The organism is Citrobacter sp. Cpo148 (assembly GCF_030332375.1).
Taxonomy (GTDB): domain Bacteria; phylum Pseudomonadota; class Gammaproteobacteria; order Enterobacterales; family Enterobacteriaceae; genus Citrobacter; species Citrobacter portucalensis.
In genome coordinates this window covers 265,303-315,177 of sequence record NZ_JAOWHY010000047.1, presented here as the reverse complement: position 1 = coordinate 315,177, position 49,875 = coordinate 265,303, and the positions used below count along the sequence as shown (strand labels likewise).

General features: G+C 47.7%; 56 protein-coding genes and 3 pseudogenes (1 of these 59 only partly in view). 23 read left to right on the top strand and 36 right to left on the bottom strand.

Annotated elements, in window-relative coordinates:
* Positions 1-341 (bottom strand): annotated as a pseudogene (locus OGY10_RS18670) (terminase large subunit); the annotation flags it as partial.
* Positions 338-835, bottom strand: a complete 498-nt coding sequence (locus tag OGY10_RS18665) for a phage terminase small subunit P27 family (RefSeq protein WP_279275601.1) — start codon at positions 833-835, stop codon at positions 338-340. The gene OGY10_RS18665 and the pseudogene OGY10_RS18670, both read right to left, overlap by 4 nt.
* 215 nt (positions 836-1,050) lie before the next feature.
* On the opposite strand from OGY10_RS18665, the gene OGY10_RS18660 reads away from it, so the two are divergent.
* Positions 1,051-1,566, top strand: a complete 516-nt coding sequence (locus OGY10_RS18660) for a hypothetical protein (protein ID WP_103771375.1) — start codon at positions 1,051-1,053, stop codon at positions 1,564-1,566.
* A 135-nt stretch (positions 1,567-1,701) separates the two neighbouring features.
* Here OGY10_RS18660 and OGY10_RS18655 read toward each other — a convergent pair whose 3' ends face one another.
* Positions 1,702-2,064 carry an HNH endonuclease gene (locus tag OGY10_RS18655; RefSeq protein WP_286502911.1) on the bottom strand — a complete coding sequence of 121 codons (363 nt, stop codon included), beginning with the start codon at positions 2,062-2,064 and terminating at the stop codon, positions 1,702-1,704.
* 275 nt (positions 2,065-2,339) lie between these two features.
* Here OGY10_RS18655 and OGY10_RS18650 point away from each other — a divergent pair, with 275 nt between their 5' ends.
* The gene (locus tag OGY10_RS18650; RefSeq protein ID WP_032943057.1) at positions 2,340-2,879 is read left to right on the top strand and encodes a cytochrome b; all 540 of its coding nucleotides are present in this window, start codon (positions 2,340-2,342) and stop codon (positions 2,877-2,879) included.
* 371 nt (positions 2,880-3,250) lie between these two features.
* Here the strand turns inward: OGY10_RS18650 and OGY10_RS18645 are convergent, their stop codons facing one another.
* The 6 genes and pseudogenes from OGY10_RS18645 to OGY10_RS18620 all read right to left on the bottom strand — a co-directional run bounded on the left by OGY10_RS18645 (position 3,251) and on the right by OGY10_RS18620 (position 5,119).
* Complete coding sequence (locus OGY10_RS18645) at positions 3,251-3,424, bottom strand: GnsA/GnsB family addiction module toxin (protein WP_001100119.1); 174 nt, start codon at positions 3,422-3,424, stop codon at positions 3,251-3,253.
* Between the two features lie 204 nt (positions 3,425-3,628).
* Positions 3,629-3,859, bottom strand: coding sequence for a hypothetical protein (locus tag OGY10_RS18640; protein ID WP_286577173.1), 231 nt, complete (start codon positions 3,857-3,859; stop codon positions 3,629-3,631).
* Between the two features lie 73 nt (positions 3,860-3,932).
* A complete protein-coding gene (gene ymcF / locus OGY10_RS18635; protein WP_057069020.1) occupies positions 3,933-4,121 on the bottom strand; it encodes a cold shock small protein YmcF in 189 nt (62 codons plus the stop codon).
* Between the two features lie 10 nt (positions 4,122-4,131).
* Positions 4,132-4,344, bottom strand: coding sequence for a cold shock protein CspG (gene cspG, locus OGY10_RS18630; RefSeq protein ID WP_000066494.1), 213 nt, complete (start codon positions 4,342-4,344; stop codon positions 4,132-4,134).
* 378 nt (positions 4,345-4,722) lie between these two features.
* Positions 4,723-4,878, bottom strand: a pseudogene (locus OGY10_RS18625) (DUF2514 family protein); the annotation flags it as partial.
* Between the two features lie 37 nt (positions 4,879-4,915).
* A complete protein-coding gene (locus OGY10_RS18620; protein ID WP_137378220.1) occupies positions 4,916-5,119 on the bottom strand; it encodes a hypothetical protein in 204 nt (67 codons plus the stop codon).
* A gap of 135 nt (positions 5,120-5,254) precedes the next feature.
* Between OGY10_RS18620 and OGY10_RS18615 the strand changes: the two genes are divergently transcribed.
* Positions 5,255-5,428 (top strand): YnfU family zinc-binding protein, encoded by a 174-nt coding sequence (locus OGY10_RS18615; RefSeq protein WP_218116983.1) that lies wholly within the window; start codon positions 5,255-5,257, stop codon positions 5,426-5,428.
* Between the two features lie 75 nt (positions 5,429-5,503).
* Here OGY10_RS18615 and OGY10_RS18610 read toward each other — a convergent pair whose 3' ends face one another.
* The 4 genes from OGY10_RS18610 to OGY10_RS18595 are packed head-to-tail and all read right to left on the bottom strand — an operon-like array spanning position 5,504 to position 7,032.
* Positions 5,504-5,734, bottom strand: a complete 231-nt coding sequence (locus tag OGY10_RS18610; RefSeq protein ID WP_191227430.1) for a hypothetical protein — start codon at positions 5,732-5,734, stop codon at positions 5,504-5,506.
* Positions 5,731-6,237 (bottom strand): DUF2514 domain-containing protein, encoded by a 507-nt coding sequence (locus OGY10_RS18605; protein ID WP_249418742.1) that lies wholly within the window; start codon positions 6,235-6,237, stop codon positions 5,731-5,733. The genes OGY10_RS18610 and OGY10_RS18605 overlap by 4 nt, the downstream gene beginning before the upstream one ends.
* On the bottom strand, positions 6,234-6,782 hold the full coding sequence (locus OGY10_RS18600; RefSeq protein WP_286577170.1) for a lysozyme: 549 nt from the start codon (positions 6,780-6,782) through the stop codon (positions 6,234-6,236). Before OGY10_RS18600 ends, OGY10_RS18605 begins: the two co-directional genes overlap by 4 nt.
* Positions 6,754-7,032, bottom strand: a complete 279-nt coding sequence (locus OGY10_RS18595) for a phage holin (protein ID WP_149281603.1) — start codon at positions 7,030-7,032, stop codon at positions 6,754-6,756. The genes OGY10_RS18600 and OGY10_RS18595 overlap by 29 nt, the downstream gene beginning before the upstream one ends.
* 1,133 nt (positions 7,033-8,165) lie before the next feature.
* Here OGY10_RS18595 and OGY10_RS18590 point away from each other — a divergent pair.
* Complete coding sequence (locus OGY10_RS18590) at positions 8,166-9,251, top strand: FUSC family protein (RefSeq protein WP_286502908.1); 1,086 nt, start codon at positions 8,166-8,168, stop codon at positions 9,249-9,251.
* Positions 9,252-9,836: 585 nt separating this feature from the next.
* Here the strand turns inward: OGY10_RS18590 and OGY10_RS18585 are convergent.
* The 8 genes from OGY10_RS18585 to OGY10_RS18550 all read right to left on the bottom strand — a co-directional run bounded on the left by OGY10_RS18585 (position 9,837) and on the right by OGY10_RS18550 (position 15,508).
* On the bottom strand, positions 9,837-10,646 hold the full coding sequence (locus OGY10_RS18585) for a class I SAM-dependent methyltransferase (RefSeq protein ID WP_286502907.1): 810 nt from the start codon (positions 10,644-10,646) through the stop codon (positions 9,837-9,839).
* A gap of 300 nt (positions 10,647-10,946) precedes the next feature.
* On the bottom strand, positions 10,947-11,135 hold the full coding sequence (locus OGY10_RS18580; RefSeq protein ID WP_286502906.1) for a hypothetical protein: 189 nt from the start codon (positions 11,133-11,135) through the stop codon (positions 10,947-10,949).
* A gap of 902 nt (positions 11,136-12,037) precedes the next feature.
* On the bottom strand, positions 12,038-12,652 hold the full coding sequence (locus OGY10_RS18575; protein ID WP_286502905.1) for a hypothetical protein: 615 nt from the start codon (positions 12,650-12,652) through the stop codon (positions 12,038-12,040).
* A complete protein-coding gene (locus OGY10_RS18570) occupies positions 12,649-13,008 on the bottom strand; it encodes a RusA family crossover junction endodeoxyribonuclease (protein WP_286502904.1) in 360 nt (119 codons plus the stop codon). Before OGY10_RS18570 ends, OGY10_RS18575 begins: the two co-directional genes overlap by 4 nt.
* Complete coding sequence (locus tag OGY10_RS18565; RefSeq protein ID WP_502873681.1) at positions 13,001-14,512, bottom strand: DNA cytosine methyltransferase; 1,512 nt, start codon at positions 14,510-14,512, stop codon at positions 13,001-13,003. Before OGY10_RS18565 ends, OGY10_RS18570 begins: the two co-directional genes overlap by 8 nt.
* Positions 14,509-14,811, bottom strand: coding sequence for a Ref family recombination enhancement nuclease (locus OGY10_RS18560; RefSeq protein WP_153687063.1), 303 nt, complete (start codon positions 14,809-14,811; stop codon positions 14,509-14,511). Before OGY10_RS18560 ends, OGY10_RS18565 begins: the two co-directional genes overlap by 4 nt.
* Positions 14,812-14,959: 148 nt before the next feature.
* Positions 14,960-15,139: a hypothetical protein gene (locus tag OGY10_RS18555; protein ID WP_048214404.1), complete on the bottom strand. Its 180-nt coding sequence runs from the start codon at positions 15,137-15,139 to the stop codon at positions 14,960-14,962.
* 132 nt (positions 15,140-15,271) lie between these two features.
* A complete protein-coding gene (locus OGY10_RS18550) occupies positions 15,272-15,508 on the bottom strand; it encodes a DinI family protein (RefSeq protein ID WP_286577166.1) in 237 nt (78 codons plus the stop codon).
* Positions 15,509-15,975: 467 nt separating this feature from the next.
* Between OGY10_RS18550 and OGY10_RS18545 the strand changes: the two genes are divergently transcribed.
* Complete coding sequence (locus tag OGY10_RS18545; protein WP_279265056.1) at positions 15,976-19,140, top strand: metallophosphoesterase; 3,165 nt, start codon at positions 15,976-15,978, stop codon at positions 19,138-19,140.
* A gap of 337 nt (positions 19,141-19,477) precedes the next feature.
* On the opposite strand, the pseudogene OGY10_RS18540 reads toward OGY10_RS18545, so the two are convergent.
* The 7 genes and pseudogenes from OGY10_RS18540 to OGY10_RS18510 form a co-directional block, all read right to left on the bottom strand.
* Positions 19,478-19,733: pseudogene (locus tag OGY10_RS18540) on the bottom strand (antiterminator Q family protein); the annotation flags it as partial.
* A 247-nt stretch (positions 19,734-19,980) separates the two neighbouring features.
* A complete protein-coding gene (locus OGY10_RS18535; RefSeq protein ID WP_181219937.1) occupies positions 19,981-20,133 on the bottom strand; it encodes a hypothetical protein in 153 nt (50 codons plus the stop codon).
* Complete coding sequence (locus OGY10_RS18530; RefSeq protein ID WP_286577162.1) at positions 20,130-20,792, bottom strand: DUF1627 domain-containing protein; 663 nt, start codon at positions 20,790-20,792, stop codon at positions 20,130-20,132. The genes OGY10_RS18535 and OGY10_RS18530 overlap by 4 nt, the downstream gene beginning before the upstream one ends.
* Before the next feature lie 21 nt (positions 20,793-20,813).
* Positions 20,814-21,821, bottom strand: a complete 1,008-nt coding sequence (locus OGY10_RS18525) for a phage replication protein O (RefSeq protein WP_286577160.1) — start codon at positions 21,819-21,821, stop codon at positions 20,814-20,816.
* Positions 21,818-22,060 carry a DUF4222 domain-containing protein gene (locus tag OGY10_RS18520; RefSeq protein WP_153687056.1) on the bottom strand — a complete coding sequence of 81 codons (243 nt, stop codon included), beginning with the start codon at positions 22,058-22,060 and terminating at the stop codon, positions 21,818-21,820. Before OGY10_RS18520 ends, OGY10_RS18525 begins: the two co-directional genes overlap by 4 nt.
* 12 nt (positions 22,061-22,072) lie before the next feature.
* Entirely contained in the window at positions 22,073-22,549 is a 477-nt protein-coding gene (locus OGY10_RS18515; RefSeq protein ID WP_286577159.1) for a toxin YdaT family protein, read from the bottom strand.
* Complete coding sequence (locus OGY10_RS18510) at positions 22,549-22,788, bottom strand: Cro/CI family transcriptional regulator (protein ID WP_286577157.1); 240 nt, start codon at positions 22,786-22,788, stop codon at positions 22,549-22,551. The genes OGY10_RS18515 and OGY10_RS18510 overlap by 1 nt, the downstream gene beginning before the upstream one ends.
* A gap of 78 nt (positions 22,789-22,866) precedes the next feature.
* Between OGY10_RS18510 and OGY10_RS18505 the strand changes: the two genes are divergently transcribed.
* Positions 22,867-23,274, top strand: a complete 408-nt coding sequence (locus OGY10_RS18505) for a helix-turn-helix domain-containing protein (RefSeq protein ID WP_137346199.1) — start codon at positions 22,867-22,869, stop codon at positions 23,272-23,274.
* Positions 23,275-23,532: 258 nt separating this feature from the next.
* On the opposite strand, the gene OGY10_RS18500 is transcribed toward OGY10_RS18505, so the two are convergent.
* Positions 23,533-24,003, bottom strand: a complete 471-nt coding sequence (locus tag OGY10_RS18500) for a hypothetical protein (RefSeq protein WP_286502894.1) — start codon at positions 24,001-24,003, stop codon at positions 23,533-23,535.
* A 331-nt stretch (positions 24,004-24,334) separates the two neighbouring features.
* Here OGY10_RS18500 and OGY10_RS18495 point away from each other — a divergent pair, with 331 nt between their 5' ends.
* From OGY10_RS18495 to roxA, 8 genes are all read left to right on the top strand, one after another.
* On the top strand, positions 24,335-24,529 hold the full coding sequence (locus OGY10_RS18495; RefSeq protein WP_286577154.1) for a hypothetical protein: 195 nt from the start codon (positions 24,335-24,337) through the stop codon (positions 24,527-24,529).
* Positions 24,522-24,707 (top strand): hypothetical protein, encoded by a 186-nt coding sequence (locus tag OGY10_RS18490; RefSeq protein ID WP_044711810.1) that lies wholly within the window; start codon positions 24,522-24,524, stop codon positions 24,705-24,707. The genes OGY10_RS18495 and OGY10_RS18490 overlap by 8 nt, the downstream gene beginning before the upstream one ends.
* Positions 24,708-25,004: 297 nt before the next feature.
* A complete protein-coding gene (locus tag OGY10_RS18485; protein WP_286577153.1) occupies positions 25,005-26,909 on the top strand; it encodes a RecE-related exodeoxyribonuclease in 1,905 nt (634 codons plus the stop codon).
* A 283-nt stretch (positions 26,910-27,192) separates the two neighbouring features.
* A complete protein-coding gene (gene xisR / locus OGY10_RS18480; RefSeq protein WP_032943036.1) occupies positions 27,193-27,408 on the top strand; it encodes an excisionase family protein in 216 nt (71 codons plus the stop codon).
* Entirely contained in the window at positions 27,408-28,694 is a 1,287-nt protein-coding gene (locus tag OGY10_RS18475) for a site-specific integrase (RefSeq protein WP_286577174.1), read from the top strand. Before xisR ends, OGY10_RS18475 begins: the two co-directional genes overlap by 1 nt.
* Before the next feature lie 73 nt (positions 28,695-28,767).
* A complete protein-coding gene (gene phoP / locus OGY10_RS18470; protein ID WP_003846709.1) occupies positions 28,768-29,439 on the top strand; it encodes a two-component system response regulator PhoP in 672 nt (223 codons plus the stop codon).
* Positions 29,439-30,902, top strand: a complete 1,464-nt coding sequence (gene phoQ / locus OGY10_RS18465; RefSeq protein ID WP_286577152.1) for a two-component system sensor histidine kinase PhoQ — start codon at positions 29,439-29,441, stop codon at positions 30,900-30,902. Before phoP ends, phoQ begins: the two co-directional genes overlap by 1 nt.
* Before the next feature lie 92 nt (positions 30,903-30,994).
* Positions 30,995-32,116, top strand: coding sequence for a [50S ribosomal protein L16]-arginine 3-hydroxylase (gene roxA, locus OGY10_RS18460; protein ID WP_003030786.1), 1,122 nt, complete (start codon positions 30,995-30,997; stop codon positions 32,114-32,116).
* 102 nt (positions 32,117-32,218) lie between these two features.
* On the opposite strand, the gene pepT is transcribed toward roxA, so the two are convergent.
* Positions 32,219-33,445: a peptidase T gene (gene pepT, locus OGY10_RS18455; protein ID WP_286577151.1), complete on the bottom strand. Its 1,227-nt coding sequence runs from the start codon at positions 33,443-33,445 to the stop codon at positions 32,219-32,221.
* Between the two features lie 250 nt (positions 33,446-33,695).
* Between pepT and potA the strand changes: the two genes are divergently transcribed.
* The 5 genes from potA (at position 33,696) to OGY10_RS18430 (ending at position 38,165) form a co-directional block, all read left to right on the top strand.
* Positions 33,696-34,832, top strand: a complete 1,137-nt coding sequence (potA, locus tag OGY10_RS18450) for a spermidine/putrescine ABC transporter ATP-binding protein PotA (RefSeq protein ID WP_003832287.1) — start codon at positions 33,696-33,698, stop codon at positions 34,830-34,832.
* Entirely contained in the window at positions 34,816-35,673 is an 858-nt protein-coding gene (gene potB, locus OGY10_RS18445) for a spermidine/putrescine ABC transporter permease PotB (protein ID WP_032943032.1), read from the top strand. Before potA ends, potB begins: the two co-directional genes overlap by 17 nt.
* Positions 35,670-36,449: a spermidine/putrescine ABC transporter permease PotC gene (gene potC, locus OGY10_RS18440; protein ID WP_003030794.1), complete on the top strand. Its 780-nt coding sequence runs from the start codon at positions 35,670-35,672 to the stop codon at positions 36,447-36,449. The genes potB and potC overlap by 4 nt, the downstream gene beginning before the upstream one ends.
* Before the next feature lie 27 nt (positions 36,450-36,476).
* The gene (gene potD, locus OGY10_RS18435; protein WP_191227215.1) at positions 36,477-37,523 is read left to right on the top strand and encodes a spermidine/putrescine ABC transporter substrate-binding protein PotD; all 1,047 of its coding nucleotides are present in this window, start codon (positions 36,477-36,479) and stop codon (positions 37,521-37,523) included.
* Positions 37,524-37,658: 135 nt separating this feature from the next.
* Entirely contained in the window at positions 37,659-38,165 is a 507-nt protein-coding gene (locus OGY10_RS18430; RefSeq protein WP_191226154.1) for a methyltransferase family protein, read from the top strand.
* Positions 38,166-38,186: 21 nt separating this feature from the next.
* Here the strand turns inward: OGY10_RS18430 and cobB are convergent, their stop codons facing one another.
* The 5 genes from cobB to lolC all read right to left on the bottom strand — a co-directional run bounded on the left by cobB (position 38,187) and on the right by lolC (position 43,162).
* Entirely contained in the window at positions 38,187-39,008 is an 822-nt protein-coding gene (gene cobB, locus OGY10_RS18425) for a Sir2 family NAD+-dependent deacetylase (RefSeq protein ID WP_003832281.1), read from the bottom strand.
* Positions 39,009-39,023: 15 nt separating this feature from the next.
* The gene (gene nagK, locus OGY10_RS18420; protein WP_020996481.1) at positions 39,024-39,935 is read right to left on the bottom strand and encodes an N-acetylglucosamine kinase; all 912 of its coding nucleotides are present in this window, start codon (positions 39,933-39,935) and stop codon (positions 39,024-39,026) included.
* 89 nt (positions 39,936-40,024) lie between these two features.
* Positions 40,025-41,269, bottom strand: coding sequence for a lipoprotein-releasing ABC transporter permease subunit LolE (gene lolE / locus OGY10_RS18415; protein ID WP_003030804.1), 1,245 nt, complete (start codon positions 41,267-41,269; stop codon positions 40,025-40,027).
* A complete protein-coding gene (gene lolD, locus OGY10_RS18410; protein ID WP_003832278.1) occupies positions 41,269-41,970 on the bottom strand; it encodes a lipoprotein-releasing ABC transporter ATP-binding protein LolD in 702 nt (233 codons plus the stop codon). The genes lolE and lolD overlap by 1 nt, the downstream gene beginning before the upstream one ends.
* A complete protein-coding gene (lolC, locus tag OGY10_RS18405) occupies positions 41,963-43,162 on the bottom strand; it encodes a lipoprotein-releasing ABC transporter permease subunit LolC (protein ID WP_032934420.1) in 1,200 nt (399 codons plus the stop codon). Before lolC ends, lolD begins: the two co-directional genes overlap by 8 nt.
* A 261-nt stretch (positions 43,163-43,423) precedes the next feature.
* Between lolC and OGY10_RS18400 the strand changes: the two genes are divergently transcribed.
* The 3 genes from OGY10_RS18400 (at position 43,424) to ldtC (ending at position 49,175) form a co-directional block, all read left to right on the top strand.
* Positions 43,424-44,488 carry an acyltransferase family protein gene (locus OGY10_RS18400; protein ID WP_032943025.1) on the top strand — a complete coding sequence of 355 codons (1,065 nt, stop codon included), beginning with the start codon at positions 43,424-43,426 and terminating at the stop codon, positions 44,486-44,488.
* Positions 44,489-44,607: 119 nt separating this feature from the next.
* A complete protein-coding gene (mfd, locus tag OGY10_RS18395; protein ID WP_079935354.1) occupies positions 44,608-48,054 on the top strand; it encodes a transcription-repair coupling factor in 3,447 nt (1,148 codons plus the stop codon).
* A 155-nt stretch (positions 48,055-48,209) separates the two neighbouring features.
* Entirely contained in the window at positions 48,210-49,175 is a 966-nt protein-coding gene (gene ldtC, locus OGY10_RS18390; protein WP_032944376.1) for a L,D-transpeptidase LdtC, read from the top strand.
* Positions 49,176-49,261: 86 nt separating this feature from the next.
* On the opposite strand, the gene bhsA is transcribed toward ldtC, so the two are convergent.
* Positions 49,262-49,519: a multiple stress resistance protein BhsA gene (gene bhsA, locus OGY10_RS18385; protein WP_003030810.1), complete on the bottom strand. Its 258-nt coding sequence runs from the start codon at positions 49,517-49,519 to the stop codon at positions 49,262-49,264.
* 243 nt (positions 49,520-49,762) lie between these two features.
* Here bhsA and comR point away from each other — a divergent pair, with 243 nt between their 5' ends.
* Positions 49,763-49,875: the beginning of a TetR family copper-responsive transcriptional repressor ComR gene (gene comR / locus OGY10_RS18380; protein ID WP_008784432.1), read on the top strand. Its footprint extends 523 nt past the window's final position; 113 of the gene's 636 nt are visible here — the first part of the coding sequence; the start codon lies at positions 49,763-49,765; its stop codon lies beyond the right edge, outside the window.

The window sequence follows — 49,875 nt, the reverse complement described above, 5'->3', positions numbered from 1 at the left end:
TCCGTGTAAACCTCGCGAAATCGTCGAAGCTTCGACCCTTTCTGGACCCAGCCAAAGGCGCAGCACACAATAAACAGTTGCCATGCCTCCAGAGTGATCGGCATCCGCTTGAATGCCCACTCTCCTTTTGTATGTGGCAACAACTGGATAAATTTCGCGGCCTTTTCTGCCATGTCTTTATCGAAGCGGTAACGAAATTTCTTACTCTTTTCAGCCGCCATGTCATCGATATGACGCTGGCAGGCCTGAATGACAAACTGGCACGCCGGAATTTTCCCCCGCACAACGTTGCGGGCGTATTGATTCGCGGCGTTTACGTTGGGGTACGATTTCCGGCTCATGAGTTGATCATCTTCAGGAAGGGGTTAGAGGTTTTCTTCTGTCCGGCAAGGCCGATCAGTCGTTGACGACTGCTGGGGTCAAGGCCAAGCATGGATCCGGTAGAACTCATCTCCGATTCCTGCTCTTTCTTTGCGGTTAACTCAGGGTTTTTTATCTTCCCCCCCATAGCACCAGTGATAGACAGCCCCTCTCTGGCGATATTTTTAACCGCTCTGCGCCAGAACTCATAGGCAACACACCAGCGCTCAAGTACGGCAAGATCGGTAACACAGAGTAGTCCCTGTCCACATAATTCTTTCGTGGTCAGTTCCCACATGATGGCTGCCATTGGCAAACCTTCATCCTCAGAAAACCAGTCAGGTGGTGCCACACCTTTAATCGGTGTGAATACAGGTTCCTCTTTATTCAGGGCTCGTTTGCCGGGGTTTCCTGCCAGCTCCTTGCGCGCCGTTGGCTTGGGACGACGCCCGGAACGCCCCGCCGTTCCAGCCATAAGCGACACTCCTGGTTAAATTTCATTTTTCGCGGGTATAAAAATACGAGGAAGCGGGCAGTCCTAAAGCGCGAAAGGGGTCAGGGATTTGATCCCCCCTCCCCCCTTGAAGATGACAGCAAGAAAGCATGCAAAAGCAGATACTGGTCATCCATCAGGATGTTCAGCATAGTGTCTTCAGTTAATCTCAATAAATAAACGATGGAGTCTAAGAAATGGATAAAACTAGAAAATATGATAGAGCCTTACAACTTGAGATCCTCAACGCTCTTATAGATTGTGCTCCTAACTTTTTAAACAAGGCACAGGAGCGAGACCTCATTGAGAAGTTTGATAACTATGATCACTTTGTGGCGTGCATGCTATATCTTGAAATGCATGGTCTTGTTTCTACACCCTTCGTACGTAGCGAAACCATGGCTGGCGTTGATTTTATCTTCAACGCCCCATACTGCAACATTACAGAGAAAGGAATTGATTTTCTTCTTGATGATGGCGGCTTAAGTGCGATCCTTAAGGTTCAAACCGTTCGGTTACACAATGACACGATTGTTGCCCTTGAGGATATAATCCGTGTCGCAAATATATCTGAAGATCAGAAGAAGGGATTGATTTCAAAACTCCGAGAGCTTCCGGGAGACGCCATAAAACATTTGACCCTACAGTTACTGACTCAGGGGGTTCTGAATCTGCCGAACGCACTTCGACTAATTCAAACAACCCTCCAGTAGGGCTAAACTCGTCAGAGGGGCGAATTAACTCAAATTTGCCCCATCCCAATGTTTTACTTAAAAACACCCAAAATTCCTTCCGGGTATCTGCATGAATGTAGAAACTGTTCTTATGCATTACAGCAGTGAATATTATCATCGAATACGTTCTCTTGCTGTCTTTGCTCTGTGGCATTCCCAGCACAACGACTCAAGGTTGGAATCGTCATCAGTACCGCCATGAGCTTTTGGAATGATGTGGTCAACGCTTGCCGCTTTCTTCGCTATCCTCTGTCGGCGATGGTTCTGACACAGGTATTTATCACGCTGAAGGATACGCGCTCGTTTGATTTCCCAGAGTCGCCCATATCCACGTTCTTGCCTGCTCTTTCCCGACTGATAATTCCGCCAGCCGTCACCAGCATGCTGCTTTCGGTGTTGGTCACAATATCCGCTGACATCGTTGGTGATTGCCGCACACCCTTTGTGTCGGCATGGGCGTTTAGCACGTGCTGGCATCGGCATAGTCCTGTTTGTTGGATACAAATTGTGTAATAGGCGGAAAGTAAAAATGAACCAGTAGTTGATTGAAAGTTCTCATAAATAGCGAGAATCTGCGCGGTTCTTGCCCCGTAACATCAAGGATTATCAGAAAGAAATAAAAATGAGAATTATTATCAAAACATTCAAGTGAGATCGCTGGAATAACAAACTCTTAATCTCTCAACAAAAATAAGGATTTGTTAAGCTTCATGATTTATGGTCGATGTAATACACCGTTTGAGGCAAGAATAATGGTCAAATTCTCAAAACTTCAGATTCGCTTACACTGGCTAACCCTGATATTAATAGCGATAACCTATGCAGCTATGGAGCTTCGTGGCTGGTTTCCCAAAGGCAGTAACACCTACCTTCTCATGAAAGAAACACATTACAATGTTGGGGTGTTTGTCTGGTTTTTAATGATAATACGATTAATTATTAAACATAAGTATCATGATCCAGCTATCACTCCCCCCCCACCAGCCTGGCAGATGATGGCTGCTAAAATAATGCATATCCTGCTGTACATTTCTTTTTTGGCTCTACCATTATTAGGTATTGCAATTATGGCTTACGGTGGAAAGGACTGGAGTTTCTTAGGTTTTAACGTTGCATCGTTCGTTACTCCTGACGGGGAAACAAAATCACTTATCAAAGATACTCACGAAACACTGGCAAACATCGGATATTTTTTAATCGCAGCGCATGCTGGTGCAGCGTTATTCCATCACTACGTCCAGAAAGATAACACTCTTTTGAGGATGATCCCTGATTGTAACGATAAGAAATAAATACAAATTTTAATGTTTAACATTACAGCAGGCACTCAGTGAATGTCTGCTGTAATGCCTGCTCAGTCAAGTTGAAGCACACCGTGTTCTTTTGAATCAGAGAATGCAACCAACCCAGTGTATTCGGGGATAGTGTTCCGTCATCAGCATCAAATGCTGAAATGGTTGCGTGAAGAATCAAAATGCTCCAAATCCCGCGCCGTTGCTGCCCCTCGATGGTCAGAATCGTCAAGGAGGACCCGTTAAAAGGTAAGCAGAAAATCTATGGTTAGAAGTGAAGGCTTTGACAACGTTCTAAATTTTATGACAGAAATAAAAAAGCATTACCTTTCAAGATAATGCTTTTTCACTCGAACTGAGTCTTATAACAATTAGATTAATGTGATTTTAATATCATAGCTTTCAAGCCCAGTCATTTTTTCACGAGCATTAAACTGGATATCGGAAACTTCTTTTCCTGTCTTTTTTTTGAGTTCAATAATTTTTTTTGTGATGAATTCAGAAATATCCGCTTCAGTTTTTCTTTTTAAATCTTCGACGTTCATTGTTTACCTCTCTTGATCTCTAACGTATCAACGCCAAGCATGCTACATTCCCCGTAGAGCACTTGTATAAGCGCTGATATGTTCAAAAGATAGAATAGAAAGACTCAATTATCAATAGTTTGAAGTATAATCTTCATGCAAAAGAGCTCGCGACCACACAAACCACTGTACTAAAATCCGGGTCGGTCACGAAACAACCAGATCTCATTTCAAAAGCTTCGAGGCTGCCTCGAGGATCTCTTCTGAGTTGACATCACGATCAGAGGCAACATAAACTATTTTATGGTCTCCTGTCAGAGATGGAAATCCCGCTGACATCACGGGTAGGTGTGCTTTTTCCCCATTGGGAAACTCACGCATTATCGTAGTAATACCTTTCATTACGGTTACAACAACTGCAGGTTCTGCATTAAAAAAAACGATGACTTTTTTCATAATTTTACCGTGATGTCTCTTACAGAGATTGTCGGTTCAGCATACAAAAAAGGCTCCATAAGGAGCCTGAAATTTATTTTCTGAATTCTAACGAAGACTGACCAGAACGAATGTACAGTGCAATATTATCAAATGTAATCATTGTTGATTTGCAAAAAATACATTTTGCTCCGAAAGGATTTTTTTCAGTAACATCAAAGTTTGACGTTCGGTATTGAGATCCGTGGCAACACGGACATCTGAAGTGAATATTATTAGTAATATCAGTTACCTTATACAGCCACGACATTAACTGCCGTGGGGCCTTTAGGTCCCTGTTCAACACTAAATTCAACTTCCTGATTCTCATTCAGCGTCTTGAAATCATTACTCTGGATAGCAGAGAAGTGAACAAACACATCTTTACTGCCATCTTTTGGAGTGATAAAACCAAAACCTTTTTCAGGATTAAACCATTTAACTAAACCAGTCATTTTATTAGACATAAAAATTACCTTTATTGAGTAAGCCCTTGGGCAGAATGGTCCGAAAAAAATTATCAGAGAGAAAAGCTAACAAGGAAATCTCAACAGGAACAAGGAATAAAATTATTACAGCGACTGCTTCAGATAAATTCGTTACAAACCAGACATTCATTAACGCATGATTAACCAAACATAGCAAGGTTTAGTTTTGTAAGTAAATCTCAGTGGGTTTTGACCATAAAAATTAATTTAAATAGCTTAAATCGAAAATTATGTCATGCTGCGTAAGACCTTTATCTATCACCCTAAGTTGTCAGGGATTTTGACTCAAGGAAGAGTCGTATTTCTTTCATAGTAAAAATTTACAAATTTATCCACGAAAACCGTCAACATCTTAATTTATAGATCTATTATTTTTTCTCTACGATTCATTGTTAGTATTTTTACGGACTCATAAATCCGCTCACATGTCATTCCTGCCCGGTAGTTTTCATCAGCACGCTCAGCATTGTATCGAGCTTCTTCTGCCAGGCTTCCTGGCATGTCTACGAGCATTGTGGTGCCATGGCGGATGGAAAGTTTTGTTGATTCGTTAGTTATCGAGCTGTAGAACGCTATGCTCTAGCGACTCGGAATAGGCAATCAGCCCGGTGTACTCAGGGATAACCTCGCCATCATCCGCTTCGAACTCAGGGATTGTTCCGGTAGTGATGGTGTATTGTGGCTGGCCATCTTCTTTTGCGAAGGCCGCCAGGTCTTCAATCTGCTTAGCTGTAAGAACTACTGTATTGCTCATTCCTCAGTTGTTAAAAATCCCCGCTACTGTGAGGCTTGATTGATTATCGCTAACGATTACATCGTAACGGTTATAAAAGAAGCTATTAGCCAACATGTGGTGTATGGTTGTTAACCGCCCACCAGGACAATCAACATGTCGATACTCAAAGATATCAAGATGCGTACTTTACGCCATGTGAAAAGTACTTGTCCTCATTGCTCCCGCCAGTCAATGCACAGTCTGTCGAGAATAAAAAACAATATAACGTTAATTTGCCCCTTCTGTGGAAACATCTATCTTCCATCTGAAAGCAAACCAATAAAGTAACTGATTGAATACCAAATAAAACCCATACTCTCAGAATGTGGCAAAGCAGACATAACCTTTTATTGTTGTTCTCATTTAAGAGAGTGTAACACCCAGAGTGGAGAGGGATTTTTTCTTCTCCACAATACGGCGGTCAAGTTCAGCCACTGCATGCGGGCGTATGGCATCAAGAAAGGCGTTATCCTGATAGGTAGACTGGATTGTCACACCAAGTCCGGCACCACTTTCCAGTATGCTTTTCTGAAGTTGTAGTTCTTTTATATCGTTATTGAGGTAATACGCTTCACTTAGGTTTTCTGCGTTCATCTTCTAACCCTGTTGTTGTTTGACTGCCTCACTGAGTCGTAAATGCGCTCACACGTCATTCCTGCCCGGTAGCGTTCGTCAGTTCGCTCAGCATAATATCGAGCTTCTTCTGCAAGGCGTCCGAGCATGTCGGCGAGCACTGCGGCGTCGGCTCCGGCTGTTTTGCTTCTGACGGCAGTGGCAAGATCTGCGGTGTGCTTTGCGGCGTCCAGGCGGGTGGCAAGCTTTGTTGCTTCGGTACGCAGCTGGTTAACAGTGGCAGACAGGCCAGCAACAGTGGCAGCAGATTTAGCGGCTTGTGCTTGTGCATCTTTTACAGCCTCATCACGGGCAATTATGCGCCCTTGCTCAATCATGCGGGCGGCGGTCTGCGCGTTCGCAACCTGCGAAGACTTAGCACTATCACGTTCCGCCCATTTCTTTTGCCAGCCCCGGTCGCTCCAGACACTTCCGGCAATAAACGCACCTGCCAGCAGTAGAAACACAGCAAATGTTTTACTCACTGGCCTATCCCCCAGCACGTCAGCGCGCTTTCCTGGTCTCGACGCTCTACCTGCCCATAACAGCCATTTTTCTGGCCTTTGGTCAGGCGACAATCGCGACCACCATCTTTAATCCACCAGCGGATCGCTTCACAGGCACCTCTACGGTCGCCCGCATTAATTCGCTTATAGAACGTAGATGGGAAACATTTTCCGGGGCCGATGTTATATGGGCAGAAGGACGCGATCCCGGCTTTCTGTGGTTCGGTCAGTGGTACCTTGATATTTCGCTCAACCCACGCCAGCGCCTTGTCGCGTTCTATGGCGTTCACCCGGGCGCATTTCTCAGCAGATACCTTCATACCCTGCTCTACTGGCTTACCATCAACCATTGTAGCGCCACGGCAAATAGTCCAGATTCCGCCGCCGTCGCGATATGCTTTCAGGCTGTTACCCTCTTTCTCATCCAGAAACTGATCGAGAATTACGGACGCGGAAGCCCCCGCAAAAATCAAACCAACGACCGCTGCGCTCAGTTTATTCTTCAGCTTTGGTGACATGGCCATTAAGCCGGTCCTCCCTTTCCTTTTTCCTGTAATACCAGTTCACTGCACAAGTGATAACAGTGCATGCGATACCGACAATAATTGCCCAGTCACTCAGGCTTAACCCTGCAATTCTGTCGGCCAACATCCAGGACACCTCTTTTGCTGTTTTAGCTGTTTCGGCATATGCCTTCGCTGATACACCGCAGCCGGTCAGCGTGGTTCCTGTTCCATATGAAAGTCTGCTGTAAATGGTGCTCATTCTGGTCATAGCCCTACCTCCGATTTTTCGGATGGTGTTGTGTGTGATTAAAGGGTCAGGCTTCACGGGCTGGATTTATCAACAAAGCACGTAGTGAGTGATACCCGTGAGCCTGAAAAAGAAGAGGCCGCCGTTTGGCAGCCTCGAATGATAATTGTCGTCTGTATCGGTAGATTGAGCAGTTCATAAAGTACATCTGCCATTAATCTCACCATAATGATGCAAAAATCCCATCACTGGTGCAATTGCACCGCTATAGATCCCGGTTGAAATATTATGAAATAATTAAATAATCAGTGAGCATGATTTTTTGTTTGTTGTTGACATTTAAATATGCCATTAATTAACAACCAACTCTGTGGAGGATATTAATGCTTAAACTTTTCCATTATCATTCCCAATACTGGATATTTCTGGCTATTGCACTTTCTCTTTATACAGTTGCATTTCGATGATACGCATCGTTTAGTTGCATACCTTTTTCTGATATAACTTTATTTTATATAATGAGCTTTGGCTCAAACCTTAGCTCATAAAAAACATACAGCGATAAGAATATCAGACATTCTAATGTTAATACTCCCTCGTTTCATAACTGCCTGTGTAATGTTATGTTTTATAAACTTTAAATCAATTTCGACTACAGACCCAAAGAATGAAGCTTCCCAAAGATTAATGCCACTGTCCAGAACAGTGCGACCGTTGATGCTGTAGTCATCAGAGCTGCTATTTTGTATTTGCTCATCCTGCATTTTACCCAGATACTGTTACCGATTTGAAATCGTCCAGAGACACCATTAAAGCAGATTTACCTGACCGAAGAAGGTACTTCATCTGAATCATGCTAACCATTTTCTGGAAACCACACAACAATTTAATAATGATTAAAGTCAACAAGTTAAATTTATGTCAGATTATCATTCAATCTGTTCTCTGCACTTATACTCATAATGATAATCCCAAAGATAGAATGAGTATTACAGAATGCTCCCATCTTAATCACTCAATTAGCAACTAATTAACAACAGTAAGCCTGAATAGCACGCAGCGGTTTTATAATTTAAAAAAGTAAGACTAGCTGTTTTTTTCAGTGTATACCTGAATATTCTTTATCGTTTGCTCTTAGTTAAAGACTTTAAACAATGAAAAAGAACATTTTTTCCGTTAAACGGAACAAACCGATAAGTCCATTAGAACTAAAGATCTACCGCAACTACCGTATAGTGCATGGGATACGAATTGCTGTAGCGTTCGTTATTACGTTCTTATTGATAAGAATGTTGAATTTGCCAGACCACTCGTGGCCCCTGATTACACTCGTAGTCGTCATGGGACCTGTAAGCTACATGGGTAACGTTATCCCCAGAGCACTTGAGCGAATGGCAGGAACTGTAGGTGGTGCGATTCTGGGGATCATTGCATTACACATTGAAATGTACTCTCTTACTCTGATGATGCTCTGGTGTGGATGCGCTGCTTTCCTTTGCGGCTATCTGGCCATGAGTAAACGCCCGTATGCTGCATTACTTGTTGGGATAACGCTTGCCGTAGTCAGCAGTGCTCCTGCCGGGGACTTACAGACAGCATTATGGCGAAGCACCAATATTATTTTGGGATGTATTCTGGCTATGCTGTTTACCAGTATTTATCCCCAAAGAGCATTCATTAACTGGCGTATCCAACTTGCTGACTTTCTTGCTGATTACTTAAAAATTACTTCAGCCGGGGTCTCACGAAACGTTCTGAATCAGCCCAGAATGACCGGGCTTCAAACACGTGCGTTAACTAATGTCGTCAAAATGCGCGGTCTGATTACACCAGTGAATAAGGAAACAAATATTGCAAAGAGTCTGCTCGAGGATATTCAGTCAATAACCCGAGATATGATAGCAGCCCAAAAATTTCAGATTAATGCCCACTGGGCATCGCGCGGTAGCCGGTTTCTGATATTGAACTCGCATACACTTTCCGACATGGAACAAATGACTCGCAACACTCTCAGTACGCTGGCTCATGCACTGCATGAAGGTAACCCGTCTCCAATAGCATCAAACAGCGAACGTCTTAATGAAATCACACAAGAGTTGCATTGCCTTTTACTCGCAAATGAAAGTGATGAGGTAATGGAAAGTGCCGTTCATGGATATGTCTGGTTAAGTATCCAGCTTGCAATCCAGCTTGAAGCACTATCAACCTTGATAACGAAAGCTCTGACAGAAAATAAATGATTTTATTGTTAATTATGTAACGTCAGCCCGAAAATGAAAGGCACCGAAAAATGTCGGTATCCAGAACGCTAAGAGTCCGGGTTACCATAATCCAATGCCATTCAGAACAACAACCAGGGAAACAATAATTAGTGCAATGCCTATCGATAGGCTGAGCCCGATCACGGTATTTCTGAAAGGCATTTTCATAACGCTATCTCTCCACCACGATGATAACAGTATGACTGGTTTAAGTTCAGTTGTGGTGTCGGGTATCTCCCGGTGGTCCTTTGGCTGACAAACCATGCCCCGTAAGCGCTAAGCATGTCATTCACTGGCACTGTTTACTGTCAGTTTCACCCATCCGCTTGGGGAGGACTCATCACAACCACTTCAAAACAAGAGCTTTTACTGGATACTCTATAACTTTAGAAATAATGAGAAAAGCCTGCAAACAAATAGCACTATTATTCTGAAAGTGGCAGGCTTCACGGGCTGAATTTATCAAACAGCACGTAGCGGATGATTCCTGTGAGCCTGAATGATAAAGGCCTCCGAATGGAGGCCTCAAAGTGAATGTGATTAATATTGGCGATTCTAACGGACTTAGGCTTTTCTTGCGACAGCCAGCAGATGCGACGAAATACCCTGCAATTCAGGAAATTCCTCAGTTAAGCGTAGATACTTCAGCAAAAGGGCCTTTTTGTCCTCCACCTGCATTATCTCATCCGTGTCAATGATGCTGGCAAACCCCTCTACAGCGAACAGTCTGATATCCTGAAACCCTGTTTGCTGAAGCTCTTGCATAATTAATGACGGGGTATGAAAAAAAGAAGTAGTGAAATAATTTGGGGTGTCATAAGGGTTTTCATGGTTTCCCGTCAGCAGATCGGTTTCCACTATACGTTGAAACACCGGGTCATTTATAAACTGGTATTTATATCCATCCACCAGCGATGCTGACCTCGATATATATGTAAAAATAGCTACGCCGCCGGGTTTCAGAACACGAAGGCATTCCTCAATGCATTGCATCCTGTCAACGCTTTCCTGCAGGTGATACAGAGCCCCCATAAGCATCACCATATCAAAAGTGTTACCATCCCATGGTAGTTTTCGCGCATCGCCGCAGGTGTACGATTGCAACTTGAAAGCACTTTGTTGTCCGCGCTGTCTGGCCTGCTCAATATGTTTGCTGGAAAGGTCCAACAGATGTACATGATGCCCTTTCTCTGCCAGCCAGAATGAATAAAAACCATTTGCGCCGGCGATATCAGCGATAAGCATAGGGGAAGGCGTTAAAAATCGCTTAATAATCTCCTGAGAGCGGATAAACTCCAGCTGATTTACTTTGAAGCGGTTTGCCTCGTCGAAGTTACTCTCATAGAAGTCGTAGACGCTTTCATTGTTTTCCATAACCAACTACCTCCCAGGGGAAAGACCATAATAATCTGCTGTTTGGGTTCTTTGATCTTTGATTTAGTTGTTTTTTAAGTCATCACCATTAACACACTACAGCACTTTCTACAAGTACCCTGGGTTTCGCGATTCATTGCATCCCATAAGCACTGCCCCCCCGTCAGGACACCACCAGCCAGCCCAGTACCGAAAATCGGATCGGACATTTAACCCCTCTCTTAATTGCTGTGAGTCCTCTCAGGAATGAGGGGAATAAAAAAGGCCGCCAGTTGGCAGCCTCGAAGTGAGTTAAGTTGTTTACATTGGCGGAGAGAGAGGACCTTCTAACACCTCTGCTTCACCGTTATGGCAAATGTCATCGCCTCTGGTCAGATGCCAGACACCTGTGATTGTTTTACCCGTATCCAGATCATCAACAGTGTCATTCGTGTAGTACGCCACCTGTACAATGCCAACATGCTGAATCCAGTAATAGCCCTCTTTCATATGCGTGTCCATCCCGCCCTAGTTACAAAGCAGTATATGCCTTCAACTTTGCAGTTGGCGTTAGAAATTCTACATGTTGAATTAAGCAGCAACTTTGTGGCATCAGCTTTTAGAGCATTACATTCAAAACTACAAAAGGCATTTTACTCACCTTATTGCTGTGAGTCCTCTCAGAATGAGCGAAAAAAAATAGCCACGCTTGGTTGAGAGGCCTGGTTATCTTGTGGGCCATTGCGGATCGACGATATGACAGGGGTACTGGTGCTATGCACCTCGCGAATACCCCTGTCGTATCGCCGGAAAGCAAAAACCCCGCGTCGGCGGGGTTCTCGTTATGTTCAAATTGTTCGCTTTTCGTCGCTGCCATCGTGGCGCAGCTCTGCCAAGCATGAATTAATTATTCACTTTGTTGGCCCGTTTTCAAACGTTTTTACGTCATAAAGCACTTATAACTAATTCTCACTGACATTTTGTACAAATATCACTCAACAAATGAGCTATTCGTTACAAAACGATCGCTTTGAACGATCGATAAATGAAAATCGATCTGCAATACCAATTTTAATTGTGTGGTTATCGCACGTAGACTCAGGGCCAAACCTAATAAATGGAATTATCATGAGCCTTTATCACTATTTGGCCATATATATCGCGGGCTTCATCGTAATGTTTGCTTTGTTAGTTCGTGGGGATAGATTACACGGCCTCGAATTTGACCTGGCTGATACGGTGATAACATCCATTATGTGGCCCTTCTACTCCGTTGCTATTATCTGTATTAAGATTTATGAGCGGTTTAAACAGAATCGTCAGTAATAGCCAGTTACCCCAGCTACTGACCGGGGTTTTTGTTTCGAATTACAGACTCATTAGTCTCCCGGTCAGCTCCTCTTTTGGTATGACTAACCATCCTCTAACCCAGCTCTCATCTGGTTACGAACCGCAAGGAATGTTTTTGCTCTGAATATTTCCAGGCACCATCGCACACGCTTTCTCGCCTCCCCGTCGGTTAACCATGGCGCAATCGCCTGCAGCTCCCGGGTTATGTCTGAGATTTTTTTTCGGGTGGTGTAATACTGAAGACCAACAACATAAACCGGATCGTTAATATCCAGCGCCTGCAATACGCATTGTTCAACAAAATCGACATCATCATTATGCAGAGCTTCATCAATTACACTGGCAGGTGACTGCGGCCAGAGAATACTGTGCGCCCTGTTCATTGCCTGCTGTCCACGGAATCCCTCCTCTCTAGCCTGATTTAACGCAACGGTGAATCGTTCGAGTGCTTTATCTGACCAGTTCCGTCCCTTAAGCACATTCCAGCACGCATGGCCCCGCGGCATGCGGGGTGCAGTATTTCCTCCTACACCTTCGCCCCATGTAGTGAGCAGGGATTTAATCCATCCGGACTGAATCCCCGTCAGGAGAATACATTTACCCAGCCAGCTTTTACGCGGCGCAGCTGCTGCTTTTTCAAATGCTGACTGCTGTAGTCTTCGTTGGCGTGGCGTCATGCTTTTAGCTCCTCAATAATAATTCTCCCTGTTTCACCCCATAATTTTGATACCCATGCATCCCATATATGAGCATCATTTTCGTAAATAGCGTCCATCAGGACTTTCATCATGTTGTCGAAATCAGGTTTTATCTGGTGTGGTTTACCGTTGAAATCAGCCCGTTTCTTTTTGCTCCAGCTCGCTGGCATCGGAAGGATGAAGGTGACATGCGAGCCACTTTCCGGTAACTCAATACCCTGCAGACGAACTTCATCACAGAAAGCCCGGTAACGCAGAACCTCTGGGCGCTTTTTCCATTTGTCAGCGCGCGTCATTCTGGGCTTACCGACGGGTGTAATTGGATATTCAGGCATTAAGAGCCTCCTTGATTCTTTTACCGAGCCAGCACATAACCGGTACAGCCATACTGTTGCCGATCGCTTTGTAGCGCGGACCATCTTTCGCCAGTCGGTAGGCTTCTTCTGCAGTTATTTTTGGGTTGTGATGGCGCACGTAAGCATATTCATCAGCAGTGATCTGCTTACGCTTATCACGGGGGATTAAAGTGTGGTTATCGGGGAAGCCCTGCAGACGCTCGCACTCAACTGGTGTCAGGCGACGAACGGCCATGTTTTTCATTACTGAAGGGGATAAATTCGATCCGCTACTGGCGGCGGTCAGAGTTGGGGATTGCTCTTCTGCCCATCCAATACCCCCGGCTTTTGCGCCCTGTCCAGCTTTGAAGGCATAAGCAACAGCATTTTCCTGTCCGTGATTTCGTCCAAGGGTGTGAGCAAAATTAAAGTTTGTGTCTGGGTCTTGTGTGCCGTGAATAGCATAGGTATCCAAATCTTCAGTCATGCTGTCATTTGGTTTGGCCAGCAATGTCCTGCTGGTATCTGAATAGGTAACAGTAAGATCGGTTGCGTCTTTATGGTCCCGCGCTTTTACTGTGGATGCAGTTCCATCATCCACATATTCACAAAATGAGCGCATGCGATACGCAGCTGCTGGAATGTAATGCCCAACAGCTGCGGATTCAGGCTTGCCACCTGCACCACCAATAAATGAATGAGCTGTAAGCGCACCAACAACCTGCATATAACCACCAGCGGCCATATCTACATCTTGTGACCAGCCACCTGAATTAGCGCGAGCTTTAAGAGTTCCGGCAACTTCTTGCCCCTCACCTCTGCGCGGCGGAGTATTCCGGCGCAAGCCTTCGGACTCAAAAAGTATTTTTGCGGGATCGATATCCCCTCGAGCGCTTGCGATAACAAACACACGGCGACGTCGTTGGGCCACTCCGAAAAATTGAGCGTCGAGCACTCGCCAGCAGACAGACCTTTCTGGTCCCAGCACATAACCAGCGTTTGTCCATTTTTTCCCTGGTGATTCCAGTTCACTGCTTTCACCGGCAAGCCCTGCAAGAAAACATCCGAAAGCGTTATCTCTGCTGCTGAATACTCCGGGTACGTTTTCCCAGACGACAATGACGGGAGGTTTTCCCTGTTCTCTTCGTTTTTCATCTATTGCGTTTACCAGTTCTACAAAGGCGAGAGTTAATTGACCGCGGGAATCAGTCAGACCATTACGAAGACCAGCGATGCTGAATGCCTGGCACGGTGTGCCACCTACCAGAACATCTGGTGCATGGATTTCTCCGCGCCGTATTGCTGCGGCGATTTTTGTCATATCACCGAGGTTTTTTACGTGCGGCCAGCGATACGCCAGAACAGCAGATGGGAAATCTGGACCGTTTTTATAATTGTGTTCAGGATCGAACTGAGAGAACCATGACGGTCGCCAACCCAAAACCTCCCACGCTATACTTGCAGCCTCAATTCCACTACATACTGAGCCATAAGTAATACTCACGCGGATTCCCCCAGTTCGTAGAGAACCTGCACCAGCAGCTCTGTTTCAGTACCGTAATTGTTTTCCCAGGCCTGGCGACCAGCATGAATGGCTATACCGTATCCGCCCTGGCGATGATGGATTGGGCAAAGAGGAATAACTTTGAAATTGTCAGCGCGCTGGCCAATTCCATGACCAGTTCGGATGTGATGTATCTCTGCTGGGGTTTCACCCAGTTTCAGGTTTTTGCAGACAATACAGCCCAGCCCGGCTACGCGGGAAAGATGAGTTTTTTCGGCTTTAGTCTTTGATCTGCTCATGCTGCACCACCAGCACAAACAGCGACACTGCTCACGAAGGAACGGTGTGAATGGGGTAATTCAGTTTTATGCGCCATCGCGTTTTCCCGGTTGGCGCAGTGTTACTCAGCGGGCTGTTCAGACCCGTGTTTGAGTATAACCCAACTTATCAGGCATCTGAAACAGGAAGACCAGCTTTCTTTCTTGCTTCATCCAGCGCCCGCAACGACGTAACAAATTCATCTTTGCGCAGCGCGAACCCCCTTTCTGCCCTGCCCTTTACGATATAAATCAGAACCGGGCCAGTATGCTCCGGCAGTCCGGGAATTAAATCATCCGGAATTTGCATGAGATGCCCCTTGCGGTGATATCCACACCGTTAAGCCAACGGAAATTGCTTCTTAGCAGTATCGCGGCGCGCAACGAGAAATTTAGCGATCAGGAGTAACAAATGGCGGCCAAGGCCACCTGCGAGGGATGATCAGTTAAAAAGCCATTCATCCTCACTTTCCCACGTTTCCTGCAAAATTTCTTCAATACGTTTTTTATCGCTCTTTTCGCCTCCGAAGGCACTTAGTCCACCAGATCCGGTTCGACGTATCGTTAATTTACAGTCTGAATAGTCCTGGCTGATTCGACGAAAAAGTTCCTTTTCAATCGCTGGCACAGCTCCTTTGGGAGGCTCCTTAGTGCGATCAATTGTAATTTCAACTTTCATGATTCCCTCCGCCTTGAGATACTGTACATTCATACAGTATACCTATTAAACCTCACATTCAAGTGGTTAATAGCACTTTTAGCCAAAGCTATGCCGCTGTATAAAATAAGTTTTTCCGAATGTTCGGCATTTACTAAATTAGAGAAGAAAAAATTTACAGACAAGAAAAAACCCGGCGTAGCGGGTAATCGTGGTTTTTTGAACGGGGAATATCGAAACTTAAATGAGTCCAGATTGCTAGCAAAAAAATCTTAACCTATCAATCTTTAACCAAAATTTCATACCCCCCCAAACCACAAGCAAAGCTTAAGATCAACATAAAAATCATTCAAACATTACGGTTCATGATATTAATCACGTTTTTTAGGGAATTCACTTGTAAATGGTAAGCAAATATAATAACTAACATATGACTTTTTAATTTTTGGCATATAATTTCCTACCGAGCATTAGCATTAAGGATGGTAATGAAAAATATACTACACATCTCTGATTTACATTTATCAGTGAGTAAGAACTTCGGTTTTCATGAAACCCAAGCAAAAAAAGTTGTCAATTATATTCTTGAAGATCTTGAATCTCTTAAAAAAGAAACAGAATTTAATATTGATACAATTTTTTTTACTGGTGACATATCTTATTCAGGCCGCCAGGAAGAATATCAATCCTTCCATGAGGTATTTTTTACCCCTTTACTTACAGGGTTAGGGTTAAGTCCGGAAAATGTCTTCATGGTTCCAGGTAACCATGACATGAATCGTTCCGCTATAAAAATAACCGAAAAACCATTACGAAATAGTATTTCTAATGAACAGTTATCAGAGATCTTTAATAGTTTAGATAAAGAACAAGAAGTGTGGTCAAGATCTGAAGAATATAACAAATATACGACATCCATATTTAATAAAAAAAATCTAGAACACGATGGGTCGCTATGCAAGGTTTATAAAGTAAGTAACAAATTGTTCGTGATGTGCATAAACAGCGCTTGGTTAGCGCAGGATGATTCAGATCACTCAAATTTAAGAATCACCGATAGTCAGTTAAAAATACTTGACAGAGTTAAATTCCCTCAAGATGCAAAAATTATAGGTCTGGTCCACCATCCCTTAGATTGGCTTGAGGATTCAGATCGAAACATATTTTCAACTTTCATTGAAAAAAAGATATCAATGCTGTGTTATGGTCATATGCATGATTTCCAGCAAAAACAAGAAAATAACTTTAATGAAGGCATTACGCTCTTTTTACAGGCTGGAACACTTGATACTAGAGAATTTCAAAGCGGCTACTCTATAATTCTTTTTAATAACACAAATAGTGTTGATGACGGTCGGATCATTTACCGTAAATTTGATCAAAAACTTGAAACCTATGTACCCTGGACTGAAAGAGGGAATGGTGGGGAGTTTAATTATTCCACTAACACCATGATTAATTTTGATGTATCTAAATTTGCATCACTATCGTCAAAAATGTTAAATGACGTTGACACTGATTTATTAATTAATATTGGAATAGCTAACGAGAAAAAAAAGAAACTAAGAACTTTATTCACCGAACCTAACTATGTCGAAGATGATTCAGTTCCTTTAAGTAAAATTAAAGTCAATACTACAACAGACATCATTAATAATAACAATAACATTATTATTTTTGGTGCACATAGTTCAGGAAAAACCTCACTATTAAAATACATGTTCATTAAGGGACTTGAAAAACAAGCATACAAAATCATAGATTCTATTCATTTTTATGTGGACTGTATAAAAGACGATTTAAGCAACCCGCACAAAATATCTAAGACACTATGCAATTCATACTTTTCCGCAGAGCTATCCACAAGCTTTGAGGATAAGATAAAATCCATGATTAATAACGGCAATTGTACAATATTTATTGATAACATTGACTATTTGAGGAAGGATAAATTAAAACCATTACTAGATTACATTAAGGAAAATAATTCATGTCGCTATATTCTTTCTTGCGATAAAAATAATAATACAGAAATAATCACCAATATACTAAAACAAGGGCATGATAACTTCAAAACAATTTCAATTGGTTCCTTAAGAAGATGTAATGTTCGAGATATCGTATCAAGATGGGAGTTTGCCATACAGTATGCAGGGGAAAACAAACTTTACAATGAAATAACTAAGACAATAAACAACTCACAACTCCCACATAATTATTTCATATATTCAATGCTATTAGCAATATTTGAAGTAGATCCTGACATCAAAGGGATTTTAAGTGAATCTGATATCATTGAGAATTTCATAGAAATTCTATTAAAGAAACACATAATGACAACACCGTCAGACAAACCACAATACAAAGAGTTGCTACATTTTCTTGGGTATTTTGGAAAACATTGTTTTGATAATGAAAAAACGTTTTTCTCTAACAATGAAGTCTTAGAACTCGCAATTCATTTTAACAAAAAAACACTTTCTAATTATAACGTACAAGATTTTATCGACCCATTGGTACAAAGTGGAATTTTAAGTTTACATAAAAATGAAGTCACTTTTTCGCAGCCGTCTTTCATGTACTATGCAATATCCTATTTCATGAAGCATGATGAAGAATTAAAAAACAAAATATTAAGCCCAGATAATTATTTATTGTTGGATAAAGTTGTAGAGTACTATGCTTCTCAAAATGCATCAAGCCTTGAACTCTTAAACATTTTACAAGAAAGGACGAAATTAATTATTGATGAAATGGCCTCAACCATTAAAGAGGATAAAAATACTGACGTTAGTAATTTAGATATAAATTCCATGGAACGTATCTCAATATTAGATTTAATTTCTTCCAGGGAAGATGTTGAAACTTACGTTGAAAAACTGAAGTCAGATAAAGTTGCTAATGATAATCACCTTGATGAGGTAGCACCTTTAAACTCAGAGGACCAAAATTGCGAAATTAACATAGAGGAACAAGATGATAAAGTAGGATTACCAAATCTTTTACTCCAAAATTTATCTTTATATTCGAGGGTCTTTAGAAACACAGAGTTAACAATGGACCCTGAAAAAACAATTGATATATTCAATGACATTACAGATGGATATATGTTTTATATGAAATCATTCATCTTAATGATGGATGAATCTTATGTCATTCCATATATCCTACCTGCTTTAGAAAAGAAGATGGCTGAAGATAATCTTTCAGAAAAAGAAAAGAAGAAAGTTATCGAATTGTTTAAAACAGTGTTATCTTTAGTCCGTTCTGCAATGCCAAATAATATACAAATGGTTATGACTGATGTTATCTCATCAAAAAAACCAAGAATAGAAAATATTATTAAAGCAACAAGAGAAAATACCACAGATGAAGTAAAAAATGCCATTCTCGGTTATGTATTGATGGATATAAAAGATGAAAATATTTTGCCTTTAGTTAACGAATTGTCTAAAATAAAAAATAATATCGTACAGGAGTCTTTATTCTTCAAAATAAATCATGCAATCATTAGTAACTATGATTTGCCAAGAAAGGACATTGAAAGCCTGAAAGGCACATTGAAAAAAATCGCAATCGATAAGAAGATGACCAATATGCCAACAATTAGTAGTGCAATGTCTGCCATCAATGATGACGGTATAATTAAATAAAAATAATATCTCTCATCATTTTGTCCAATTTGATGAGAGATAGTTTTTCCGCGAAACGTTATTACTCTCATTGATTGTTTTTTTCATGTGGAACTTTGTTTTCCTCCTATTAGGAACAATAAGCTCCTTCGAAAGCAACAAATGCATTTCCATTAATTTATTGAAGTTAGTAAACTGATTCATAATTTCCTCCCATCTAATTAATTGCCCTAATTGTGTATATCAGTATAGTCAACTATAGAATCAATGCAAATTCCCATTTTTTCGCCCAATGATGTAACCAGATATATAGCCTAGAATCAAACTCATATCTTACGAATTCTACCCTCTGAACATTTTTTGCCATTGCTCGAAGCGATTGGCTAAACACAAAGTGGGCTATAACAAGCTCATATCCTTCAGGTCTATAGTGGCGTAGCTGCGCATCACAACCAACAATCTCAATACCTTCCTCATCATTGCACTGCTGGCGCTTTTTTCCCATGTGGAAGCAAACCTTTAAATCCTGCAGCAATTGGTTGCCAATCCTCACCGCATCTATCAGCCGCAGCCCAGGCCCCCCAACAATCCATCACTTCATACATAACACGCATCAAATATCTCCTTACGCCAGAACGCCAACTACAGGTTAAGCGCTGGCGGCATGTTTACGTTTACTGCGCTGGCTCTGGCTGTAATTATGCACCCGGTTCGATATCGCTCAAGCATCTGGTCTGTCGCTGTGCAACCGAACTCAGAGCAGGTGTCGATGCCGCCACCATGAGCGCAGTGGTGCACGATTCCTTTGCGAATTTTGGCAACTAATTCAATTCATTGCGACGCCAGCCTCTTTTCTGCCTGTTAACGGCTACCGGCCGGGCCATTCAAATTCACACGGTAATGGTCATACGGGCATTTCAATCCGCCCCATACCCACCCCATATGATTGGGTTTCAGTGCGTATTCAGGCATGTTCCCGCACTCCGGACAGCGTGGTAATTCGCTCTGTTTCATTGCGCCAGCTCCTGCATCAGCGCGCCATGTTTGCGAATGCTGCGAACGGCTTCACGAAGTTTTTCCAGGTTGGCCAGCTTCACTTTTGTGCGGCGAATTTCATTTGAAATACCGCGTACCGTAGGGATCAGCAGATCATCAGGACGGCTCACGAACGAGGGAATTTCCTCGACAATTTCAGTGACAGATTTTTCTGGTACTGGGGAAGTTGATGTCTCGAGTACCTGGGTAGCTGAGCTTTTGTTTTTCACTGACGCCATGGCCGGCACCGAATAAACAAACTTGCTGCCCACTTTTTCGCGGATGATCCGCCCTTTTGTCATGTGGTGGGTCAGCATTGGCGCCACACGTTTTGACTCAATACCTGCCAGTGTTGCCAGCTCAAGGGATGTCTGTGGTCCATGTTCCGCCAGTAATGCGATGACGTCGCTGACTGATACACTTGCCGGTGTTTTGCTGACAGAACTGGCCGCCGTGGGCTGTGACTTAACTTCCCCGGTAGCAACTTTCCAGTACCCGTTAACCTGAATAACCTCGTTACGTTCTTCCTGCTCACGCAGCATCCCGATCACCGCCGCAGGCTCAATTTTCATGCGCGCCGCAATTTCACGGGCAGTCGCTTTTTCCATCGCTTTCAGTACGTCTAAAATGGTTTCCATAAAATTCTCCAGGTTAATTTTTTAGCCTCTGAAACCTTCAGGGATAGCGTTATCTGGGGCTGAAATGGCGTTAACATCCCGTGGTTGTGTGTTACCGCCAAGGCGGATAATTAATTCGTCCCATTTTTCCCGCAGCTTTGACGGACTCAGGACGTTGCGACACCAGAACGGGTCACGCTGCACGCGTTTGAATAAATCGCAAATCTGGCGATGGGTGCGCCCGTCTATGCAGCGCATCAGGCGTATTTCGTTTGCCCAGGCATTCCAGTTAGGGTCTTTTGGGCGTGACAGTTCGCCGTCTGTCTCGGCGGCCTTCTCGTAGAGTTTTTTGATGCGGGAAAAAATCCATTCAGCGCACTGATGATCTTCTGGTGTGCCCCATTTGCCTTTTTGCTGTTCAGAAGATGATTTTTTTTCTTCGCCTTCGGATAAATCGACTTCCGGGGACGCTGTTCCCGGACAAGAAGAGATCTGTATGTATTTATCTGTTTTAAGATCTGTATAGAGAATAGATTCGGCTTGAGAGCCGTTTCCAGGATTCGGCTTATGAGCCGTTTCCATTCGGCTTAAGAGCCGTTTGGGTTCGGCTTGAGAGCCGTTTCCATTCGGCTTAAGAGCCGAATCCAGAGCTGGCGGGAATATCAGGGCAATTAATGCCTCTTCATTGATGCGATAATGCATCTTTGGCGTACCGTTTACCTTGCGTTTCTTCTCTTCGATAACACCAGGCAAATACTGGCTGATTATTTTGCTCATTGCCTTGCGGATGACGTCCTCACTGGAGGCTCGAACTTCCGCAGCAATTACCGCATGCTCTTTGTAAAACCAGCCATTTTCGAGGTGGGATTTACCTGACCAGAACACCAGTTGATTCAGGATAGCCGCGAGTAAATGCTGCTGACGGTCACCCGCGAAAAAATCCAGGTAGGGACAAGGGATCGTGATGCTGTTCCCCTGACCGGACATCGACTGGACAATCTCAAAAATTCTACTCACACAAAACTCCGTACCTGCTGTGCGCTCTGTCATGACTGCACCTTCCTGAACTTGAGTTCAAACTCTCTCCGGCCTATCTCGCAAAGGTCCTGATAACCTTCGTATCGGTACATAACCCGAAGATGGGAAACTCTCATTACCGTCACCATGCGTCCGCGTTCGTTGCGGTATTTCATCCCCGGAATCAGTTCAGCGCTGCGATCGACTGTCTCCGCCGGTACTCTGTGCTTCATCGCTTTTTTCATGCGGTCTACTAATTCCTGGGCAAGCATGGGAGCCTCCTGTTACACCACGTGCGGGCTGATATGTTTAAACTGGATGCTGACGCCGGGAATGAGATCGGCCAGCGCCTGAATTGCCTCTGCCGTTTCTTTGCGGATTACCTGCACTGGCTTACCAGTCAGCACCGCGCTGGTCGCCTCTATGCACTCGCGGTTCGCAATGGCCACCAGGTTATGTAAGTCATGCTGACCAGCCAGCTCTGCATCCATCGCAGCTCTGATTGCTGGAGCCAGCGCAGCTGCCTGACCACGATAGTTCGGCGTGTCATTTCGAAATGCCCGCTGGATGATCTGCGTGTTGTTATGCAGACGGCGCGCAAACTCTGACGGGTCGACGATATCCGCCAGGCTAACCAGCAAATCACCGTAGTGATGCGCTGTAATTAGCGGGACTATCTTTTTCCAGCCCCCTTTTCTGCCATCTTTCATCGCCCACTCTTCCAGCTCGATAGCCAGCAATTTAATCTCGTTGATTTTCATCAATCAGATTCCTTCTTGGTTGTGCAGGTATTCTGTTTTCCAAGGCGTTTGGCTTGGCGGTAACGGTCATAAACGTCTTTGTCGTAATGGAGAGCGCCATTTGAGGCATCTGCGAGACGCTGAGCACAGCGCTCGGGAACAAGTTCTTTCCACTGACTGACAGCGGAAGGATCGACACCAGCAATAGCCGCAATACGGGAGCGGGTTCCAAAGTGTTTAATTGCTGCGGACTTCAACATTCTCACCTCCAATCATGAGTTTTCTCAATGATAGTCACGCAAGGAAACTCAGGTCAAGAGATATTAAGATAACTAAATATGAGTGAGATGACGTTAGGCCAAAGAATTCGACAGAGACGCAAGCAGATCGGCTTGAGCCAAAACAAGCTGAGCAAAGCTGCGGGGGTTTCTGATTCCTCAATTTCGCTGTGGGAAAGTGACACTACTGCCCCACGTGGCGAGAACCTGCACAAGCTAGCAGAAATTCTGCAATGCTCACCTACATGGATCTTATTCGGAGATGAGGACAAGTCTCCTGAACCACCTCTACCGCCAGGAACTCAATCGCAAATGACTGAAGAAGAGCTTGAGTTGTTGCAACTTTACCGCTCTCTTCCTGAATCGGAGCAGCAGGCTCAGATTCAGAGCCTTCGGGCACGCGTGGATAATTTCAATAGGTTATTTAACGAGCTGCTTGAGGCGAGGAAACGCACCAACCAATCGTAGTTCAGGTCTCCCATTGATTTAGAAAATAATTTCTCTTCATTTTCATAATGTTGAGATTCTTTTCGCCCTTTTTCATGAGTTTTCTCAATATTTTTATTGACCAATCACAATGAGAAAACTAAATTAACGTCATCAAGTAACCTCACGCAGTGATTACTCAGAATCAAAATGTTCCGCTTACCCTGGCGATACAGGGCCAGAAACAAAAAAGCGCCCTACTGGACGCTTAGCTCTTTAACAATCTGGATATCTTTAACGTTAATAGCTGACCATTGGAGCTGAATCTGTATCAAATACATTCTTACAGGAAGGACATCTGCTTTGATTAAAACTCGCATACATACTCACCTGCAATGGCTGCAGTATCGATATTTTCTTAGTAGCAAAACAATGTGGGCAAAGATGCACAATTATTTCAGTATCACCCACAATCTGCTTTTTCGAATACACCAAAGAACCAGAGTCAAGCTTGCTAAGAACATAACCTTCAGTCTGGCTTTTAAAGTCTTCGTACTCTGCAATTTTTGCTTTGAGAAGTACTGCTTCTTCATCACGCAAGCGGATCGCGTCGCCAAGCGAAAAACATTCCGCCTGAAGCGTAATTAGTTTGCTCTGGAGTTCGATAGTTGCCGCTTTAACTTCAGCATCCGTTTTCGCATCATTGATGACTTTAGCGAGACCAGCAGTCTCCTTTATCGCGGCCATAGCAGCCGATAGTTCAGCGATCACTTTGAATACTCATATTATTGTTGGGGATATCCAGATTAACCGAATCCTTGTTGTTGGGGAATAGCAGGATCCACCGCGCCTGATGTGGTTAAAAGCAGGCTAAAGCAATAACAAGTAGAACCCTGTTCTGGCGGCCCGGTGTTTTCCCGTATGTATCCGGTCACCGCCAGCTTTTTCAGGGAACAACGTGCAAACGCACTCCTTCACTTACCAGTTATGGGTGACAGGTGTGAAACAGGCGGAGTGCGCTTGCAGATGTGATTAATTGCTGTGTGTGCCGCGTGGTCTTTGCCCATCCCCCACGATGGGCACCTTTTTTACCGGAGGGTTTATGAAAAATTCACAGCCAGTTATACCGGACGGGGATCCCGATATGGAAAGCTCAGTAAGTAATTTTATTCATCAGTTAACCGTTCCTGCATTTCGCGACCGCCTTACAGCTGAACTTGAGGCACTGTACGAACAACAGAAGGCAGCTCTCGATCACACAGAATCTTTACTCAGGATGGTGCGTGCCAATGGTTAAATTTACCAGCGAAGATATTGCCCAACGTACAGCTGAAGCTGAATATAAAAAGGCTGTGGCTGATATAACTGGAGTTCAGAAATACAAAGATGAAGCGGTGCTGGATATGTGCTTCATCAAAGTAATGACCAAAATAGTTAACGACCAGAGGGTTAATATTAGCGAGTTTCTACGCTGACCTTTTATTTACCCCCTTCGATAACTTCAAGCAATTAAGATATTTTTCATTTATGCCTTAACTGGCAGGGCTAACTACATCCATCAATGATGGCCCTGTCATAATCAGCCATGCAGGGAGGGTAAGTGACACTTGAGTGCTGTCCGTATTGTAAAAAATGGAGTTCTGTTGACTCCATGTATAAATCAACAAAAAGAATTTATAAGAAAATAGTGACTGCTTATTTCTGTAGCCTTGAGCATGCTATTTCCTACAAACAAATTCATGAACCGCGGTGCTGCAATTTAAGCAGAAGCAATGCACGCCATTCACATAAATATTATTGAGGTTATTATGACAACTGGATTAAAAAAGTTTGGCGGGAGATTCGAACCGAAAAAAAGCGCACTTGAAAAAGATAGTACGCTTCCAGTTTATGTTGCTTTTAAACAAGCCAAGAATAAAACAATAGCAAAGACCTTACTGCATGCGGATTTTATACAGTTCGCACCAAATTATGCTGATGATTATTTTGCTCCCAAGGTATGGGAAGCAGAGGAAGGAATGTTCTGCACTGTTGAAGGGCAGTTCTATACCGACCTCTTCGCCGGTGACATTATCTGGAATGCTGAAAAAGGCAAACCAGAGCGCGTTATGGTTGAACCAGAGCTTGCTGGCGAAAATGAACAACTTAATGCTGGCGCGCCGGAAGAGCAAATGAAGCCGGTGAAAGAACTTGATGTGCTGGCCCGTTCATACTGCCTCGCGGTGTTTGGTGCCATTGATGAAATCACCCCTTCTCAGTATGGTCAGTTAATCGACATGCTGAATGATGATGAATTTAACTCTTTACATGAACAGGCGGAGGCTATCGCCAAAGAATCCCGCGTTCTTGCCCTGCTTCCTGAGAAACAGACCGAATGCCTGGCCTGGGTACGTCAGAAGGCCCGCAACAATGCGAAATGGCCAGACTATAAAAACCTGTTTACCAAATGGCTGGACACACCAGCGGATAAACGTGAGCCAGTAAAACTTAAAGCTGGCGAACCTGAAACCGGAGACGAGACTCACACCGAATCTGGCTGCACGCTCGGCGGCGGTAACGTAACCGATCGTCTCCTTCCACATACGCTGGCAACCCTGCGCCGCGAGGTCTGCATTGGTATTCTGGGTATTGCTATGGATTTCGATATCTACGAGCTGCCACATGCCGTTCATGATCGCGCAAAAAAAATGGAAGAAACCGGTACTGATGAGCGATTTACCGCGTGGTGGAAACAGTTACGCCGCACGCCCGGTATTCTGGATTTTTCCCGCGCAGCTATTATTGCCCTCATTAAATCCTCTCCGGAGGATATCTACCGCGATCCGGTAAAACTGCGCGAATACATCAATAAAAACCTTACTGAGTCAGATCACGCCAATCCGGGTCCACTGATTGTTGATATCGCCTGCGGCCGTACATCCGCCCCCCTGCCGCAAAAAAATAATGAGGTGGTCCTCAATGATCAATCCGAACAGACGTTACCGAACGAAACTGAAATACCAGCAGTCTGCCCGTCTCGCGCTGCGGAACTCGACAGGGAACTGGATGCAGCATTTGCTAATAGCGCCTCAAATGAGGGCGAAAAAACGGAAGTGACTGAACAGGAAGATGACCAGCCACTTCTGGATGATCATGAAATTGAGATTGCCCACGCTCTGAATGACCTGCTTTCCGGACGTACTGACATTATGGGCAAAGAAGAAGCAGAAGGCGTTGTGGCATGCACTGGTCATATTATCGCTGACGTTCTTCCTCTGCTAATCATCGATATCGCCACCACTGAATTTTGTCTGTCGCCCAATTTCAGCGATGAAGAAGTTCATGATGTCGCAACGACAATTCTTGATGGCTGGTCTGATGATGCTGCCTCGCGTCAGAAGATCGCCCTCGATGCGATAGTGGAATATCGCCGACCAGAGCCACCAAAACCCATAGTGATGGATCCACCAGCTGTCACCGCCAAACCGAAGAAAGAACCAGAACTGACTGTTTCCGCACCAGGTAGCAATTTCACCAATGGAGAACCGTTTACCACCCTGAGCTATCGCCAGCAACTGACGCTCGCAGCTCTACAAGGGATGTGTGCAAACCCGGCATACCGCGGCGATTTTGACGAATTGCCGCACATGGCCGCAGCCTTGGCCGCTGGGGTTATAAGTGGGGAGGCGGAGCAGTGACAGAGAGCTTAAACGGCGATGAAGCCCTGATTCGCTCTCTGCACGTCTGTGATGATGGATGTGACTGGACAGCCTGGCATGTATGGCGAATGGGAGGACGCAGGCGGATCAGTGAGCATGTTTTTAGTCTGCCGCCAGCGCGCAGGCTCGTTATACCACCGAGCATCAAGCCGAAGAAAAAACGTCGCCAAAAACGAAAGGCAAAACCAACTACTGATTTTTGATTATCAATATTCGCCAGCTGCAGCACGTACTGTAGTGGCTGGCGACATCGGAGATATGTATGTCGCAACTCATTTTCAGCGAAGAGTGGATGGTTGAAGCGCGACTAACAGAAAAGACCGGCTTGTCGGAAAGACAAATTAAAAGTTATCGGTTGAATTTGTGGATCGAAGGCGTGCATTTCAAACATCTGACAGCTCTCGGGGAAACTGACAATTCTAAAGGTCTGCTTTGGTACAACTATCCAAAGATTAACCAATTAGTACAGGATGCATGATGGACTTTCCAACCGGCGTTGAGCTGCATAATGGAAAAATACGGATCATATTTACCTATCGCGGCAAACGTTGCCGCGAAGTCCTTCGCGGCTGGACGGTGAACAGCAGCAACATCAAAAAAGCTGGAAATCTTCGTGCGCTCATAACAAGTGAAATACAGCTCGGTAAGTTCGACTATGCGGAACGTTTCCCGGAATCCAAAGCACTTAAGAAGTTCATCACAACCAAAAAAATCACCACGTTTAAAGAACTGAGTGATTTTTTTACAGACACCAAAGCCTTAGAGGTATCTGGTGCAACACTGCTATCGCTTACTTCGGTCGTAAATACGTTACTGCGTGTAATCGGAGAAAATACCCGTCTGGTAGATATTGAGCATGCCGACATTTTGCATTACCGAAAGGAGTTATTGATCGGGACAATTATTAACCCGGCAATGCCGAATCTGGCCAGGCAGGGCCGCGCGCCCTCAACAGTCAATAAACAGATGGCAGTTTTATCAGAAATGCTTAAGCTCGCAAACCGAAGCCAGTTTATATTGCATGCTCCTTATGAAGGAGTGTCGCGACTCAAGTTATCTAAAAATGATCCCGACCCACTTTTACTTCATGAGTACCAGGCACTGATAGCCGCCCTTCCCCGTAGCCAGGCATTAATCATCATTGTTGCCGTACATACGGGGATGAGGCCGGGCGAGATATGCGCCCTGGCATGGGAAGATATTGATTTGGTAAAAGGTGAAATCCACGTATCCAGAAGTTTGACGAATAAGCGAGTATTTGTGCCTCCTAAGACAGATGCCGGAATAAGGACGATAACGTTGCTTAGACCTGCTCTGGATGCACTGAAGGAACAATACGAAATCACCGGCGCTAATCCGAAGCAAGAAATTCGATTTCACCATCGGGAGATCGGAAAAACTGAGCAGCAATCTCTTCGCTTCGTTTTTTCACCGACAGCATATTCGTCAAAAAAAGGCAGTTACTTCTCCAAGAACTCGATTGCCTATGGCTGGAAGCGAGGCACTAAACTTGCAAATATCCGCGAAAGGAATCCTTATCAGTCACGGCATACCTACGCATGCTGGACGTTGATGGCCGGAGCGAACCCGTCATTCATAGCGAGTCAGATGGGACATGAAGATGCGCGCATGGTGTACGAGGTTTACTCCAAGTGGATTGGCGACATGAACCAGGATCAGGTCAACATGCTGAACAATCAGATGCCAACAGCACTGCCCCCAGGACGCCCCCACGGGCAGGGGAGCATGAGAAAAGTTATTTAATTTCATAGCGCTGCTTTCAATCCACATAATCAGCGTTAAACTATTCATACCATTATTTTAGGGAGAAACGATGATGCGCGTACTGGTTGTCGAGGATAATGCTTTATTACGCCACCACCTCAAGGTTCAGTTACAGGATTTAGGGCATCAGGTGGATGATGCAGAAGATGCGAAGGAAGCGGACTATTATCTGAATGAACATCTGCCGGATATCGCGATCGTTGATTTAGGACTCCCCGATGAAGATGGTTTGTCGCTGATCCGCCGCTGGCGCAGTAATGAGGTTTCGCTGCCGATTCTGGTATTAACCGCGCGTGAAGGCTGGCAGGATAAAGTGGAAGTCCTCAGCGCTGGCGCTGACGATTACGTCACCAAACCGTTTCACATCGAAGAAGTGGCTGCGCGCATGCAGGCACTGATGCGCCGCAACAGCGGTCTGGCATCGCAAATTATCTCCCTTCCGCCTTTTCAGGTGGACCTCTCTCGACGCGAGTTATCCGTCAATGATGAAGTTATCAAGCTCACTGCGTTTGAATACACCATTATGGAAACGCTCATCCGTAATAATGGCAAAGTGGTCAGTAAAGATTCGCTCATGCTGCAGCTTTACCCGGATGCCGAGCTGCGCGAAAGTCACACCATTGATGTTCTAATGGGGCGTCTGCGTAAGAAAATTCAGGCGCAGTATCCGGACGACGTCATCACCACCGTGCGTGGTCAGGGATATCTTTTTGAACTGCGCTAATGAATAAACTATTGCGTCATTTTTTCCCGCTATCGCTGCGGTTGCGCTTTTTACTGGCAACCGCAGGCGTGGTGTTGGTGCTCTCGCTGGCCTACGGCATGGTTGCTCTGGTGGGCTACAGCGTCAGCTTTGATAAGACAACGTTTCGCCTGCTGCGGGGTGAAAGTAATCTGTTTTATACCCTGGCAAAGTGGGAAAACGGCAAGATAAACGTCGAGCTGCCTGAACATCTCGATATGCAAAGCCCAACAATGTCGCTGATCTATAACGAAAGCGGTGAATTGTTGTGGGCGCAGCGCAATGTTCCCTGGCTGACGAAAAGTATCCAACCGGACTGGCTAAAAACGAACGGTTTTCATGAAATTGAAGCCAATGTAGACGCCACCAGCACTTTACTGGGCGAAGATCACTCCGCTCAGCAGCAGTTAAAAGAAGTCAGAGAAGATGATGACGACGCCGAAATGACCCACTCCGTGGCGGTGAACGTCTACCCCGCCACAGCCAGAATGCCGCAACTGACCATTGTGGTTGTCGACACTATTCCTATAGAGCTAAAGCGCTCGTATATGGTCTGGAGCTGGTTTATTTATGTGCTGGTCGCCAATCTGTTGCTGGTCATTCCGTTGTTATGGGTAGCAGCCTGGTGGAGCCTGCGGCCAATTGAGTCGCTAGCGCGTGAAGTCCGTGAGCTTGAGGAACATCATCGTGAGATGCTAAACCCCGCCACCACACGCGAATTGACCAGCCTGGTTCGTAATCTCAATCGACTTTTAAAAAGTGAACGTGAGCGCTACGATAAATACCGCACCACGTTAACCGATCTCACTCATAGCCTGAAAACGCCACTGGCGGTACTGCAAAGTACGTTGCGCTCAATGCGTAATGAAAAGATGAACGTCAGCGACGCAGAGCCTATCATGCTGGAACAAATCAGCCGTATTTCCCAACAGATAGGCTATTACCTGCATCGCGCCAGTATGCGTGGCAGCAGTGCCCTACTCAGCCGCGAGCTGCACCCGGTCGCGCCGTTGCTGGATAAGCTCACCTCGGCGCTGAATAAAGTGTATCAGCGTAAAGGGGTCAACATTAATCTCGATATCTCACCTGAGATCAGCTTTGTGGGCGAACAGAATGACTTTGTCGAGGTGTTGGGCAACGTCTTGGATAACGCCTGTAAATATTGTCTGGAGTTTGTCGAGATTTCGGCGCAACTGTCTGAGGAGCAGCTGCATATTCTGGTCGAAGACGATGGTCCTGGTATTCCGCAAAGCAAACGGGAAGTGGTGTTTGACCGCGGACAGCGCGTAGATACACTACGTCCCGGACAAGGCGTCGGTCTGGCGGTGGCGCGAGAAATCACCGAACAGTATGACGGGCAGATTATTGCTGGTGATAGCCTGCTGGGTGGTGCGCGCATGGAAGTTATTTTTGGTCGCCAGCAGCCGGGCCAGAAAGACGAGTAATCGTCGCATGTAATAAATATGTACTGACTTCACGCTTGAGGTTAAGTATCCGTTATAATCGGTTGCAGATACCAGCCTGCGGGATGCTCACTATGGAATACCAACTCACACTTAATTGGCCCGATTTTCTTGAACGCCACTGGCAGAAACGCCCGGTGGTCTTAAAACGCGGGTTTAATAACTTTATTGATCCTCTTTCTCCTGACGAACTGGCTGGACTGGCAATGGAAAGCGAAGTCGACAGCCGACTCGTCAGTCATCAGGATGGTAAATGGCAGGTTAGCCATGGTCCCTTCGAAAGCTACGACCATCTTGGCGAGAACAACTGGTCTTTGCTGGTGCAGGCGGTCAACCACTGGCACGAACCTACCGCCGCGCTGATGCGCCCGTTCCGTGAATTACCGGACTGGCGTATCGACGATCTGATGATTTCTTTCTCTGTACCCGGTGGCGGCGTTGGCCCGCACCTGGATCAGTACGATGTATTTATCATTCAGGGTACCGGTCGTCGTCGCTGGCGCGTAGGCGAAAAGCTGCAGTTGAAGCAGCACTGCCCTCACCCGGATCTCCTTCAGGTCGACCCGTTTGAAGCTATCATCGATGAAGAGCTGGAACCCGGCGATATCCTGTACATTCCACCGGGATTCCCGCACGAAGGCTATGCGTTAGAAAACGCGATGAACTATTCGGTTGGCTTCCGTGCGCCAAACACTCGCGAGCTGATCAGCGGGTTCGCCGATTACGTTTTACAACGCGAACTGGGCAGCACCTATTACAGCGATCCTGATCTGCCACCGCGCGATCATCCGGCAGATGTTCTGCCGCAGGAAATGGACAAGCTGCGCGAAATGATGCTGGGCCTGATTAATCAGCCAGAACATTTCCAGCAGTGGTTTGGCGAGTTTATTTCTCAGTCTCGTCATGAGCTGGATATTGCCCCGCCGGAGCCACCGTATCAGCCAGACGAAATTTATGATGCCCTGAAACAAGGTGATGTGTTAGTGCGTCTGGGCGGATTGCGCGTATTGCGCATTGGCGACGACGTCTACGCTAACGGTGAGAAAATTGATTCACCGCATCGTCCTGCGCTGGAAGCGCTGGCCAGTCATATTGTGCTGACGGCTGAGAACTTTGAGGATGCGCTGGAAGATCCTTCTTTCCTTGCCATGCTTGCCGCGCTGGTCAACAGCGGGTACTGGTTCTTCGAAGGGTAATGCGGACTGTGCCTGATGCGACGCAATGCGTCTTATCAGGCCTACTGGTGTGAAATATTGTAGGCCGGATAAGCAAAGCGCCATCCGGCAACTACACATATTTTATTTTTGTTTCGCGGCCAATTCAGCAATACGCACAATCACCTGCACCGCTTTTTCCATTCCTTCCAGGGTTACAAACTCATGCTTACCATGATAGTTGTAGCCGCCGGTGAACAGATTCGGACACGGTAATCCCATAAATGACAGCTGTGCGCCGTCAGTGCCGCCACGGATCGGTTTCAGCACCGGCTCAATATCGCAATCGCGCATCGCCTGCTGGGCGATATCCAGCACGTGCGGATGCTCAATCACTTTTTCGCGCATATTGTAGTAACTGTCTTCAATCACCAGTTCGATATAGCAGTCCGGGTGTAACCCTTTGCCGACCTTCTTGGCGATATCCATGATCTTGCGTTTACGCGCTTCAAACTGCTTACGGTCAAAATCACGAATAATGTAGTGCATATCCGCCCGATCGACCGTCCCTTTCATGCTCGCCAGATGATAAAAGCCTTCGTAGCCTTCAGTCTTCTCCGGGCTTTCATCTGCCGGGACCTCAGCGTGAATACGCGCCGCCAGCGACAGCGCATTCACCATCACCCCTTTTGCGGTGCCGGGATGCACATTGTTGCCAACAATTTTGATATTAACCGACGCGGCGTTGAAGTTCTCAAACTCCAACTCACCTACGCCACCACCGTCAACGGTATAGGCCCACTGCGCATCGAATGCCGCAACATCAAAATGCTTCGCCCCTTTACCCACTTCTTCGTCCGGCGTAAAGGCCACGCGGATATCACCGTGCGGAATATTTTTTTGGATAAGCACAGCCAGTGCGGTCATGATTTCCGCCACGCCTGCTTTATCATCCGCGCCCAGCAACGTTTTACCGTCTGTGGTGATCAGCGTCTGACCCAGAAGTTGATGCAGCACCGGGAACATCACCGGCGATAAAACTTCATCACCAATGCCTAACGCAATATCGCCACCGCGATAGTTTTCAACGATTTGCGGATTGACATTTTTACCGCTGAAATCCGGTGAGGTATCCACATGGGAAATAAAGCCGATCGCAGGAATATTACCAGCAACGTTCCCGGGTAACGTTGCCATCAGCGTACCTTTTTCGCTCAGTGAAATATTAACCAGCCCCATCTCTTCGAGCTGTTGTTTGAGCAGTTGCAATAATTTCCACTGTCCTTCGGTGCTGGGTACCTGCCGCACGCCCGATTTTGATTGGGTGTCCAGCGACACGTAGTGTAAAAAACGCTCAAGTAGTTTATCCATGCAGTCACCCTCACTTTTTGTGACAACATTATCAATAAGCAACAAAAGACAAATATTGCGTCAGGTCACTTTTATCCCCGCAAGTGAGAATATTTCGCCCTGACATCCCCTCTGACTATAGGGCTAAGTCAGTAATTCGCAACAAGGATTGGCGATTACAATGGTTTGCCGTAGAATAACGGCCCTCATTAAGAGTCATCAAGGTGGTTAACCACAAACCCCGCATCGGTCAGCCATCCGTTGCGTTTACATGGGACAGAGTAAAAAATTGAATAAACAACCGCGTTCGCTTTCTCCACTGGTGCAATTAGCGGGAATTCGCAAAAGTTTCGATGGCAAAGAGGTGATTTCCAGCCTGGATTTGACCATCAATAATGGCGAGTTTCTTACGCTGCTTGGCCCCTCTGGCTGCGGTAAAACAACCGTTCTTCGTCTGATTGCCGGTCTGGAAACGGTTGATTCCGGTCATATTTTGTTGGACAACGAGGACATCACTCACGTTCCAGCGGAAAATCGCTACGTGAATACCGTCTTCCAAAGCTATGCGCTATTCCCCCACATGACTGTGTTTGAGAATGTGGCCTTTGGTTTGCGCATGCAAAAAACGCCCGCAGCCGACATTTCTCCCCGCGTTACCGAAGCCCTGCGCATGGTGCAACTGGAAGAGTTCGCCCAGAGAAAACCGCATCAACTTTCCGGCGGACAGCAGCAGCGCGTAGCGATTGCCCGAGCAGTGGTCAACAAACCCCGCTTACTCTTGTTAGATGAATCCCTCTCTGCGCTGGACTACAAACTGCGTAAGCAGATGCAGAATGAACTGAAAGCACTGCAGCGTAAGCTTGGTATCACTTTTGTCTTTGTCACACACGATCAGGAAGAAGCGCTAACCATGTCCGACCGCATCGTGGTGATGCGCGATGGTAAGATTGAGCAGGACGGTACGCCGCGCGAAATCTACGAAGAGCCAAAGAATCTGTTTGTCGCCGGGTTTATCGGCGAGATCAATATGTTTAACGCCACGGTGATTGAACGTCTGGATGAACAGCGTGTTCGTGCTAATGTTGAAGGCCGCGAGTGCAATATTTATGTCAACTTCGCGGTAGTTCCCGGACAAAAGCTGCACGTCCTGTTACGCCCTGAAGATTTGCGCGTTGATGAAATCAATGATGATAATCATATCGAAGGCCTGATCGGCTACGTGCGCGAACGCAACTACAAAGGCATGACGCTGGAGTCGGTTGTAGAACTGGAAAATGGCAAGATGGTGATGGTCAGCGAATTCTTCAACGAAGACGATCCTGACTTTGACCACTCGCTCGACCAGAAAATGGCAATTAACTGGGTAGAAAGCTGGGAGGTCGTACTGGCTGATGAAGAGCACAAGTAAATTCCAGAGTGTGGTGATCTTCACCATTGTCGGTTGGCTTGTGTTATTTGTCTTTCTGCCCAACCTGATGATCATCGGCACCAGCTTTTTGACCCGTGACGACGCCAATTTCGTCAAAATGGTCTTTACGCTGGAGAACTATACGCGCCTGCTCGATCCGCTCTATTTTGAGGTACTGGTTCACTCCCTCAATATGGCGCTGATTGCCACGCTCGCCTGTCTGGTACTCGGCTACCCGTTTGCCTGGTTTTTGGTGAAACTGCCGGAAAAAGTACGCCCGCTGCTGCTGTTCCTGCTGATTGTTCCGTTCTGGACCAATTCTCTGATTCGCATCTACGGACTCAAAATTTTCCTCAGCACCAAAGGCTATCTCAACGAGTTTCTGTTATGGCTCGGCGTTATCGATACACCCATTCGCATTATGTTTACTCCCAGCGCGGTGATTATCGGGCTGGTATACATCCTGCTGCCGTTTATGGTGATGCCGCTCTATTCCAGCATTGAAAAGCTCGATAAACCGCTGCTGGAAGCCGCACGCGATTTAGGCGCCAGTAAGCTTCAGACCTTCACCCGCATCATTATTCCGTTGACGATGCCGGGGATTATCGCCGGATGCCTGCTGGTCATGCTGCCCGCAATGGGGCTGTTTTACGTTTCCGACTTAATGGGCGGCGCGAAAAACCTGCTGATTGGTAACGTAATTAAAGTTCAGTTCCTGAACATCCGCGACTGGCCGTTTGGTGCAGCCACCAGCATTACGCTGACCATCGTGATGGGTCTGATGCTGCTGATCTACTGGCGCGCCTCCCGCTTACTGAACAAGAAGGTGGAACTCGAATGATCGGTCGACTGCTTCGCGGCGGTTTTATGACCGCTATCTACGCGTATCTGTATATTCCAATCATCATTCTGATTGTGAACTCCTTTAACAGTTCGCGCTTTGGCATCAACTGGCAGGGTTTTACTACTAAATGGTACGGCCTGCTGATGAATAACGACAGCCTGTTGCAGGCGGCGCAGCACTCGCTGACGATGGCGGTGCTATCCGCCACCTTTGCCACCTTGATCGGCTCACTCACTGCGGTTGCGCTGTACCGTTACCGTTTTCGCGGTAAACCGTTCGTCAGTGGCATGCTGTTCGTGGTGATGATGTCGCCGGATATTGTGATGGCAATATCTCTGCTGGTGCTGTTTATGCTGATCGGCATTCAACTGGGCTTCTGGTCGCTGCTGTTCTCGCATATCACTTTTTGTCTGCCTTTTGTTGTGGTGACGGTTTACTCTCGCCTGAAAGGTTTTGATGTCCGCATGCTTGAGGCGGCTAAAGATTTGGGTGCCAGCGAAGTAACTATTCTGCGCAAGATAATACTGCCACTGGCTATGCCTGCGGTGGCTGCGGGTTGGTTGCTGAGTTTTACGCTGTCGATGGATGATGTTGTTGTTTCATCTTTCGTCACCGGACCGGGTTATGAAATTTTGCCATTAAAAATCTACTCAATGGTTAAAGTCGGCGTATCACCAGAGGTGAACGCGCTGGCGACCATTTTGTTGGTTCTGTCGCTGGTTATGGTGATTGCCAGCCAGCTTATTGCACGTGATAAAACCAAGGGCCGCTAAGGCCCTTAATTCAGGGGACGTTAAATGATGAAAAAATGGTCACGCCACCTGCTCGCGGCGGGTGCTCTGGCACTGGGCATGAGCGCCGCTCACGCGAATGACAACAACACGCTCTATTTCTATAACTGGACCGAGTATGTCCCACCGGGGCTGCTGGAGCAGTTCACCAAAGAAACCGGCATTAAGGTTATCTATTCGACCTACGAGTCGAATGAAACCATGTACGCCAAGCTCAAAACCTATAAAGACGGCGCATACGATTTGGTGGTTCCGTCCACCTATTACGTCGATAAAATGCGTAAAGAAGGCATGATCCAGAAGATCGACAAGTCGACGTTGACCAACTTCCACAACCTCGATCCGGAAATGCTCAACAAGCCGTTTGACCCAAACAATGACTACTCCATCCCGTATATCTGGGGTGCGACGGCCATTGGCGTCAACAGCGATGCTATCGATCCGAAAACCGTCACCAGTTGGGCCGATCTGTGGAAGCCGGAGTACAAAGGCAGTCTGCTGTTAACGGATGATGCGCGAGAAGTGTTCCAGGTGGCGCTGCGCAAGCTGGGATATTCCGGCAATACCACCGATCCTAAAGAGATTGAAGCCGCCTATAACGAGTTGAAGAAGCTGATGCCTAACGTTGCGGCATTTAACTCTGACAACCCGGCCAACCCGTATATGGAAGGCGAAGTCAATCTGGGAATGGTGTGGAACGGCTCCGCGTATGTTGCGCGTCAGGCGGGCACACCGTTGGAAGTGGTATGGCCGAAAGAAGGTGGCATTTTCTGGATGGACAGCCTGTCTATTCCGGCTAACGCGAAAAACAAAGAAGGTGCGCTGAAGCTGATTAACTTCCTGCTGCGCCCGGACGTCGCGAAAGAAGTTGCGGAAACTATTGGTTATCCGACGCCAAACCTGGCAGCGCGTAAGCTGTTAAGTCCTGAAGTCGCGAATGATAAAACGCTCTACCCTGACGCAGAAACCATCAACAAAGGGGAATGGCAGAACGATGTGGGTTCCGCCAGCGCTATCTATGAAGAGTATTATCAGAAGCTGAAAGCAGGACGCTAATACTCGTGCAACCCGGCAGGCCTCGCTGCGCCGGGTTGCTACCTGCCAACCCGACTTTTACGTCTTTCGACTGACTCCCGCTCTCCAGTTTCTGGCTATGCTTACAGTATTCCAGGTCGGCTTCTGAGGCTTCCAATGACAACGCTCTGGCTGCTACTTGAGTTGGCTAATCTGATCGTATTTACGCTGGTGATCCTCCCTCGTAAACAGCCGGTAAACGCTCGTCCTTTGCTGCCCATCACCGCAACCCGCCTGCTACGACTCACTTTTTTAATACCGATCCTGGTTTTTGGCTACAGCCTGTTTTTCAATCATCAGATTGGCCCGGTGGAGTGGGGATGTCTGATTTTGGCGATCGTAGGTAACGCGCTGGTCATCAAAGGAAAATGGGATTTGGGGGAGAGCCACACATGGACAGGCTACTATTTACCTCGTGCAAAAAGGGTTACGCGCGGCATTTTTGCCTGGATTGCGCACCCCATGTATACCGGAATTATTCTGGTGATTATCTCGTGCAGCCTGGTTTACATTACCCGACTACCCATATGGCTAAGCGCACTGGGGCTGATCTGTTGTTTTTACATCGTAGGATTTTTGATTATGGCGGCCCTGCGTGAGGACCGCCAGCTTGTACAGGCTTAAACAGTATTATCCGGATAGCCGTTACAGCCCTTTCAATAACTTCTCAACGAACTCAGGCACTACCTGGCTTGCCGGACCGTAATACTTCTCTTCAAACTCGCTGCCTACCTGGCTCGGTTCGAGATTGAGTTCTACCGTATGTGCCCCATGCAGCCGCGCCTCATGCACAAAACCCGCTGCCGGATAAACATGTCCCGATGTGCCAATCGCAATGAACACATCTGCCATTGCCAGTGCCATATAAATTTCATCCATACCCAGCGGCATTTCACCAAACCACACTACGTGTGGTCGCAGCGGTGCCGGAAACTGGCAGCAATGACATTTATCTTCCGGTGTCACATCGCCCGTCCATTCCAGAATCTGCCCGCTTTGCGAACAGCGAACTTTGAGCAACTCGCCGTGCATATGGATAACGTTCTGGCTGCCCGCACGCTCATGCAGATTATCAATGTTCTGCGTCACCAGTAAAAAACGATCGCCCAGCTCGGCTTCGAGTTTTGCCAGTGCGATATGCGCCGCGTTGGGTTGGATTTCAGGCTGCTGCAACTGATGGCGACGGGCGTTATAAAACGACTGAACCAGTTCCGGGTTTCGACTAAATCCTTCCGGAGTCGCAACGTCCTCTACCCGATGTTCTTCCCAGAGACCATCCGCCGCGCGGAATGTTCGAATTCCTGACTCAGCGGAGATTCCCGCTCCAGTCAGTACCAGCACTCTTGGTTTTTCCATCAATTCAGGCACCACTCTGTCTCTGAAAAAGATTCGTTGACGCAGGCGATCGCGCAAATGGCGTTTATTTTTACGAAAGCGGCTTAACCGATGACCCCGACGCGACAGCATAACAACCTCTTTGTATTAATCGGTAAGATGTAGGAAAGCAGCCCCGCGCATCCCGCCGGCATCACCGTGCCGTGCCTGCTCAATACGCGGTACCCGGGCAACCGGCAGCAGATGACGTGGCAGTCGATCCGCCAGTTGCGTCGTAATAGCGGTAAAATTCGACAAGCCTCCGCCAATCACCACCAAATCAGGATCGACGATAGTCAGGATATTCCCAAGACACACTGCCAGCAAATCCAGATAGCGTTCAACGTGGGCACGCGCGTGTTCGTCACCCTGCTCCCACAGCGCGATGATTTCGCGGGCATCCAGCGGTTGATGGTAGTAATGCTGATACAACCACGCAAATCCACCGCCGGAAAGATAGCTTTCGATGCATCCCAGTTGACCGCATCCGCAGCGGCGCAGCGGGAAATCAAAGCCCATCAGCGTCAGCGCATCGACCGGCAAACGAATATGACCAAACTCACCGGTGATATAGCTGCGTCCGGTGATGGATTTCCCGTTAAGCACCAGGCCGCCGCCGACGCCCGTACCGAGGATCAACCCCATCACCAGCGGATATTGGGTGAACTCGTCATCCCAGGCTTCGGAGAGAGCAAAACAGTTCGCATCGTTATCAAGACGCACATCGCGGTCAAGGCGAGCGCTGAGATCGGCACGGAGTGGTTTGCCACTGGCGGCAGGAACGTTGGCCGCGTACAGCGTGCCGTCTTCGGTTTCCGGCATGCCCGGAATGCCGATGCCTACCGAACCTTTGATGCCGAACCGCTGATCCGCTTCCGTCACCAGATTGCAGACCGCATCAAGGAAAGCGTCGTAGCTGTCGCGAGGCGTAGGAACGCGAGTTTCCCATTGCAGACGACGTTGCTTATCAAACACGCCCAGCGCAATTTTGGTCCCGCCGATGTCAAATCCGTAATACATCACCGCTCCTTGATACACGTCATCCTTCAAGATGCCTCTGCGTTGGCTACGCCTTGATGCAGCATGAATGCTGTCGTGTATTATTGTTGTTATTGGCCGCTAAGTACTCTCGCAGGATCAATATTGCTGGCGCGACGCGCCGGATACCAACTTGCCAAAAGACTCAGCACGAGTGCTGTCACCAGCACGTAAATCACATCCAGCCAGTGTAATTCCGATGGCAGGAAGTCAATGAAATAGATATCGCCGGACAGGAACTGATGGCCGATAAGCGCCTCAATCCCGTTTATGATCGGCGTCAGTTGCAACGACACAACCACCCCTATGACGACGCCTATCAGGCTACCGAACAGACCCGCCAGCAGGCCGTACCAGACAAAAATGGCACGGATCAACCCATCTTTCGCCCCGAGGGTTCTTAATACCGCAATATCGCCGCTTTTGTCTTTTACCGCCATCACTAACGTGGAAACGATATTAAAACAGGCCACGCCAATAACCAGCACCATCGCCAGATACATAATGGCGCGGATCATCTGAATATCGCGGTACATATATCCGTAGGTGCCGATCCAGCTCTTGATGTAAACATAGTTATTGGTGACTTCACCCGCGTCTCGCACCAGCTTATTGGCGTTAAACACGTCGTTAACCTTCAGCGCGATCCCGGAAACACTGGTTCCCATATCAAGATATTGCTGCGCATCTTCCATTGGGATCATGGCAAAGCTGTGATCGAGCTGACCGCTCAGTTGCAGGATCCCCGTCACGTGCAAACGCACGCGTTTAGGCTGCTGTAGCTTATGATCCGCACTGGCGTTAGGGATCATAATCGACACCCAGTCACCCTGCTTCACCTTCAGCGCATCGGCAATACCCTTACCAATGATGATTTGTTGTTCACCGGCTTTAAAATTATCCCAGGCGTGGTTTTGCACAAAGGATGGCAACGCGCTTAAACGCTGTTCCTGTTTCGGGTCTACGCCCTTCACCTGCACCGCGCGTAAGTTCGCCCCGCTCTCCACCAGTCCGGTAAAGTTGATATAAGGCGCCGCGGCGACAATACCCGGCACTTTTTGTACCTTGTCGAGCGCTTCCTGCCAGTTATTCCACGGCTGATTTACGGCTTCAATCTCTCCGTGTGGGACTACGGCCAGAATACGGTTGTTCAGCTCACGCTCAAATCCGTTCATGGCACTTAAACCGACGATCAACACCGCCACACCCAACGCGATGCCAACGGTAGATATCACCGAAATCAACGAAACCATACCGCCGCGCCGCCGACCACGGCTAAAGCGCAGACCAATCAATAACGATAAAGGCGAAGCCATTACTCAGCTCCCATCAGGCTCAGTTCAGCCGTCAGGCGACCATCGCGCATTTCAAGCTGGCGACTCATCCGCTTCGCCAGTTGCAGATCGTGCGTCACCACCAGAAATGCCGTGCCCTGAGAGCGGTTCAGCTCACCCAGAAGCTCGAAAATGCTGTCCGCGTTACGCGCATCCAGGTTACCCGTTGGCTCATCCGCCAGGACCAGACGCGGGTTATTCACCAGCGCACGCGCGATGGCCACCCGCTGGCGTTCGCCGCCAGACAGTTCAGACGGGCGATGACTGGCACGATGATCCAGCCCTACCGCTTTCAGCATATCCCGTGCGCGCTCGGTGATTTCAGCCGGTTTTTTCTTGCCGATCAGCAGCGGCATCGCTACGTTTTCCAGCGCGGTAAAATCCGGCAGCAAATGGTGGAACTGGTAAATAAAGCCCAGCTTCTGATTGCGCAGTTCCGCTTTCGCCGCCGACGAGAGCTTGCTCATTGGTTGACCGCTAAAAATGACGTCGCCGGAAGTCGGGGTATCCAACCCACCTAACAGATGCAGCAACGTACTCTTGCCGGAGCCTGAGCTGCCGACAATCGCCATCATCTCACCTTCGCCGACGCAAAAACTGACATCGTGCAGTACATCGGTCTGCACAGTGCCTTCCTGATAGCGTTTGCACAGGTTGTCGCATTGCAACAGGATCTTATTCATAACGTAAAGCCTCAGCGGGTTGAGTGGCGGCAGCGCGCCAGGAAGGATAAAGCGTAGACAGCAGCGCGATGGCCATCGCCACCAGCGCAATGACGATAACCTGCAGCGGCTCGATAGCGACCGGCAGCGCAGCGCCATCCAGCAGCACACCAATAATTGGCATCAGATTGTTCAGTTGGCTGGCGAGCAAGGCACCCAGTACGGCGCCCAGCAGCGCGCCAATCACCCCGGCACTGGCCCCCTGAACCATAAACACCATCATTATCTGCCGCGGCGTTAGCCCCTGCGTTTGTAAAATCGCCACTTCCCCTTGCTTCTCCATTACCATCAGACCCAGCGAGGTAATAATATTAAAAGCCGCCACCGCCACGATCAGGCTAAGCAGCAGCCCCATCATGTTCTTTTCCATGCGCACGGCCTGGAACAGTTCCCCTTTGCGCTCGCGCCAGTCCTGCCATTTGGTGCCTTGCGGCAGCGTTTGCTGGCTCAGCGTGTCAACTTTTAACGGTTCGTTCAGCCACAGACGCCAGCCAGTGATATTACCCACCGGATAGCGCATCAGACGCGAGGCATCCTGAATGTTGGTCAGCATCTGGTAGCCATCGACTTCGCTGTTGGCGGCGAAAGTGCCAATCACCGTAAACAAACGCTGGCTCGGCAAACGCCCCATCGGCGTAAACTGGCTGGCCGAGGGCACCATCACACGGATTTGATCGCCACGGTTCACGCCCAACTGCCCGGCAAGCTGCTCGCCGAGGATGACATTATACTTACCCGGTTGCAGATCTGTTTGCTTCACATTGACCAGATACGGCGTTAACGGATCTTTTTGCGCCGGATCGATACCGAGCATCACGCCGACGGCAACGCTACGCGCGCTTTGCAGCACCACATCTCCCGTAGTTATGGGTGCAACGCGGTTGACGCCGTTCAACACCACCGCTTTTTCCGGCAGTTGTTGCGGGTTGAGGGAACCCTGTTCAGACGAGAGTACGGCCTGAGGCATCAGGCCAAGAATATTGTTTTGCAGCTCGCGCTCGAAACCGTTCATCACCGACAACACCGTGACCAGCGCCATTACCCCGAGAGTAATGCCTATGGTGGAGAGCCAGGAAACGAAGCGACCGAAGCGATCTGCTGCACGCCCACGCATATAACGCAGGCCGATGAATAGAGCGACAGGTTGGTACATGAAATCCGTCTGGTTGCTGTTAGCAAAGTCACGAGTATATAAGCGAAAGCGGAATGGGTAAATGACTGAACCGTAAGTGTTCGTCAGCACTATTCCTAAAAGTATAAATAAATCAATTCGCTAAAGTTGTCCCTCTACCCTTCAGCCCGGGTCCCTGATCTTTATCTTAAAAAAACAAAATGCAGACAGTTACGCATTACAGCGCACAGCGGGTTGCGCAGGATGGCAGGCTATAGCCAACAATATGGATACGCCGTCTCGATGAAGAAAAAAGAACTATGGATTAATCAAATCAAAGGATTATGTATTTGTCTGGTGGTGATTTACCACTCGGTAATCACGTTTTACCCGCACCTCACTACTTTTCAGCATCCGCTTTCAGAGCTGCTGAGCAAATGCTGGATTTACCTCAATTTGTACCTGGCGCCGTTTCGCATGCCGGTCTTTTTCTTTATTTCTGGGTATCTGATCCGTCGCTACATTGATAGCGTCCCGTGGCCCACCTGCGTGGATAAGCGGATCTGGAGCATTGCCTGGGTGCTGGTGCTTTGGGGAGTGGTGCAATGGCTGGCGTTAGTCGCGCTCAATAACTGGCTGGCCCCACAGCGCGATCTGAGCCATGCTGCCAACGCCGCGTATGCCGATTCGATCGCGGGTTTTACCCACGGAATGCTGACCGCCAGTACCAGCTTGTGGTATCTGTACGCGCTGATTGTCTATTTTGTTCTGTGTAAAATTTTCAGCCGCTGGGCGGTGCCGCTGTTGGCGTTATTTGTGGTGCTGAGCGTGGCGATCAATTTTGTCCCGACGCCGTGGTGGGGAATGAACAGCGTGATTCGCAATCTGCCCTGGTACAGCCTCGGTGCATGGTTTGGCGCAACGCTGATGGTATGGATCAAGGAGGTGCCCCTGCGCCGCCATGCGGTCATTGTTCTGGTTAGCGCAATCGCCGCCGTCGTAGCGTGGCTGGCAAATGTCTCACTATTACTTTCTCTGCTTTCCATTGTGCTGATCATGAAGCTGTTTTATCAATTTGAGCTGCGCTTTGGTATGCGTGAGTCCGGCCCGTTAAGCGTGATTGGTGCCAATACCATCGCCATCTACACCACCCACCGTATTCTGGTTGAGCTGTTCAGCTTAACGCTAATCCCCAAAATCAATCATACCGCCTGGCCTGCCTATGCGGAGCTGGCCCTGCTGCTGGTGTATCCGTTCGCCTGCCTGCTACTGTGCACCTTGTTTGGCCTGTTGGTACGTAAAATTTCACAAAAAACAGTGGCCGACCTGCTCTTTTCCCCGCCTTCTTTATCGGCTGTCTCGCGCTAACCCCCTACGCGCTTTTTGCCCCCATCAGGGGGCGAATCAATTTGCTTATGAGAAACGATCACGGATAATAAAGAACATTGCTTATCAGATGTATATCTAAACGAGATCCTGACAACCGAATGCCTGAACAACATCGTTACACGCTCCCGGCGAAAGCTGGCGATCAGCGCCAGTTAGGTGAGCTTACCGGTGCCGCCTGCGCAACGCTGGTCGCCGAAATCGCCGAACATCACGCGGGTCCAGTGGTCCTGATCGCGCCGGACATGCAAAATGCGCTGCGTTTGCATGATGAAATTCGTCAGTTTACTGACCAGATGGTGATGAACCTGGCCGACTGGGAAACGCTACCCTACGACAGCTTTTCTCCCCATCAGGAGATTATCTCCTCGCGGCTCTCCACGCTGTATCAACTGCCTGCCATGCAGCGCGGCGTGCTGATCGTTCCGGTAAATACACTGATGCAGCGCGTCTGTCCGCACAGCTATCTGCACGGTCATGCGCTGGTCATGAAAAAGGGCCAGCGACTTTCACGTGACGCTCTGCGCGAACAGCTGGACAGTGCGGGCTATCGCCATGTTGATCAGGTCATGGAACACGGCGAATATGCCACGCGCGGCGCGTTGTTGGATTTGTTCCCGATGGGCAGCGAGTTGCCTTATCGTCTGGATTTCTTTGATGACGAAATCGACAGCCTGCGTCTGTTTGATACCGACACCCAGCGCACGCTGGAAGAAGTCGATGCCATTAATTTGCTTCCCGCACACGAATTCCCGACTGACAAAACGGCCATCGAACTATTCCGTAGCCAGTGGCGCGATACCTTTGAGGTGAAACGCGACGCCGAACATATTTACCAGCAGGTCAGCAAAGGCACGTTACCTGCGGGTATTGAATACTGGCAACCGCTGTTTTTCAGCGAGCCGCTGCCGCCGCTGTTCAGCTACTTCCCCGCCAATACGTTATTGGTGAATACCGGTGATATCGAGACCAGCGCAGAACGCTTCCAGGCCGATACCCTGTCGCGCTTTGAAAATCGCGGTGTTGATCCGATGCGCCCGCTTCTGCCGCCGGAATCGCTGTGGCTGCGGGTTGATGAGCTGTTCTCTGAACTTAAACGCTGGCCGCGCGTTCAACTGAAAACCGAGAGTCTGGCGAACAAAGCAGCGAATACTAACCTCGGGTTCCAGAAGCTGCCGGATATCGCCGTTCAGGCACAGCAAAAAGCGCCGTTAGATGCGTTACGTAAATTCCTTGAAGGCTTCACCGGTCCGGTGATTTTCTCGGTGGAAAGTGAAGGCCGCCGTGAAGCACTTGGCGAACTGCTCGCCCGTATCAAAGTGGCGCCGAAGCGAATATTGCGACTCGATGAAGCCGTAGATAACGGTCGTTATCTGATGATTGGCGCAGCTGAGCACGGCTTCATCGATAGCAAACGCAATCTGGCGCTGATTTGTGAAAGCGATCTGCTTGGGGAACGCGTGGCGCGCCGCCGCCAGGATTCTCGTCGCACCATCAACCCGGATACGTTAATTCGTAACCTCGCAGAGCTGCATCCCGGTCAGCCGGTGGTGCATCTGGAGCATGGCGTGGGTCGTTATGCCGGTATGACCACGCTGGAAGCGGGCGGCATCACCGGTGAATATCTGATGCTCACCTATGCCAACGACGCCAAACTGTACGTGCCGGTGTCGTCACTGCATCTGATCAGCCGCTATGCAGGTGGCGCAGAAGAGAATGCGCCGCTGCATAAACTTGGCGGCGATGCCTGGTCACGTGCCCGACAGAAAGCCGCTGAGAAGGTGCGCGATGTTGCGGCAGAGCTGCTGGATATTTATGCCCAGCGCGCGGCGAAAGAAGGCTTTGCCTTTAAGCATGACCGTGAACAGTATCAGCTGTTTTGCGACAGTTTCCCGTTTGAAACCACGCCTGACCAGGCGCAGGCGATTAACGCGGTACTCAGCGATATGTGTCAACCGCTGGCCATGGACCGCCTGGTGTGCGGCGACGTCGGCTTTGGTAAAACCGAAGTCGCGATGCGCGCGGCCTTTCTCGCCGTAGAGAACCACAAGCAGGTTGCCGTGCTGGTGCCGACCACCCTGCTCGCACAGCAGCACTTCGACAACTTCCGCGACCGCTTTGCCAACTGGCCGGTACGCATTGAGATGTTGTCCCGTTTCCGTAGCGCCAAAGAGCAAGCGCAGATTCTGGAGCAAGTTGCCGAGGGAAAAATTGATATTCTCATCGGCACGCACAAACTGCTGCAAGCAGATGTGAAGTTAAAAGATCTGGGTCTGCTGATTGTCGATGAAGAGCACCGTTTCGGCGTTCGCCACAAAGAACGCATCAAGGCGATGCGCGCAGATGTCGATATTCTGACCCTGACGGCAACGCCAATTCCACGTACGCTCAATATGGCAATGAGCGGCATGCGCGATCTGTCGATTATCGCCACGCCGCCCGCTCGTCGTCTGGCGGTCAAAACCTTCGTGCGCGAATACGACAACCTGGTGGTACGCGAGGCGATCCTGCGTGAAGTTCTGCGCGGGGGACAAGTTTATTATCTGTTTAACGACGTCGAAAACATTCAGAAAACCGCTGACAGATTAGCAGAACTGGTGCCGGAAGCGCGTATTGGTATCGGTCACGGACAAATGCGCGAGCGCGAACTGGAACGCGTGATGAACGATTTCCACCATCAGCGTTTTAACGTGCTGGTGTGTACCACCATTATCGAAACCGGGATCGACATCCCCACCGCTAACACCATCATCATCGAACGAGCGGATCACTTCGGTTTAGCGCAATTACACCAGTTGCGCGGTCGTGTGGGACGTTCTCACCACCAGGCTTACGCCTGGCTGCTGACGCCGCATCCGAAAGCGATGACCACCGACGCGCAAAAACGTCTGGAAGCCATCGCCTCGCTGGAAGATTTGGGTGCAGGTTTTGCGCTGGCGACCCACGACCTCGAAATTCGCGGCGCCGGGGAATTACTGGGTGAAGATCAGAGTGGTTCCATGGAAAGCATCGGCTTCTCACTGTATATGGAACTGCTGGAAAACGCGGTCGATGCGCTCAAAGAAGGGCGTGAACCGTCACTGGAAGATCTCACCAGCCAGCAAACCGAAGTTGAACTGCGCATGCCGTCTCTGCTGCCGGATGACTATATCCCGGATGTAAACACCCGACTGTCGTTCTACAAGCGCATTGCCAGTGCGAAAGGCGAAAACGAACTGGAAGAAATTAAGGTTGAGCTGATAGACCGTTTTGGCTTGCTGCCCGACCCGGCTCGTACGCTGCTGGATATCGCCCGTTTACGCCAGCAGGCGCAGAAACTGGGGATCAGAAAGCTCGAAGGCAATGAAAAAGGCGGTACCATTGAATTTGCCGAGAAAAACCACGTCAACCCGGTCTGGCTGATTGGTTTACTGCAAAAGCAGCCGCAGCACTTCCGTCTGGACGGTCCAACCCGGCTGAAATTCATGCAGGAGTTGAGCGAGCGTAAAACGCGGATCGAATGGGTCCGCCAGTTTATGCGTCAGCTTGAAGAAAACGCCGTAGCATAAGCATAGTGAACAGGCCGGGTGAGCACACCACTCACCCGGCCTGATGAATTTACAAACTCTTTGCACTTCCCTGCACTTCCCGACACAGCAAACAGCCATAATTCTCGTTTACTTTTACATAATAAAAACCACGTAAAAACAATGGATTTATGGTGATGTTAAACAATAAACGACTCTCTCGCTGGCTCGCGTTTTTTACGCTTGCAGCGACATTCGCGTTAGCACTTCCGGCTCAGGCAAACACCTGGCCGCTGCCGCCACCGGGAAGCCGTCTGGTGGGTCAGAATGCCGTTCACGTTGTTGAAGACAATGGCGGTTCTCTGGAAGCGATTGCGAAAAAGTACAATGTCGGCTTTCTCGCGCTGCTGCAGGCCAACCCTGGCGTTGACCCTTACGTACCACGTCCGGGCAGCGTTTTGACGATCCCGTTACAAACTCTGCTACCTGATGCCCCGCGCGAAGGTATTGTTATCAACCTCGCCGAACTGCGTCTTTATTATTACCAGCCGGGGACCAATTCGGTGACCGTGTATCCTATTGGTATTGGCCAGTTAGGTGGTGACACGCTGACGCCTACGATGGTAACCACCATCTCTGATAAACGCGCCAACCCCACCTGGACGCCGACGGCAAATATCCGCGCGCGATACAAAGCAAACGGGATTGACCTGCCTGCCGTTGTGCCTGCCGGTCCGGATAACCCGATGGGCCATCATGCGATTCGCTTAGCGGCATACGGCGGCGTGTACCTGTTGCACGGTACAAATGCTGATTTTGGCATCGGAATGCGCGTCAGCTCCGGCTGTATTCGTCTGCGCGACGGTGATATAGAAACCCTGTTCCGTCAGGTAACGCCCGGAACTAAGGTCAATATTATCAATACGCCGATCAAAGCATCCGTTGAGCCTAACGGCGTGCGCCTGGTGGAAGTACACCAACCGCTGTCCGAAAAAATCAATGACGACCCGCAACTGCTGCCGATCGTGCTGAACGCGTCCATGCAGACATTTAAAAATGCGGCGCAAACAGATACCGCCGTCATGGATCATGCGATGGAGATTCGCTCTGGCATGCCGGTCGATGTGACTCGTCATCATGATGTTGCTCAACAACCGCTGTAAACGTAGTGTATAAAAAAACCCCCGCTGGATTTTATTCCGCGGGGGTTTTTTATTTAACTCGCAGTGGCATTGCGATGGGTTAAATCTTATTTGTAGATAACAGCAGTTCCGTGAAGAGTGTTAGGACCGGTAACGGAAGTAATACGGAAAGACTTCGCACCCATCTCATCGGCTTTCTGCGCCAGTTGATCTTCCAAAGAACCTAAGTTAGTCCCCGCATTCGCAGAAATAGTACCGACTTTCTCTTGGCCCGCAGGAGTGGATTGAACTTCAACAGCGGCAAAGCTTGCAAATGACAGTGAGCTAAGAACAGCAGCAACAAACAGTGTTTTTACGTTTTTCATGATAGTGACCTTTAGCAGATGAATGGGTGTCGAAAATATTAACTTAACGATCGATAGGTAAATCATAGATGTGATCCAGGTCACACGTCAACATTTTTTTATAATGATCGTTATATAAAATATAAAGGTCTTATTTTTCATACTAATAGCTATAAATTATTTTTATCGTGAATCCGCTGGAGTGTGCAGTCGAATATTTTTATAATGGTTATTCAATAAACCCAACAAAGGTACATCGGCGCCATGACAACTGAAACGACAGGTTGTGCAAAAAAAAGCCGTGGCCGACCAAAAGTGTTCGACAGGGAAGCCGCGCTTGATAAGGCCATGACACTCTTCTGGCAGCACGGATATGA

Bases quoted from the DNA above. Each gene is read 5' to 3' on its own strand.
- OGY10_RS18665 (WP_279275601.1), bottom strand. From the start codon at position 835: ATGGCTGGAACGGCGGGGCGTTCCGGGCGTCGTCCCAAGCCAACGGCG.
- OGY10_RS18660 (WP_103771375.1), top strand. From the start codon at position 1,051: ATGGATAAAACTAGAAAATATGATAGAGCCTTACAACTTGAGATCCTC.
- OGY10_RS18655 (WP_286502911.1), bottom strand. From the start codon at position 2,064: ATGCCAGCACGTGCTAAACGCCCATGCCGACACAAAGGGTGTGCGGCA.
- OGY10_RS18650 (WP_032943057.1), top strand. From the start codon at position 2,340: ATGGTCAAATTCTCAAAACTTCAGATTCGCTTACACTGGCTAACCCTG.
- OGY10_RS18645 (WP_001100119.1), bottom strand. From the start codon at position 3,424: ATGAACGTCGAAGATTTAAAAAGAAAAACTGAAGCGGATATTTCTGAA.
- OGY10_RS18640 (WP_286577173.1), bottom strand. From the start codon at position 3,859: ATGAAAAAAGTCATCGTTTTTTTTAATGCAGAACCTGCAGTTGTTGTA.
- cspG (WP_000066494.1), bottom strand. From the start codon at position 4,344: ATGTCTAATAAAATGACTGGTTTAGTTAAATGGTTTAATCCTGAAAAA.
- OGY10_RS18620 (WP_137378220.1), bottom strand. From the start codon at position 5,119: ATGAGCAATACAGTAGTTCTTACAGCTAAGCAGATTGAAGACCTGGCG.
- OGY10_RS18615 (WP_218116983.1), top strand. From the start codon at position 5,255: ATGTCGATACTCAAAGATATCAAGATGCGTACTTTACGCCATGTGAAA.
- OGY10_RS18610 (WP_191227430.1), bottom strand. From the start codon at position 5,734: ATGAACGCAGAAAACCTAAGTGAAGCGTATTACCTCAATAACGATATA.
- OGY10_RS18600 (WP_286577170.1), bottom strand. From the start codon at position 6,782: ATGGCCATGTCACCAAAGCTGAAGAATAAACTGAGCGCAGCGGTCGTT.
- OGY10_RS18595 (WP_149281603.1), bottom strand. From the start codon at position 7,032: ATGACCAGAATGAGCACCATTTACAGCAGACTTTCATATGGAACAGGA.
- OGY10_RS18590 (WP_286502908.1), top strand. From the start codon at position 8,166: ATGAAAAAGAACATTTTTTCCGTTAAACGGAACAAACCGATAAGTCCA.
- OGY10_RS18585 (WP_286502907.1), bottom strand. From the start codon at position 10,646: ATGGAAAACAATGAAAGCGTCTACGACTTCTATGAGAGTAACTTCGAC.
- OGY10_RS18580 (WP_286502906.1), bottom strand. From the start codon at position 11,135: ATGAAAGAGGGCTATTACTGGATTCAGCATGTTGGCATTGTACAGGTG.
- OGY10_RS18575 (WP_286502905.1), bottom strand. From the start codon at position 12,652: ATGACGCCACGCCAACGAAGACTACAGCAGTCAGCATTTGAAAAAGCA.
- OGY10_RS18570 (WP_286502904.1), bottom strand. From the start codon at position 13,008: ATGCCTGAATATCCAATTACACCCGTCGGTAAGCCCAGAATGACGCGC.
- OGY10_RS18560 (WP_153687063.1), bottom strand. From the start codon at position 14,811: ATGAGCAGATCAAAGACTAAAGCCGAAAAAACTCATCTTTCCCGCGTA.
- OGY10_RS18555 (WP_048214404.1), bottom strand. From the start codon at position 15,139: ATGCAAATTCCGGATGATTTAATTCCCGGACTGCCGGAGCATACTGGC.
- OGY10_RS18550 (WP_286577166.1), bottom strand. From the start codon at position 15,508: ATGAAAGTTGAAATTACAATTGATCGCACTAAGGAGCCTCCCAAAGGA.
- OGY10_RS18545 (WP_279265056.1), top strand. From the start codon at position 15,976: ATGAAAAATATACTACACATCTCTGATTTACATTTATCAGTGAGTAAG.
- OGY10_RS18535 (WP_181219937.1), bottom strand. From the start codon at position 20,133: ATGAAACAGAGCGAATTACCACGCTGTCCGGAGTGCGGGAACATGCCT.
- OGY10_RS18530 (WP_286577162.1), bottom strand. From the start codon at position 20,792: ATGGAAACCATTTTAGACGTACTGAAAGCGATGGAAAAAGCGACTGCC.
- OGY10_RS18525 (WP_286577160.1), bottom strand. From the start codon at position 21,821: ATGACAGAGCGCACAGCAGGTACGGAGTTTTGTGTGAGTAGAATTTTT.
- OGY10_RS18520 (WP_153687056.1), bottom strand. From the start codon at position 22,060: ATGCTTGCCCAGGAATTAGTAGACCGCATGAAAAAAGCGATGAAGCAC.
- OGY10_RS18515 (WP_286577159.1), bottom strand. From the start codon at position 22,549: ATGAAAATCAACGAGATTAAATTGCTGGCTATCGAGCTGGAAGAGTGG.
- OGY10_RS18510 (WP_286577157.1), bottom strand. From the start codon at position 22,788: ATGTTGAAGTCCGCAGCAATTAAACACTTTGGAACCCGCTCCCGTATT.
- OGY10_RS18505 (WP_137346199.1), top strand. From the start codon at position 22,867: ATGAGTGAGATGACGTTAGGCCAAAGAATTCGACAGAGACGCAAGCAG.
- OGY10_RS18495 (WP_286577154.1), top strand. From the start codon at position 24,335: ATGAAAAATTCACAGCCAGTTATACCGGACGGGGATCCCGATATGGAA.
- OGY10_RS18490 (WP_044711810.1), top strand. From the start codon at position 24,522: ATGGTTAAATTTACCAGCGAAGATATTGCCCAACGTACAGCTGAAGCT.
- OGY10_RS18485 (WP_286577153.1), top strand. From the start codon at position 25,005: ATGCACGCCATTCACATAAATATTATTGAGGTTATTATGACAACTGGA.
- xisR (WP_032943036.1), top strand. From the start codon at position 27,193: ATGTCGCAACTCATTTTCAGCGAAGAGTGGATGGTTGAAGCGCGACTA.
- OGY10_RS18475 (WP_286577174.1), top strand. From the start codon at position 27,408: ATGGACTTTCCAACCGGCGTTGAGCTGCATAATGGAAAAATACGGATC.
- phoP (WP_003846709.1), top strand. From the start codon at position 28,768: ATGCGCGTACTGGTTGTCGAGGATAATGCTTTATTACGCCACCACCTC.
- phoQ (WP_286577152.1), top strand. From the start codon at position 29,439: ATGAATAAACTATTGCGTCATTTTTTCCCGCTATCGCTGCGGTTGCGC.
- roxA (WP_003030786.1), top strand. From the start codon at position 30,995: ATGGAATACCAACTCACACTTAATTGGCCCGATTTTCTTGAACGCCAC.
- pepT (WP_286577151.1), bottom strand. From the start codon at position 33,445: ATGGATAAACTACTTGAGCGTTTTTTACACTACGTGTCGCTGGACACC.
- potA (WP_003832287.1), top strand. From the start codon at position 33,696: ATGGGACAGAGTAAAAAATTGAATAAACAACCGCGTTCGCTTTCTCCA.
- potB (WP_032943032.1), top strand. From the start codon at position 34,816: ATGAAGAGCACAAGTAAATTCCAGAGTGTGGTGATCTTCACCATTGTC.
- potC (WP_003030794.1), top strand. From the start codon at position 35,670: ATGATCGGTCGACTGCTTCGCGGCGGTTTTATGACCGCTATCTACGCG.
- potD (WP_191227215.1), top strand. From the start codon at position 36,477: ATGAAAAAATGGTCACGCCACCTGCTCGCGGCGGGTGCTCTGGCACTG.
- OGY10_RS18430 (WP_191226154.1), top strand. From the start codon at position 37,659: ATGACAACGCTCTGGCTGCTACTTGAGTTGGCTAATCTGATCGTATTT.
- cobB (WP_003832281.1), bottom strand. From the start codon at position 39,008: ATGCTGTCGCGTCGGGGTCATCGGTTAAGCCGCTTTCGTAAAAATAAA.
- nagK (WP_020996481.1), bottom strand. From the start codon at position 39,935: ATGTATTACGGATTTGACATCGGCGGGACCAAAATTGCGCTGGGCGTG.
- lolE (WP_003030804.1), bottom strand. From the start codon at position 41,269: ATGGCTTCGCCTTTATCGTTATTGATTGGTCTGCGCTTTAGCCGTGGT.
- lolD (WP_003832278.1), bottom strand. From the start codon at position 41,970: ATGAATAAGATCCTGTTGCAATGCGACAACCTGTGCAAACGCTATCAG.
- lolC (WP_032934420.1), bottom strand. From the start codon at position 43,162: ATGTACCAACCTGTCGCTCTATTCATCGGCCTGCGTTATATGCGTGGG.
- OGY10_RS18400 (WP_032943025.1), top strand. From the start codon at position 43,424: ATGAAGAAAAAAGAACTATGGATTAATCAAATCAAAGGATTATGTATT.
- mfd (WP_079935354.1), top strand. From the start codon at position 44,608: ATGCCTGAACAACATCGTTACACGCTCCCGGCGAAAGCTGGCGATCAG.
- ldtC (WP_032944376.1), top strand. From the start codon at position 48,210: ATGTTAAACAATAAACGACTCTCTCGCTGGCTCGCGTTTTTTACGCTT.
- bhsA (WP_003030810.1), bottom strand. From the start codon at position 49,519: ATGAAAAACGTAAAAACACTGTTTGTTGCTGCTGTTCTTAGCTCACTG.